Annotated in this window: 60 protein-coding genes, 1 tRNA gene and 2 pseudogenes (2 of these 63 running past the window's edge); 12 read left to right on the top strand and 51 right to left on the bottom strand. The window is 63.9% G+C overall.

Going from position 1 to position 55,056, the window contains the following annotated elements; translation table 11 throughout:
* Positions 1–770, top strand: partial view of a sensor histidine kinase gene (locus QF031_RS05360; RefSeq protein WP_307425059.1) — the 3' portion only. It extends 898 nt beyond the left edge of the window; the window shows 770 of its 1,668 coding nt (coding positions 899–1,668); its start codon lies beyond the left edge, outside the window; it ends in the stop codon at positions 768–770.
* Here QF031_RS05360 and truA read toward each other — a convergent pair whose 3' ends face one another.
* The 8 genes from truA to QF031_RS05320 form a co-directional block, all read right to left on the bottom strand.
* Complete coding sequence (gene truA, locus QF031_RS05355) at positions 771–1,664, bottom strand: tRNA pseudouridine(38-40) synthase TruA (protein ID WP_307425055.1); 894 nt, start codon at positions 1,662–1,664, stop codon at positions 771–773.
* Between the two features lie 32 nt (positions 1,665–1,696).
* Positions 1,697–2,269, bottom strand: coding sequence for a 50S ribosomal protein L17 (gene rplQ, locus QF031_RS05350; protein ID WP_307425053.1), 573 nt, complete (start codon positions 2,267–2,269; stop codon positions 1,697–1,699).
* 68 nt (positions 2,270–2,337) lie between these two features.
* Positions 2,338–3,348 (bottom strand): DNA-directed RNA polymerase subunit alpha, encoded by a 1,011-nt coding sequence (locus QF031_RS05345; protein ID WP_013601812.1) that lies wholly within the window; start codon positions 3,346–3,348, stop codon positions 2,338–2,340.
* Positions 3,349–3,478: 130 nt separating this feature from the next.
* Complete coding sequence (gene rpsK, locus QF031_RS05340; RefSeq protein WP_018760435.1) at positions 3,479–3,880, bottom strand: 30S ribosomal protein S11; 402 nt, start codon at positions 3,878–3,880, stop codon at positions 3,479–3,481.
* Between the two features lie 54 nt (positions 3,881–3,934).
* Positions 3,935–4,309, bottom strand: a complete 375-nt coding sequence (rpsM, locus tag QF031_RS05335; protein WP_028275004.1) for a 30S ribosomal protein S13 — start codon at positions 4,307–4,309, stop codon at positions 3,935–3,937.
* A gap of 184 nt (positions 4,310–4,493) precedes the next feature.
* The gene (gene rpmJ, locus QF031_RS05330; RefSeq protein WP_009358722.1) at positions 4,494–4,607 is read right to left on the bottom strand and encodes a 50S ribosomal protein L36; all 114 of its coding nucleotides are present in this window, start codon (positions 4,605–4,607) and stop codon (positions 4,494–4,496) included.
* A 71-nt stretch (positions 4,608–4,678) separates the two neighbouring features.
* Positions 4,679–4,900 (bottom strand): translation initiation factor IF-1, encoded by a 222-nt coding sequence (gene infA / locus QF031_RS05325; RefSeq protein WP_009358723.1) that lies wholly within the window; start codon positions 4,898–4,900, stop codon positions 4,679–4,681.
* A 171-nt stretch (positions 4,901–5,071) separates the two neighbouring features.
* Positions 5,072–6,004 carry a P1 family peptidase gene (locus QF031_RS05320; protein WP_307425049.1) on the bottom strand — a complete coding sequence of 311 codons (933 nt, stop codon included), beginning with the start codon at positions 6,002–6,004 and terminating at the stop codon, positions 5,072–5,074.
* A gap of 216 nt (positions 6,005–6,220) precedes the next feature.
* Between QF031_RS05320 and QF031_RS05315 the strand changes: the two genes are divergently transcribed.
* The 3 genes from QF031_RS05315 to QF031_RS05305 all read left to right on the top strand — a co-directional run bounded on the left by QF031_RS05315 (position 6,221) and on the right by QF031_RS05305 (position 9,523).
* Positions 6,221–7,180 carry a carbohydrate ABC transporter permease gene (locus QF031_RS05315; RefSeq protein WP_307425046.1) on the top strand — a complete coding sequence of 320 codons (960 nt, stop codon included), beginning with the start codon at positions 6,221–6,223 and terminating at the stop codon, positions 7,178–7,180.
* Positions 7,177–8,097: a carbohydrate ABC transporter permease gene (locus QF031_RS05310; protein WP_370874489.1), complete on the top strand. Its 921-nt coding sequence runs from the start codon at positions 7,177–7,179 to the stop codon at positions 8,095–8,097. The genes QF031_RS05315 and QF031_RS05310 overlap by 4 nt, the downstream gene beginning before the upstream one ends.
* A gap of 76 nt (positions 8,098–8,173) precedes the next feature.
* Entirely contained in the window at positions 8,174–9,523 is a 1,350-nt protein-coding gene (locus tag QF031_RS05305; RefSeq protein WP_307425044.1) for an ABC transporter substrate-binding protein, read from the top strand.
* 91 nt (positions 9,524–9,614) lie between these two features.
* Here QF031_RS05305 and map read toward each other — a convergent pair whose 3' ends face one another.
* From map to rpsJ, 23 genes and pseudogenes are all read right to left on the bottom strand, one after another.
* Positions 9,615–10,442: a type I methionyl aminopeptidase gene (map, locus tag QF031_RS05300; RefSeq protein ID WP_307425041.1), complete on the bottom strand. Its 828-nt coding sequence runs from the start codon at positions 10,440–10,442 to the stop codon at positions 9,615–9,617.
* A 73-nt stretch (positions 10,443–10,515) separates the two neighbouring features.
* A complete protein-coding gene (locus QF031_RS05295; protein ID WP_307425038.1) occupies positions 10,516–11,085 on the bottom strand; it encodes an adenylate kinase in 570 nt (189 codons plus the stop codon).
* 5 nt (positions 11,086–11,090) lie between these two features.
* On the bottom strand, positions 11,091–12,401 hold the full coding sequence (secY, locus tag QF031_RS05290) for a preprotein translocase subunit SecY (protein ID WP_307425035.1): 1,311 nt from the start codon (positions 12,399–12,401) through the stop codon (positions 11,091–11,093).
* A gap of 210 nt (positions 12,402–12,611) precedes the next feature.
* Positions 12,612–13,097 (bottom strand): 50S ribosomal protein L15, encoded by a 486-nt coding sequence (rplO, locus tag QF031_RS05285; protein WP_013601817.1) that lies wholly within the window; start codon positions 13,095–13,097, stop codon positions 12,612–12,614.
* A complete protein-coding gene (gene rpmD, locus QF031_RS05280) occupies positions 13,098–13,304 on the bottom strand; it encodes a 50S ribosomal protein L30 (RefSeq protein WP_009358731.1) in 207 nt (68 codons plus the stop codon).
* Between the two features lie 2 nt (positions 13,305–13,306).
* A complete protein-coding gene (rpsE, locus tag QF031_RS05275; RefSeq protein ID WP_307425032.1) occupies positions 13,307–14,023 on the bottom strand; it encodes a 30S ribosomal protein S5 in 717 nt (238 codons plus the stop codon).
* Positions 14,020–14,403 carry a 50S ribosomal protein L18 gene (rplR, locus tag QF031_RS05270; RefSeq protein ID WP_236799106.1) on the bottom strand — a complete coding sequence of 128 codons (384 nt, stop codon included), beginning with the start codon at positions 14,401–14,403 and terminating at the stop codon, positions 14,020–14,022. Before rplR ends, rpsE begins: the two co-directional genes overlap by 4 nt.
* Before the next feature lie 2 nt (positions 14,404–14,405).
* Positions 14,406–14,943 (bottom strand): annotated as a pseudogene (gene rplF / locus QF031_RS05265) (50S ribosomal protein L6).
* Positions 14,944–14,961: 18 nt separating this feature from the next.
* Entirely contained in the window at positions 14,962–15,360 is a 399-nt protein-coding gene (rpsH, locus tag QF031_RS05260) for a 30S ribosomal protein S8 (RefSeq protein WP_015937843.1), read from the bottom strand.
* 82 nt (positions 15,361–15,442) lie between these two features.
* Positions 15,443–16,024 (bottom strand): 50S ribosomal protein L5, encoded by a 582-nt coding sequence (gene rplE, locus QF031_RS05255; RefSeq protein WP_142133089.1) that lies wholly within the window; start codon positions 16,022–16,024, stop codon positions 15,443–15,445.
* Positions 16,024–16,386 carry a 50S ribosomal protein L24 gene (gene rplX / locus QF031_RS05250; protein WP_110541324.1) on the bottom strand — a complete coding sequence of 121 codons (363 nt, stop codon included), beginning with the start codon at positions 16,384–16,386 and terminating at the stop codon, positions 16,024–16,026. The genes rplE and rplX overlap by 1 nt, the downstream gene beginning before the upstream one ends.
* Before the next feature lie 3 nt (positions 16,387–16,389).
* The gene (gene rplN, locus QF031_RS05245) at positions 16,390–16,758 is read right to left on the bottom strand and encodes a 50S ribosomal protein L14 (RefSeq protein ID WP_003803789.1); all 369 of its coding nucleotides are present in this window, start codon (positions 16,756–16,758) and stop codon (positions 16,390–16,392) included.
* Between the two features lie 514 nt (positions 16,759–17,272).
* Positions 17,273–17,578 carry a 30S ribosomal protein S17 gene (gene rpsQ, locus QF031_RS05240; protein WP_043454607.1) on the bottom strand — a complete coding sequence of 102 codons (306 nt, stop codon included), beginning with the start codon at positions 17,576–17,578 and terminating at the stop codon, positions 17,273–17,275.
* The gene (rpmC, locus tag QF031_RS05235) at positions 17,575–17,904 is read right to left on the bottom strand and encodes a 50S ribosomal protein L29 (RefSeq protein WP_018769136.1); all 330 of its coding nucleotides are present in this window, start codon (positions 17,902–17,904) and stop codon (positions 17,575–17,577) included. Before rpmC ends, rpsQ begins: the two co-directional genes overlap by 4 nt.
* Positions 17,905–17,906: 2 nt before the next feature.
* Positions 17,907–18,323: a 50S ribosomal protein L16 gene (gene rplP, locus QF031_RS05230; protein ID WP_015937848.1), complete on the bottom strand. Its 417-nt coding sequence runs from the start codon at positions 18,321–18,323 to the stop codon at positions 17,907–17,909.
* Entirely contained in the window at positions 18,324–19,154 is an 831-nt protein-coding gene (gene rpsC, locus QF031_RS05225) for a 30S ribosomal protein S3 (RefSeq protein WP_307425025.1), read from the bottom strand.
* Positions 19,155–19,520: a 50S ribosomal protein L22 gene (gene rplV, locus QF031_RS05220; RefSeq protein WP_142117234.1), complete on the bottom strand. Its 366-nt coding sequence runs from the start codon at positions 19,518–19,520 to the stop codon at positions 19,155–19,157.
* Between the two features lie 38 nt (positions 19,521–19,558).
* Positions 19,559–19,840, bottom strand: coding sequence for a 30S ribosomal protein S19 (rpsS, locus tag QF031_RS05215; protein WP_003803803.1), 282 nt, complete (start codon positions 19,838–19,840; stop codon positions 19,559–19,561).
* Positions 19,841–19,852: 12 nt separating this feature from the next.
* Positions 19,853–20,692, bottom strand: coding sequence for a 50S ribosomal protein L2 (rplB, locus tag QF031_RS05210; RefSeq protein WP_026264302.1), 840 nt, complete (start codon positions 20,690–20,692; stop codon positions 19,853–19,855).
* Between the two features lie 29 nt (positions 20,693–20,721).
* Positions 20,722–21,027: a 50S ribosomal protein L23 gene (gene rplW / locus QF031_RS05205; protein ID WP_011692807.1), complete on the bottom strand. Its 306-nt coding sequence runs from the start codon at positions 21,025–21,027 to the stop codon at positions 20,722–20,724.
* Positions 21,024–21,644, bottom strand: coding sequence for a 50S ribosomal protein L4 (gene rplD, locus QF031_RS05200; protein ID WP_307425021.1), 621 nt, complete (start codon positions 21,642–21,644; stop codon positions 21,024–21,026). Before rplD ends, rplW begins: the two co-directional genes overlap by 4 nt.
* 4 nt (positions 21,645–21,648) lie before the next feature.
* Positions 21,649–22,299, bottom strand: coding sequence for a 50S ribosomal protein L3 (gene rplC / locus QF031_RS05195; RefSeq protein ID WP_307425018.1), 651 nt, complete (start codon positions 22,297–22,299; stop codon positions 21,649–21,651).
* Between the two features lie 17 nt (positions 22,300–22,316).
* Positions 22,317–22,625 carry a 30S ribosomal protein S10 gene (rpsJ, locus tag QF031_RS05190; RefSeq protein WP_003803825.1) on the bottom strand — a complete coding sequence of 103 codons (309 nt, stop codon included), beginning with the start codon at positions 22,623–22,625 and terminating at the stop codon, positions 22,317–22,319.
* Positions 22,626–23,021: 396 nt separating this feature from the next.
* On the opposite strand from rpsJ, the gene QF031_RS05185 reads away from it, so the two are divergent.
* Positions 23,022–24,458, top strand: coding sequence for a GH1 family beta-glucosidase (locus QF031_RS05185; RefSeq protein ID WP_307425013.1), 1,437 nt, complete (start codon positions 23,022–23,024; stop codon positions 24,456–24,458).
* 40 nt (positions 24,459–24,498) lie between these two features.
* Here the strand turns inward: QF031_RS05185 and QF031_RS05180 are convergent, their stop codons facing one another.
* The 9 genes from QF031_RS05180 to QF031_RS05140 all read right to left on the bottom strand — a co-directional run bounded on the left by QF031_RS05180 (position 24,499) and on the right by QF031_RS05140 (position 39,282).
* Positions 24,499–25,749 (bottom strand): Nramp family divalent metal transporter, encoded by a 1,251-nt coding sequence (locus tag QF031_RS05180; protein WP_307425010.1) that lies wholly within the window; start codon positions 25,747–25,749, stop codon positions 24,499–24,501.
* Positions 25,750–25,847: 98 nt separating this feature from the next.
* Positions 25,848–25,976 (bottom strand): hypothetical protein, encoded by a 129-nt coding sequence (locus QF031_RS05175; protein WP_307425006.1) that lies wholly within the window; start codon positions 25,974–25,976, stop codon positions 25,848–25,850.
* Between the two features lie 166 nt (positions 25,977–26,142).
* A complete protein-coding gene (tuf, locus tag QF031_RS05170; protein ID WP_018760460.1) occupies positions 26,143–27,333 on the bottom strand; it encodes an elongation factor Tu in 1,191 nt (396 codons plus the stop codon).
* A gap of 250 nt (positions 27,334–27,583) precedes the next feature.
* Positions 27,584–29,698, bottom strand: a complete 2,115-nt coding sequence (gene fusA, locus QF031_RS05165; RefSeq protein ID WP_307425004.1) for an elongation factor G — start codon at positions 29,696–29,698, stop codon at positions 27,584–27,586.
* A 69-nt stretch (positions 29,699–29,767) separates the two neighbouring features.
* Positions 29,768–30,238: a 30S ribosomal protein S7 gene (rpsG, locus tag QF031_RS05160; RefSeq protein ID WP_003803829.1), complete on the bottom strand. Its 471-nt coding sequence runs from the start codon at positions 30,236–30,238 to the stop codon at positions 29,768–29,770.
* A 1-nt stretch (position 30,239) separates the two neighbouring features.
* Positions 30,240–30,614, bottom strand: a complete 375-nt coding sequence (rpsL, locus tag QF031_RS05155) for a 30S ribosomal protein S12 (RefSeq protein ID WP_011692814.1) — start codon at positions 30,612–30,614, stop codon at positions 30,240–30,242.
* A gap of 347 nt (positions 30,615–30,961) precedes the next feature.
* Positions 30,962–34,861: a DNA-directed RNA polymerase subunit beta' gene (locus QF031_RS05150; protein ID WP_307424999.1), complete on the bottom strand. Its 3,900-nt coding sequence runs from the start codon at positions 34,859–34,861 to the stop codon at positions 30,962–30,964.
* A gap of 105 nt (positions 34,862–34,966) precedes the next feature.
* A complete protein-coding gene (gene rpoB / locus QF031_RS05145) occupies positions 34,967–38,476 on the bottom strand; it encodes a DNA-directed RNA polymerase subunit beta (protein ID WP_307424996.1) in 3,510 nt (1,169 codons plus the stop codon).
* A 308-nt stretch (positions 38,477–38,784) separates the two neighbouring features.
* Positions 38,785–39,282, bottom strand: coding sequence for a hypothetical protein (locus QF031_RS05140; RefSeq protein WP_307424993.1), 498 nt, complete (start codon positions 39,280–39,282; stop codon positions 38,785–38,787).
* A 218-nt stretch (positions 39,283–39,500) separates the two neighbouring features.
* Between QF031_RS05140 and QF031_RS05135 the strand changes: the two genes are divergently transcribed.
* Positions 39,501–40,700 carry an acetyl-CoA C-acetyltransferase gene (locus tag QF031_RS05135; RefSeq protein ID WP_307424991.1) on the top strand — a complete coding sequence of 400 codons (1,200 nt, stop codon included), beginning with the start codon at positions 39,501–39,503 and terminating at the stop codon, positions 40,698–40,700.
* Positions 40,700–41,197 (top strand): aminoacyl-tRNA deacylase, encoded by a 498-nt coding sequence (locus QF031_RS05130; protein ID WP_307424988.1) that lies wholly within the window; start codon positions 40,700–40,702, stop codon positions 41,195–41,197. The genes QF031_RS05135 and QF031_RS05130 overlap by 1 nt, the downstream gene beginning before the upstream one ends.
* A 112-nt stretch (positions 41,198–41,309) precedes the next feature.
* On the opposite strand, the gene rplL is transcribed toward QF031_RS05130, so the two are convergent.
* The 9 genes from rplL to QF031_RS05085 all read right to left on the bottom strand — a co-directional run bounded on the left by rplL (position 41,310) and on the right by QF031_RS05085 (position 47,853).
* Positions 41,310–41,687, bottom strand: a complete 378-nt coding sequence (gene rplL / locus QF031_RS05125; RefSeq protein ID WP_188570819.1) for a 50S ribosomal protein L7/L12 — start codon at positions 41,685–41,687, stop codon at positions 41,310–41,312.
* A 77-nt stretch (positions 41,688–41,764) separates the two neighbouring features.
* Entirely contained in the window at positions 41,765–42,346 is a 582-nt protein-coding gene (rplJ, locus tag QF031_RS05120; protein WP_018769122.1) for a 50S ribosomal protein L10, read from the bottom strand.
* Between the two features lie 296 nt (positions 42,347–42,642).
* A complete protein-coding gene (locus QF031_RS05115; protein ID WP_307424984.1) occupies positions 42,643–43,761 on the bottom strand; it encodes a GNAT family N-acetyltransferase in 1,119 nt (372 codons plus the stop codon).
* Positions 43,762–43,783: 22 nt separating this feature from the next.
* Positions 43,784–44,914 carry a GNAT family N-acetyltransferase gene (locus QF031_RS05110; protein WP_307424981.1) on the bottom strand — a complete coding sequence of 377 codons (1,131 nt, stop codon included), beginning with the start codon at positions 44,912–44,914 and terminating at the stop codon, positions 43,784–43,786.
* 121 nt (positions 44,915–45,035) lie between these two features.
* Positions 45,036–45,743: a 50S ribosomal protein L1 gene (gene rplA, locus QF031_RS05105; protein ID WP_307424978.1), complete on the bottom strand. Its 708-nt coding sequence runs from the start codon at positions 45,741–45,743 to the stop codon at positions 45,036–45,038.
* A 182-nt stretch (positions 45,744–45,925) separates the two neighbouring features.
* A complete protein-coding gene (rplK, locus tag QF031_RS05100; protein ID WP_018760472.1) occupies positions 45,926–46,357 on the bottom strand; it encodes a 50S ribosomal protein L11 in 432 nt (143 codons plus the stop codon).
* A gap of 128 nt (positions 46,358–46,485) precedes the next feature.
* The gene (gene nusG / locus QF031_RS05095) at positions 46,486–47,298 is read right to left on the bottom strand and encodes a transcription termination/antitermination protein NusG (RefSeq protein ID WP_307424976.1); all 813 of its coding nucleotides are present in this window, start codon (positions 47,296–47,298) and stop codon (positions 46,486–46,488) included.
* A 115-nt stretch (positions 47,299–47,413) separates the two neighbouring features.
* Positions 47,414–47,698 (bottom strand): preprotein translocase subunit SecE, encoded by a 285-nt coding sequence (gene secE, locus QF031_RS05090; RefSeq protein ID WP_142133076.1) that lies wholly within the window; start codon positions 47,696–47,698, stop codon positions 47,414–47,416.
* Positions 47,699–47,780: 82 nt separating this feature from the next.
* Positions 47,781–47,853, bottom strand: a tRNA-Trp gene (locus tag QF031_RS05085).
* Between the two features lie 275 nt (positions 47,854–48,128).
* On the opposite strand from QF031_RS05085, the pseudogene QF031_RS05080 reads away from it, so the two are divergent.
* Positions 48,129–49,347, top strand: a pseudogene (locus tag QF031_RS05080) (pyridoxal phosphate-dependent aminotransferase).
* An 82-nt stretch (positions 49,348–49,429) separates the two neighbouring features.
* Here QF031_RS05080 and QF031_RS05075 read toward each other — a convergent pair.
* Together QF031_RS05075 and QF031_RS05070 are read right to left on the bottom strand one after the other, a co-directional pair.
* Positions 49,430–50,164, bottom strand: a complete 735-nt coding sequence (locus QF031_RS05075) for a LuxR C-terminal-related transcriptional regulator (protein WP_370874488.1) — start codon at positions 50,162–50,164, stop codon at positions 49,430–49,432.
* Positions 50,161–51,525 (bottom strand): ATP-binding protein, encoded by a 1,365-nt coding sequence (locus QF031_RS05070; RefSeq protein ID WP_307424973.1) that lies wholly within the window; start codon positions 51,523–51,525, stop codon positions 50,161–50,163. Before QF031_RS05070 ends, QF031_RS05075 begins: the two co-directional genes overlap by 4 nt.
* A gap of 125 nt (positions 51,526–51,650) precedes the next feature.
* On the opposite strand from QF031_RS05070, the gene QF031_RS05065 reads away from it, so the two are divergent.
* The 4 genes from QF031_RS05065 to QF031_RS05050 all read left to right on the top strand — a co-directional run.
* A complete protein-coding gene (locus QF031_RS05065) occupies positions 51,651–53,528 on the top strand; it encodes a PspC domain-containing protein (protein WP_307424970.1) in 1,878 nt (625 codons plus the stop codon).
* Position 53,529: 1 nt separating this feature from the next.
* Positions 53,530–53,784, top strand: coding sequence for a hypothetical protein (locus QF031_RS05060; protein ID WP_307424968.1), 255 nt, complete (start codon positions 53,530–53,532; stop codon positions 53,782–53,784).
* 3 nt (positions 53,785–53,787) lie between these two features.
* The gene (locus QF031_RS05055; protein WP_307424965.1) at positions 53,788–54,042 is read left to right on the top strand and encodes a PspC domain-containing protein; all 255 of its coding nucleotides are present in this window, start codon (positions 53,788–53,790) and stop codon (positions 54,040–54,042) included.
* A gap of 195 nt (positions 54,043–54,237) precedes the next feature.
* On the top strand, positions 54,238–55,056 hold the 5' portion of the coding sequence (locus QF031_RS05050) for an ATP-dependent 6-phosphofructokinase (protein WP_307424963.1). 207 nt of this gene lie beyond the right edge of the window; only the first 819 of its 1,026 coding nucleotides appear in the window; the start codon lies at positions 54,238–54,240; the stop codon falls past the right edge of the window.

Below are 55,056 nucleotides of genomic sequence, written 5' to 3'. Positions count from 1 at the left end.
CCCGCCCACTGGTCAGCGAGGACGGCCGGCTCACCGGCGCCGTCGTGGTCTACAACGACGTCACGGGCTGGGTGGAATCCTTGGCTGCCAACCAGGAACTCGTTTCCAATGTCTCGCATGAATTCAAGACCCCGCTCAACTCCATCCTTGGCAACGTGGACCTGGTACTCGAGGACCCCGCCGCCCTTCCCCCGCATGTTGCACAGCGCCTGCTGGTGGTGCAGCGCAACGCCGAACGGCTGCTGGACCTCGTGACCGACCTGACAGCTTCCGCCTCCACCACCCTGAACGTCCACCCCAAGCGGACCGACCTGGCCAGCCTGGTGGAGACCAGCCTGAGCACGGCCCAGGCCTCGGCCCTGCGGTCCCACGTGGAGATCGCCTCGGATGTCCCGTCACCGCTCTGGGCTTATGCGGACCCGCTCCGGATCGTGCAGGTGCTGGATAACCTCGTCTCCAATGCCATCAAATACAGTCCCGACGGCGGCAGGGTCAGCATCAGCGCGCAGGCGGACAGGCAGTGGGTCAAATTGAGCGTCACGGACACCGGGATGGGCATGACCGGGGAAGACGCGGCGAAGGCTTTCAACCGCTTCTTCCGCGCCGAATCAGCGCAAAAGGCAGCCATCCCCGGGGCAGGGCTGGGGCTCTCCATCACCCGGATGATCATCGAGCGGCACGGCGGCAGCATCGTCTGCGAAAGCGGTGAGGGCCAAGGCAGCACCTTCACCGTGAGCCTTCCTGCGGAAGGCCCACCTCCGGCGTTCTGACTAGGAGTTCCGGAGGGCCCTGGTCTGCTCGGCGCGGGCCAGCAGCTCACCGTCCGAGGGGTAGGCCACTTCCTCCAGCACCAGGGGGTGCGGGGCGGCAAGGACCGACTTGGCGTCCCGCTTTTGCAGCAGCAGCCGCTCGTGCAGCCAGCCCGGTTCCTCGGCTCCCTCGCCCACGTACAGGGCAGAGCCAATCAACGCGCGCACCATGTTGTGGCAGAACGCGTCGGCCTGGACGGTGGCCACGATGACGCCGTCCTCGCCGCGCCGGAACTCAAACCGCTGCAGCTCCCGGATGGTGGTGGCCCCTTCACGCGGCTTGCAGAAGGACAGGAAGTTCTGCAGCCCCAGCAGCTGCGACGCGCCCTTGTTTAGCAGCGAGACGTCCAGCGGATTCTTGTGCCACAGGGTGAAGTAGCGCTCCAGCGGATCCCAGAGCTCCGGGCCGTCCGCTATCCGGTAGCTGTAGCGCCGCCAGAGAGCGGAGAAGCGAGCGTCGAAACCAGCGGGAGCCGGCACCACGGCATGCACCTCCACAGCTCCGTGAAGGTCGCCAAGCCCCCGGTTCAGCGCCCCGCGGAGCCTTCGCAGCATGGCGACGGCGGCATCCAGCTCGTGCCCGCGCGCCATCCCCAGCCACTCGGCTTCCGTGACGTCCAGGTGCACCACCTGCCCGCGCGCGTGCACCCCCGCGTCGGTACGGCCCGCCACCGTGACGCGGACCGGGCGGCGGACCAGCAACTCCAGGGCCTCCTCCAGGACGCCCTGGACGGTCCGCAGTCCCGGCTGCACGGCCCACCCGCTGAACGGGCCGCCGTCGTACGAAAGATCAAGCCGGAGACGCAAAAACCCGCCGCCCCCTGAAACGGGGGCCGCGGGTTCTTGGTGGTTCACAGACCTAAGTCTATGCGAAGGGAATCAGCGAATTACTTCGCGTCCTTCTCCTCGGCTGCGGGAGCTTCGGCAGCTTCCTCAGCGGCGGGAGCCTCTTCGGTTGCAGCAGCTTCCTCAGCGGCAGGCGCCTCTTCGGTTGCAGCAGCTTCCTCAGCAGGAGCCTCTTCAACAGGAGCTTCCTCGGCGGCCGGAGCAGCCTTGGCAGCAGCCTGGGTAGCCTCGGCTACCACAGCCTGCTTGGCGGAAACCGGCTCGAGGACCAGTTCGATGACAGCCATGGGAGCGTTGTCGCCCTTGCGGTTGCCGATCTTGGTGATGCGGGTGTAGCCGCCGTCGCGGTTCTCCACAGCCTGCGCAATGTCGGTGAACAGCTCGTGGACGACGCCCTTGTTGCTGATCAGGCCGAGCACGCGGCGGCGGGAAGCGAGGTCGCCGCGCTTGGCGAAGGTGACCAGGCGCTCTGCGTACGGCTTCAGGCGCTTGGCCTTGGTGACCGTGGTGGTGATCCGCTTGTGCTCGAACAGGGATGCTGCCAGGTTCGCGAGCATGAGGCGCTCGTGAGCCGGGCCGCCTCCGAGGCGCGGACCCTTAGTGGGGGTAGGCATAGTTGTTTCTCCTCATGTGGAAGCCGTGGGCGGCACACCATGGTGCTGCCCGCCGGCCAAGGTCTGGTTTAGAGTTCGTCGTCGCCGAACGCGGCGTCGTCCTCTTCGATTGCTGCGGCGCGTGCTGCGAGGTCAAAACCGGGAGGCGAGTCCTTGAGGGACAGGCCCAGTTCAACCAGCTTTGCCTTGACCTCGTCAATGGACTTTGCACCGAAGTTGCGGATGTCCATCAGGTCAGCCTCGGAGCGGGCAACGAGTTCACCCACGGTGTGGATGCCCTCACGCTTGAGGCAGTTGTAGGAACGGACGGTGAGGTCCAGATCCTCGATCGGCAGTGCCATGTCGGCTGCCAGGGCAGCGTCGGTGGGCGACGGGCCGATCTCGATACCTTCAGCTGCGGTGTTCAGCTCACGGGCCAGACCGAACAGTTCCACCAGGGTGGTACCTGCGGAAGCAACGGCATCGCGCGGGGCGATGGCCTGCTTGGTCTCGACGTCGACAATCAGCTTGTCGAAGTCGGTGCGCTGCTCAACACGGGTTGCTTCCACGCGGAAAGTAACCTTCAGCACCGGCGAGTAGATGGAGTCGACCGGGATACGGCCGATCTCTGCGTCGCCGGACTTGTTCTGAGCTGCCGAAACGTAGCCGCGGCCGCGCTCGATGGTCAGTTCGAGTTCGAACTTGCCCTTCGAGTTCAGCGTGGCGATGTGCAGATCCGGGTTGTGGAATTCGACACCGGCCGGCGGAGCGATGTCCGCGGCGGTGACGACTCCGGGGCCCTGCTTGCGCAGGTAAGCCACGACGGGCTCGTCGTGCTCGGAGGAAACCGACAGGCTCTTGATGTTAAGGATGATCTCGGTGACATCTTCCTTGACACCCGGAACCGTGGTGAACTCGTGCAGCACACCATCGATCCGGATGCTGGTTACGGCAGCACCGGGGATGGAGGAGAGCAGGGTACGGCGGAGGGAGTTTCCGAGGGTGTAGCCGAAGCCCGGTTCCAGCGGTTCAATGATGAAACGCGAACGGTTTTCGGAGACTACCTCTTCGGAGAGGGTGGGGCGCTGTGCAATGAGCACTTAGGTTTCCTTTCGGCGAGCATCCGCTATATGACGCAACACAGGTGGTGGAAATTCGGTCTAAAGACTTAACGCGCTGGGCTTGCCCGGACCAGTGCTGGTTCGGGCAAGCTCCTGCTGCGAAAAAGAATTAGACGCGGCGGCGCTTCGGCGGGCGGCAGCCGTTGTGGGCTGCGGGGGTGACGTCCTGGATGGAGCCAACCTCGAGGCCTGCGGCCTGCAGCGAACGGATCGCGGTCTCGCGTCCCGAACCCGGTCCCTTGACGAAAACGTCTACCTTGCGCATGCCGTGCTCCTGCGCACGCTTGGCAGCGGCTTCGGCAGCCATCTGGGCAGCGAACGGGGTGGACTTACGCGAGCCCTTGAAGCCAACCTCACCGGAGGAAGCCCAGGAAATAACAGCGCCGCTCGGATCCGTGATGGAAACGATGGTGTTGTTAAAGGTGCTCTTGATGTGCGCCTGGCCAAGCGCGATATTCTTCTTGTCCTTCTTACGCGGCTTGCGAACCGCGCCACGAGTCTTCGGGGGCATTTTTTCTCCTACAGAAAGTTATTGGGGAAAGTTCCGTAAATCCCGGCCGGGATTTTAACGGGCCTTCTTCTTGCCTGCGACCGTGCGCTTCGGGCCCTTGCGGGTACGTGCGTTGGTCTTGGTACGCTGCCCGCGGACCGGGAGGCCCTTACGGTGGCGAATACCTTCGTAGCTGCCGATTTCAACCTTGCGGCGGATATCTGCTGCTACTTCGCGGCGAAGGTCACCCTCAACCTTGTAGTTGCCTTCAATGTAGTCACGCAGCTCAACCAACTGGGCGTCAGTCAGGTCCTTGACGCGAACGTCAGCGCTGATGCCCGTGGCAGCCAGGGTTTCGTGTGCACGGGTCTTGCCCACGCCGTAGATGTAAGTAAGCGCAATTTCCAGCCGCTTTTCGCGGGGAATGTCTACGCCAGCGAGACGAGCCATAGTGGCAGTACTCCTTGATAAACCGGAGGTCGTAGGCAGTACACCCGCACTTTCCGTGCGGCCCCAGCCTCCGACCGGGGGTTAGCTGTCCGGACTCTTTCGAGCTCAATGTTCCAGATCAGCTTGTGCTGCCTTTATTTACTTGCGTGGGTTAGCAACCCAGGATTTCCTTCAGGGAAGGAAATTAGCCCTGGCGCTGCTTGTGGCGCGGGTTCTCGCAGATCACCATGACCCGGCCATTACGGCGGATCACTTTGCACTTTTCGCAGATCTGCTTGACGCTCGGCTTGACCTTCATGGCATTCCTTTGCGTGTAGCAGTGTGGTCAACTGGAGCGGCAGCCAGTTCGCACTGACGCCGCCCAGCAATTTACTTGTAGCGGTAGACGATACGACCACGGGTGAGGTCGTACGGGCTCAGCTCCACCACTACGCGGTCCTCAGGGAGGATTCGGATGTAGTGCTGACGCATCTTTCCAGAGATGTGTGCCAGAACGATGTGCTTGTTGGTGAGCTCAACGCGAAACATCGCGTTAGGCAGCGCCTCGGTCACAACGCCTTCGATCTCAATGACCCCGTCCTTCTTGGCCATACCCTCCGCTAACTGTTGTTGCCGCAGCCCCGCCGGATTGCACCGGGCATGGCCACGAACGTTTTTGTTGGATCGATTGCCGCCTCCAGGCCCAAAAGGGCGTAGCAGTCCAGACAACCAACAAGCAACACTACCCCGTCAGCCGGTAAAAGTTAAATCGGCCATAGTAGCTTACGCGGAGCGGTAGGCACCATATTCACCTGCGGGAGTGGTGACAGCTGCAGCGCTGGCCACGCCGTCAAGGATGGCCAAGCGTACGACGTCGGCTGCCGCGCTTTGCAGCGTGATGAGGCTTACCTGCCGGGCAGCTTCGTCCGAGCGGTCCAGTGGCACGGCCCCAGTCGCCAAGCAGAAGACAGTGTCCCCGTCGGCAAGGGTATGGCTGGGATTAAGCGCCCGCGCAATCCCGGCATGGGAGGCCGAGGCAGTCCGCTTGCACTCGGCCACATCCAAAACGGCGTTCGTGGCCACGACAACAAGAGTGGTGTTAAGGGGGACGCCGTGGCTGGGTTCCGCCTGCTGGCTCGTCGTGCCAAACGGGAGCCCCAGGGCGTTAACTATGGCAAGAGCCCCGACCACAACCCCATTCTCCAGGGTGCTCGAGGCTGTTCCCACTCCCCCTTTGTATTGGCCCCGGCCGATGAGTGCGCCGGTTCCGGCGCCGATGTTGCCGCGTTCGACGTCGTGCCCTTCCTTCTGCGCCGCGGCGGCGGCCGTTGCCGCGTAGCCCATGTCCGGCGTCGGGCGTGCGGAGAAGTCGCCGCCCCTGCCCAGGTCGAAGATGGCGGCGGCGGGGACGATGGGCACTACTCCCCCGGGGACGGCGAAGCCGCGGCCGTTTTCCTCGCACCAGCGCTGGGCGCCGGCCGCGGAGGCCAGCCCGTAGGCGCTGCCGCCCGTGAGCACCACGGCGTCGACGTGGCTGACCAGCGTGGTGGGGTCAAGGGCGTCCGTTTCGTGGGTGGCGGGCCCGCCGCCCTGGACATCCACCGAGCCCACGGTGCCTTTCGGGGGCAGGACCACGGTGACGCCCGTCAGCCAGCCGTCACCGTTCTTCTGCACGTGGCCCACGCGGATGCCCGGGACAGCGGTAATGGTTCCCATGCCCCTATTCTCCCCTCTGCAGGCGCGCCCCTGCCGCATCGGCAAACTTTATGCAAGACTGCATTCAACACAGCGTTAACGGGCGACGAAGCCTTGGATAATAGTCCCCTGACAAGGGCATATGCGGGTTTCAGCCCCCTGACGGTCTGGTGTAGTAGTCCCTAGATCAAGCCAGGGCCGGCCACGAGCAGGCTCCCCAACCCGGGAGAGACACGCATGACCCGTCAACTCGCCCCGCACCCCTCCGCAAAACCCAACGGGCCTTCGGGGCGGTCCGCGAAAGTACCAAAGCGGCGGTGGACCGCGAGGACCCGCCGTGACTTCTTTGTTTTCCTTGCCATGGCGTTGCCCAACCTGGTGCTGATCGCCGTCTTCACCTACCGCCCGCTGTTCAGCAATATTTACTACTCGACCCTGGACTGGACCTTGGGTTCCCCCTCCGCCACGGTGGTGGGCTTCACCAATTACGTCACGTTCTTCAGCAGCAATGATGCGCCGAAGGTCCTGGGGACCACCGCCGTGTTCACTTTTGTCACGGTGGGCGGCTCCATGCTGCTGGGCCTGCTGGTGGCTTTGGCGCTGAACGCGAAAGTCCGCGGCACCACGTTCGCCCGCTCCGCCGTCTTTGCCCCCTATGTGCTCTCCGGTGTTGGCGTCGGCCTGGTGTGGCTGTTCATTTTCGACCCCGGCTACGGCGTCCTGGCCTGGCTGCTGCGGGGCATGGGACAGCAAAGCCCGCAGTGGATCAACGATCCCCAGCTCTCGCTGGTCATGGTGATCCTGGTCTACGTCTGGAAGAACCTGGGCTACTGCGCCGTGGTGTACCTTGCCGGGCTCCAGTCCCTGCCGCAGGACGTCATGGAGGCCGCGTCCCTTGACGGCGCCAACGGGTTCCGCCGCTTCATCAGCATCTCGCTGCCGCTGCTGTCCCCCACCACGTTCTTCCTGCTGATCACCACCATGCTCAGCTCACTGCAGGCCTTCGACCTGATCCGGATCATGACGCCGTTGGGCACCGGCACCAGCACCCTGATCTACGAGGCCTACCTGCAGGCGTTCGGCGCATACAACAGGGCCGGCTACTCGGCAGCCATCTCCGTGGTGCTGTTCGCCATCCTCCTGGTCATCACCGTGCTCCAGCTGCGGTTCGTGGAACGAAAGGTGCACTACTCGTGACCTCCCTATCACCGGTCAGCCCGGATCCCGCCGCAGCGGCAGTCGCCCCGCCCGAGCCTGGCCTGCACCGCGACCGTCCGTTGTCGCGCCGCAACCTCGTCCAGACCGTTGTGGGCGGTTACCTGCCGCTGCTCATCGCAACGCTTGTGGTCTTCCTGCCCCTGCTGTGGATGGTGCTGAGCTCGTTCAAACAGGCCGGCGAAATCGTCACAACGGACCTTCAAATCCTGCCGGAGAGCCTCAACCTGGAGAACTACCGGACGGCCATGACCACGGTCCCGTTTGGCCGGTTCTTCCTGAACAGCACCATCGTCACCCTGGCAGGTGCCACCATCAAGGTGCTCCTGGCGATCCTGACGGCTTACGCCCTGGTCTTTGTCCGCTTTCCGTTCCGGAACTTCATCTTCCTGCTCATCCTGGTGGCCCTCATGGTGCCGCCGCAGGTGTCCATCCTGCCCAACTTCATCCTGATCGCCGGGATGGGCGGCAAGAACACCCTGTGGGGCATCATCCTTCCCGGCCTTGGCACCGCGTTCGGCACCTTTCTGTTGCGCCAGCACTTCCGCACCCTGCCGGCGTCGATCCTGGAGTCCGCGGAGATGGACGGGGCCGGCCACTGGCGGCGGTTGTGGCAGATCGTGGTCCCCGTCTCGGTCCCGTCCATCGCCACCGTGGCGCTGGTGACCATCGTGACCGAATGGAACGACTACATCTGGCCGCTGATCATCACGGACCGGCCGGAAACCATGACCCTTCCGGTGGGGCTCACGCTGCTGCAGAACAACGAGAGCAACGCCGCCGGATGGGGCGTCCTCATGGCCGGCGCAGTCCTGGTCATCGTCCCCATCCTGATCATCTTCGCGGCCCTGCAGCGTTACATCGTGGCGGGCCTCACCCAAGGCAGCGTGACCGGCTAAGCCGCCGGCCGCCGTCGTACTTCCCAACCTTCCAGTACTCCCACCCTTCCACCGGCAACAACCGAAAGGAACCGTCATGACACTTCACCTGGACCGGAGGCATTTCCTGGGCCTGGCAGGGGTTACCGCCTCCGCCGCTGCCCTGGCCGCATGCGGCGGACCCTCCACAACCGGCGGCGGGCAGGCCACCTCGCAGGCGGCCGATATCGACTTCAATGGCGTGAAGCCGGCGGCCAAGATCGACTTCTGGTCCAGCCACCCCGGCCAGTCGCAGGAGGTCGAGAAGAGCCTGATCGAGAAGTTCCAGGCCAAGAATCCGGGCATCACCGTCAACCTGGTGACGGCCGGGGCCAACTACGAGGAAATCGCGCAGAAATTCCAGACGGCGCAGGCTGCCAAGTCCGGCCTTCCGGGCGTGGTGGTCCTCTCGGATGTGTGGTGGTTCCGCTACTACACCAACGGCAGCATCATCCCCGTGGACAGCCTTACCAAGCAGCTGAACATGAAGATGGACGACTTCCAGCAGTCACTGGTCAATGACTACAAGTACGACGGTAAGCAGTGGGCGCTCCCCTACGGCCGGTCAACGCCGCTGTTCTATTACAACAAGGACCACTTCGCGGCAGCGGGGATCCCCGACCGTGCTCCCAAGACCTGGCAGGAATTCGGCGAGTGGGCACCCAAGCTGAAGGCAAGCTCCGGGGCGCAGTACGCCTACATCTATCCCGCACTGGCCGGGTACGCGGGCTGGACGCTGCAGAACATGCTGTGGGGCTGGGGCGGCGGCTGGTCCAAGGAATGGGACGTCACCTGCGACTCCCCAGAATCGGTGGCGGCACTGCAGTGGGCCCAGGATTCGATCTACAAGGACAAGTGGGCGGGCGTCTCCTCCAAGGAAGCAGCCGATGATTTCTCGGCCGGCTTGACCTCCGCCACCATCGCCTCCACCGGTTCGCTGTTGGGGATCCTGAAATCGGCCAAGTTCAACGTCGGTGTCGGCTTCCTGCCGGGTGGCCCCAAGGAAACCACCAACGTCTGCCCCACGGGCGGCGCAGGCCTGGGCATCCCCAGCGGGATCACCAAAGAGGAACAGCTGGCCGCCGGGATGTTCCTCGATTTCGTTACCCAGCCGGAGAGCACCGCCGAGTTCTCGGCCGCCACCGGCTATATGCCCACCAGGAAGTCCGCCGACATGAAAGCCGTCCTGGCCAAGACACCGCAGATCCAGACTGCAGTGGACCAGCTGGCAGTGACCAAGGTCCAGGACAACGCCCGCGTGTTCCTGCCGGGTGCTGACCAGGAGATGGCAAAGGCGGCCGCGAAGATCCTCACCCAGCAGGGCGACGTCAAGTCCACCATGACGGACCTGAAGAACACGCTGCAGAGCATCTACGAGCGCGACGTGAAGCCGAAGCTGAAGTCGTAGCGCTAAAGCCCTGATAACGCGCAAAATCCCTGCCGACCCTTTTTTCGGGGTCGACAGGGATTTTCTGCATCGCGGGCGAAGTGCGCGTCCCCTAGGGGATCGGCACGGGGGTGACGCCCAGGGGCACCAGGTGCTCCGCACCGCCGTCGGGCGCTGAAAGCACCCAGATGCCCTTCTCGTGCACCGCCACGGAATGCTCCCACTGGCAGGAGCGCTTGCCGTCGGTGGTCACCACGGTCCAGTCATCCTCGAGGACCGCGGTCTCGATGCCGCCGCGGACCAGCATGGGTTCAATGGCGAGGCAGAGGCCCGGCTTGATCTTGGGGCCGCGGTGGTTGGTGCGGTAGTTCAGGACGTCCGGCGCCATATGCATCTCGGAGCCGATGCCGTGGCCCACGTAGTCCTCCAGGATGCCCAGCGGTTTGCCGGGGACGGACGATACGTAGTCGTCGATGGCCGCGCCGACGTCGCCCACGTGCGAGCCGGTGGCAAGCGCGGCGATTCCCCGCCACATGGCTGCGTGGGTGACGTCGGAGAGCCGCTGGTCCTCCGGATCCGCGCTGCCCACGATCACGGTGCGGGCCGAGTCGGAGTGCCAGCCGTCGACGATCGCTCCGCCGTCGATGGAGATGATGTCCCCGTCCTGCAGGACCCGGCTGCCGGGAATGCCGTGCACCACTTCCTCATTGACGGAGGTGCAGATGGTGGCCGGGAAGCCGTGGTAGCCCAGGAAGTTGGACTTGGCGCCTGCCTCGTTGAGGACGGCGGCGAAGACGTCGTCCAAATCCTTGGTGGTGACCCCCGGCACCGCGGCGGCAACGGCGGCGTCCAAAGCGCGGCTGAGGACCAGTCCTGCCTCGTGCATGGTGCGCATCTGGGCGTTGTTCTTGAATTCGATGCGGGGCTGGCCGAAGGCCATGGTGTTTCCTTTCAAATGGCTGAGGCTCCTCCCGGATGCCGGGAGGAGCCTCGAGAAACCGGGGCGCCCTTGGTCAGGCTGCCTGTGCGGCCTTGATGGCCTGCATCACGCGGTTTGTGACTTCGTCGATGGGGCCGATCCCGTCGACCTGGGTGAGGATGCCGCGCTCGGCGTACTTCGACACCACTGCTTCGGTCTGCTCGTGGTAGAGATCCAGGCGGTGGCGGATGACGGCTTCGTTGTCGTCGCTCCGGCCCGTTTCCTTGGCCCGGCCCAGGAGGCGGTGCACCAGTTCCTCGTCGTCGGCGGTCAGCTGGAGGACCACGTCGAGCTTCTCGTCGCCGTCGGCGAGGATCTCGTCAAGGTAATCCACCTGCGCGGTGGTGCGCGGGTAGCCGTCCAGCAGGAAACCGGCGTCGACGTCGGACTCGCCAAGGCGGTCGCGGACCATTTTGTTGGTCACGCTGTCCGGAACGAAGTCGCCGTTGTCCATGTACTTCTTGGCCTCGAGGCCCAGCGGCGTTTCGCCCTTCACGTTGGCACGGAAGATGTCGCCGGTGGAGATGGCCACAACGCCGAGGCGTTCTGAAATCCGCTCCGCCTGCGTTCCTTTTCCGGAACCGGGAGGTCCAATAATCAGCATTCTCGTCATCGCAAAAGCCCTTCGTAGTGACGTTGTTGTAGCTGCGCATCAATCTGCTTTACGGTCTCCAAACCAACGCCCACCATGATCAGGATCGAGGTGCCACCGAACGGGAAGTTCTGGTTTGCGTTGATCAGTACCAGTGCCACCAGCGGAATCAGTGCCACGAAGCCCAGGTAGAGGGCGCCGGGCAGGGTGATCCGTGAAAGCACGTACTGCAGGTAATCAGCGGTCGGTCGGCCGGCGCGGATACCTGGAATGAAGCCGCCGTACTTCTTCATGTTGTCCGAGACTTCTTCAGGGTTGAAGGTAATCGCGACGTAGAAGTAGGTAAAGAACACGATCAGGAGGAAGTAAACCGCCATGTAGATCGGGTGGTCACCGCGGGTCAGGTTGTTGTTGATCCACTCAACCCACGGCTGGATGGGCTCGCCGTTCCGGGGCTGGTTGAACTGCGCGATCAACCCGGGAATGTAGAGCATGGACGAAGCGAAGATCACCGGGATGACACCGGCCATGTTCACCTTGATGGGAATGTAGGTGCTGGTGCCGCCAACAGTTCGCCGGCCGATCATCCGCTTGGCGTACTGGACCGGAACGCGCCGCTGGGACTGTTCCACGAAAACCACCAGCGCGACGGTGAGCAGGCCAACTGCCAGGACGATGAAGAAGGTCCCGGGGCCCTGCGAGGTCCAGATTGCACCCAGCGACGTGGGGAACTGCGCGGCGATGGAGGTGAAGATGAGCAGCGACATGCCGTTGCCCACGCCCTTCTCCGTGACGAGCTCGCCCATCCACATGATCAGGCCGGTACCGGCCGTGAGCGTGATGATGATGAGGATGGTGGTGATGATGCTGGTGTCCGGGATCACCGGCAGCTGGCAGCCCGGCAGCAGCTGCCCGGAACGGGCCAGGGACACCAGGGTGGTGGCGTTGAGCAGGCCCAGGGCAATGGTGAGGTAACGCGTGTACTGGGTCAGCTTGGACTGGCCGGACGCGCCCTCTTCGTAGAGCTGCTGGAAACGGGGAATAACCACCCGGAGCAGCTGCACGATGATGCTTGCCGTGATGTAGGGCATGATGCCCAGGGCGAAGATGGACACCTGGAGCAACGCGCCGCCGCTGAAGAGGTTTACGAGCTGGTACAACCCGCCGGCGGTCTGACCGTTCTGCAAGCATTGCTGGACATTCTGGTAGTTCACACCGGGCGAGGGAATGAAAGCACCCAAGCGGAAGATGGTGATGATTCCCAGCGTGAACAACAACTTGCGTCGCAGATCAGGCGTGCGAAAGGCCCGGCCAAATGCGCTAAGCAAGCGTCCTCCTGTGGTGTCAATAAGAGTGGGGTGAGGGGAACCGATAGATCCCGACATCCGAGTCTAACGGTTCCATGCGCCATGCGAACAATCCGCGGTGGCGCACCTGCGCCGGGTGGCGGAAAAAATTCGCCCGGCGGATATGAAAAACTCCCGGCATCCGAGGCCAAAGCCTACGGATACCGGGAGTTCAACAGCTGGCGCCGTCCCTTACAGGGCGGTGGTGCTTCCGCCTGCTGCAGCAATCTTTTCAGCGGCGCTGGCCGAGAATGCGTGGGCCGTGACGTCAACCTTGACGGTGATGTCGCCGGTGCCCAGCACCTTGACGGGCTGGTTCTTGCGAACGGCACCCTTTTCGACCAGGTTCTCCACGGTGACTGCGCCACCTTCCGGGAACAGCTCGTTGAGCTTGTCCAGGTTTACAACCTGGAACTCAACCCGGAACGGGTTTTTGAAGCCACGCAGCTTCGGCAGGCGCATGTGCAGCGGCAGCTGGCCGCCGGCAAAGCCAGCCTTCACCTGGTAGCGGGCAGCCGTACCCTTGGTACCGCGGCCGGCGGTCTTACCCTTGGATGCCTCACCACGACCCACACGGGTCTTGGCGGTCTTGGCACCCGGAGCGGGACGCAGGTGGTGAACCTTCAGGGCGTTCTGCTTCTCAGCAGCCTGTGCCTTATCAGCAGTGTTCTCTGCCATTTACTTCGCCTCCTCTACCTTTACCAGGTGCGGAACCGTGTTGAGCATTCCAACGGTCACGGCGTCGGCGGTGCGGACAACGGTGTGTCCGATCCGCTTCAGGCCGAGGGACCGCAGGGTGTCGCGCTGGTTCTGCTTGCCGCCAATGGCGGACTTGATCTGAGTGATCTCCAACTGAGCGTCGGAGGGGACCAGGTTCTTAGCCATGACTAGACACCTGCCTTCGGGGCGAGGAGAGCCTTCACCAGTGCCGCCGGGGCAACCTCATCCAGCGGCAGGCCGCGGCGTGCTGCCACGGATGCCGGCTCTTCGAGGCGCTTCAGGGCATCAACGGTCGCGTGAACGATGTTGATGGCGTTGGAGGAACCGAGCGACTTGGAGAGGATGTCGTGGATGCCCACGCACTCCAGTACTGCACGGACCGGACCACCGGCGATAACACCGGTACCGGCGGAAGCCGGACGCAGCATTACGACGCCGGCAGCGGCTTCACCCTGAACGCGGTGCGGGATGGTGTTGCCAACGCGGGGAACGCGGAAGAAGGACTTCTTGGCCTCTTCAACGCCCTTGGCGATAGCAGCGGGAACTTCCTTGGCCTTGCCGTAGCCCACGCCGACCATGCCGTTACCGTCACCAACGACGACCAGCGCGGTGAAGCTGAAGCGACGACCACCCTTGACCACCTTGGAAACGCGGTTGATGGTGACAACGCGCTCTACGAACTGGTTCTTTTCGGCTTCACGGCCACCGTCGCGGCCGCCACGGCCACCGCGGTCGCCACGGCCCTGGCCGCGGTCGCCACGCTCGCCGCGACGGGCGCCACCACGGCGGTCCTCGGCAGCGGGGGCAGTGGTCTCAGCAGCTGCGGCTTCGGGCGCCTTCTGATCTGCAGACACAGTGTCCTTTTCCTTGTTTGCTTCGGTCACAGTGACAGCCCACCTTCGCGTGCACCGTCAGCGACGGCGGCAATCCGGCCGTGGTACTTGTTACCACCACGGTCGAAGACGACAGCCTCGACGCCGGCAGCCTTGGCACGTTCGGCAACGAGCTCGCCGACGCGCTTGGCCTTGGCGGTCTTGTCACCGTCGAATGCACGAAGGTCAGCTTCCAGAGTGGACGCGCTTGCTACGGTCTGGCCAATGGTGTCGTCGACAACCTGGACAAATACGTGGCGTGCGGAGCGGTTGACCACCATGCGGGGGCGGACAGCCGTACCGGAAATGCGCTTGCGGATACGAAGCTGGCGGCGGCTGCGACCAGCAGCCTTGCTCTTGTTCGTACGCTTCTTGTTAATGGAGATGGCCATGGTTACTTACCAGCCTTTCCGACCTTGCGGCGGATGACTTCGCCTGCGTAACGGATGCCCTTGCCCTTGTAGGGGTCCGGCTTCCGCAGCTTGCGAATGTTGGCAGCAACTTCGCCGACCTGCTGCTTGTTGATTCCTGAGACAGAGAGCTTGGTCGGTCCCTCTACTGCAAAGGTGATGCCGGCCGGAGCCGAAACGTTGACCGGGTGGCTGTAGCCAAGAGCGAACTCAAGGTCAGATCCCTTGGCCTGAACGCGGTAACCGGTACCGACGATTTCAAGCTTCTTCTCGTAGCCTGCGGTGACGCCCTGGATCATGTTGGCGATCAGGGTGCGGGTCAGGCCGTGGAGCGAACGGGAGGCGCGCTCGTCGTTCGGGCGGCTGACGGTCAGGGTGCTGTCGTCCAGGGCTAACCTCGATGGGGCTGGCCACAGTGTGGGTCAGCTCCCCCTTGGAACCCTTGACGCTGACGACAGAGCCGTCAACCTTGACCTCAACGCCGGCAGGAACGGTGATGGGGAGACGTCCAATACGTGACATTATTCTCTTCCTTTCCCGTTACCAGACGTACGCGAGGACTTCGCCGCCCACGCCCTTCTTGCCGGCCTGCTTGTCAGTCAGGAGGCCGGAAGAGGTGGACAGGATTGCGATACCCAGGCCACCGAGCACGTGGGGCAGGTTGGTGGACTTCGCGTAAACGCGGAGACCCGGCTTGGAGATGCGGCGTACACCGGCGATGGAACGCTCGCGGTTCGGACCGAACTTGAGGTCCAGGGTCAGCTTCTTGCCAACCTCAGCGTCCTCTTCCTTCCAGCCGGCGATGAAACCTTCGGCCTTGAGGATGTCGGCAACGCGTGCCTTGAGCTTGCTGTAAGGCATAGACACGGAGTCGTGGTATGCCGAGTTTGCGTTACGCAGGCGCGTAAGCATATCTGCGACAGGATCTGTCATTGTCATGTGGGCTCATGCCCTTCCTCATAACGGTTTCCGCCGTTCCGTCCTTCAAAGAGCGGAGCGGCCGGACCTTTTATGTAGTTAATTAAGCTTCGGTTTTGAACGGGAAACCAAGCGCCTTGAGCAGCGCGCGGCCTTCGTCGTCAGTCTTGGCAGTGGTCACAACCGTGATGTCCATACCGCGGACGCGGTCGATCTTGTCCTGGTCGATTTCGTGGAACATAACCTGCTCGGTCAGACCGAAGGTGTAGTTGCCATTGCCATCAAACTGCTTGCCGCTGAGGCCGCGGAAGTCGCGGATACGGGGCAGTGCCAGGCTGACCAGGCGGTCCACAAATTCCCACATGCGGTCGCCACGCAGGGTTGCGTGTGCACCGATGGGCATGCCTTCGCGCAGCTTGAACTGTGCGATCGACTTGCGGGCCTTGGTAACCTGCGGCTTCTGGCCGGTGATCTGGGTGAGGTCGCGGACAGCGCCGTCGATCAGCTTGGAGTCCTTGGCGGCATCTCCAACACCCATGTTCACAACAACCTTGACCAGACGGGGTACCTGGTTCACGTTCTGGTACTTGAACTCATCCTGGAGCTGGCCCTTGATGGTTTCGGCGTACTTGGTCTTCAGACGAGGAACGATCTTCGTTGCCGGAGTCTCGAGAGTCTCAGTCATTAGATGTCCTTCCCGGAGCTCTTGGACACGCGGATACGGACGGTCTTCTTGACACCGTTCTTCTCCACAGTGTCGAGGCGGAAGCCCACACGGGTCGGCTTCTTGGTCGACGGGTCAACCAGGGCCACGTTGGAAATGTGGATCGGGGCCTCTACGACCTCGATGCCGCCGGTCTTGGTGCCGCGCTGCGACTGTCCAACACGGGTGTGCTTGGTGACGCGGTTGACACCCTCAACCAGCACGCGGTTGGTGTCGGTGAAGACGCGCAGAACCTTGCCCTGCTTGCCGCGGTCGCCGCCGCGCTCAGCCTTGGCGCCAGTGATGACCTGAACCAGGTCACCCTTCTTGATCTTTGCAGCCATGAGCTAGAGCACCTCCGGAGCCAGAGAAACGATCTTCATGAACTTCTTGTCACGCAGTTCACGACCAACCGGTCCGAAGATACGGGTACCGCGGGGGTCACCGTCGTTCTTCAGGATCACAGCTGCGTTCTCGTCAAACTTGATGTAGGAACCATCCGCACGGCGGCGTTCCTTCTTGGTACGGACGATGACGGCCTTGACCACATCGCCCTTCTTTACGTTGCCGCCCGGGATTGCATCCTTGACGGTGGCGACAATGACGTCACCGATGCCTGCGTAGCGACGGCCGGATCCACCGAGAACGCGAATGGTAAGGATTTCCTTAGCACCCGTGTTGTCGGCGACCTTGAGTCGCGACTCCTGCTGAATCACTATTTACTCCTTGCGTCGCGCCGGTTCTCAGGCCGTGGTCTTGCTACGGAATGAGCCTTGCGGAACGGTTGATCGGGGTGTCTCTTGACCTGCCTGGATTTTGCCAGACCAGGCCTAAACGCCCGTGCCAGAAGCAGTTGCTCCCACCCGGTCCGGGACAGATCCCGGGCGCACAGGGGCACTATGCTGTGGCACGCTTGTTTACGAGGTTGATGATGGCGCGCGAAAGGCGCCATACAAACTCAATATCCTAGCACGTTTACCGCCGGTTCCCATATCACCGCTGTCCTCTGCTCCGCAACAGAGCCGGCCCACCCAGGCAAGACGGACGACGGCGTCACGCAAGACAGCCTTTCGGCCCGCTATCGGTGCCACTCCCCCGCCAACCCAGGCCCCGCCGTCGTCCGCGGGAGCAAAAAGGTGCTTGGCGTGACGCTGCGAACCTGCTTCACGCGTTAAACGAGGAAGCCCCCGCTCCCGGAAGGAAGCAGGGGCAACAGCTAAGCAGCGGGTGCTACTTGGCCTTCTCGAGGATTTCCACGAGCCGCCAGTTCTTGGTGGCGGACAGCGGACGGGTCTCGGCGATGACTACGAGGTCGCCGATGCCGGCGGTGTTCTCTTCGTCGTGCGCCTTGACCTTGGAGGTGCGACGGATGACCTTGCCGTACAGTGCGTGCTTCACGCGGTCTTCAACCTCGACAACGATGGTCTTTTCCATCTTGTCGGAAACCACGTAGCCGCGACGGGTCTTGCGGTAACCGCGCTGCCCAGCCTTGGCTTCGGTAGCAGTTTCGGTCACGTTCTGGTCCTTTTCACTCACTTGGCGTCCTCCTCGGTCTCAGCCTTTTCAGCCTTGTCGGCCTTCTTGGTTGAAGCCTTCTTGGACTTCTTCTCTTCCTTGGCTTCCACAACCGGGGCGGCAACCTCGGCACGAATGCCCAGCTCGCGTTCGCGGAGAACGGTGTAGATGCGTGCGATGTCCTTCTTTACCGCACGCAGGCGACCGTGGTTCTCCAGCTGTCCGGTGGCGGACTGGAAACGCAGGTTGAACAGCTCTTCCTTGGCCTTGCGGAGTTCTTCAACGAGACGCTCGTTGTCGAAACCGTCCAGCTGTGCGGGAGCCAGATCCTTGGATCCTACTGCCATTTCTACTCACCACCTTCGCGACGCACGATGCGTGCCTTCAACGGCAGCTTGTGGATCGCCAGGCGCAGGGCCTCGCGAGCTACCTCTTCATTGACACCGGAGAGTTCGAAGAGAACCCGGCCCGGCTTGACGTTGGCGACCCACCATTCCGGCGAACCCTTACCGGAACCCATGCGGGTTTCGGCAGGCTTCTTGGTCAGCGGACGGTCCGGGTAGATGTTGATCCAGACCTTACCGCCACGCTTGATGTGGCGGGTCATGGCGATACGAGCGGACTCGATCTGACGGTTGGTGACGTATGCCGGGCTCAGCGCCTGGATACCCCACTCGCCGAACGAAACCTCGGTGCCGCCCGTAGCAGCGCCGGAACGACCCGGGTGGTGCTGCTTACGGTGCTTTACTCGACGTGGGATAAGCATTTAAGCCTGTCCTCCTTCTACAGCGGCCGGAGCCGCCTCAGCTGCCGGGGCTTCCGCAGCAGGAGCTGCGTCAGCGGCCGGGCGGTCGTTGCGACGACGGCGGTCACCACGGTCAGCGCCACCCGGACGGCCGGGACGCTCGCCACGGCCACCGCGGGAAGGTGCGGCTGCAGCCTGCGCGGCCAGTTCCTTGGCGGTGACGTCACCCTTGTAGATCCAGACCTTCACGCCGATGCGGCCGAAGGTGGTCTTGGCTTCGTAGAAGCCGTAGTCGATGTTCGCGCGGAGGGTGTGCAGGGGCACACGGCCTTCGCGGTAGAACTCCGAACGCGACATTTCAGCGCCACCCAGGCGGCCCGAGCAGGCGATACGGATGCCCTTGGCACCTGCACGCTGTGCGGACTGCATGGCCTTCTTCATCGCACGACGGAACGCCACGCGGGAAGTCAGCTGCTCTGCAACGCCCTGGGCCACAAGCTGGGCTTCCATCTCGGGGTTCTTGACCTCGAGGATGTTCAGCTGGACCTGCTTGCCGGTGAGCTTTTCGAGCTCGCCGCGGATGCGGTCGGCTTCTGCTCCACGGCGGCCGATGACGATGCCGGGACGTGCCGTGTGGATGTCCACGCGGACACGGTCACGGGTGCGCTCGATCTCGACCTTGGCGATGCCGGCGCGCTCCATGCCCGTGGACATGAGCTGGCGGATGCGGATGTCTTCGCGGACGAAGTCCTTGTACCGCTGGCCGGCCTTGGTGCTGTCAGCGAACCAGTGCGATACGTGATCGGTGGTGATGCCGAGTCGGAACCCGTGCGGGTTTACTTTCTGTCCCACTTAGCGAGCCTCCTCTTTCTCCGGGGTAGCGACTACCACGGTGATGTGGCTGGTGCGCTTCTTGATCTGAAATGCACGACCCTGGGCACGCGGCTGGAACCGCTTCATGGTCGGGCCTTCATCAACAAACGCTTCGCTGATGATGAGGTCGCCTTCGTCAAACCCCACGCCGTCGCGGTCCGCGAGGACCCGGGCGTTGGCGATTGCCGACTGAACTACCTTGAATACCGGCTCCGAAGCTGCCTGCGGGGCAAACTTCAGAATTGCCAGAGCCTCATTCGCTTGCAATCCACGAACAAGGTTGACGACGCGCCGGGCCTTCATAGGCGTTACGCGGATGTGGCGCGCAATTGCCTTGGCTTCCATTGCTTTCCTTCTCTCGTCTTTGACGTAAACGCAGGCGCCTAGCGGCGCTTGCCCTTACGGTCGTCCTTGACATGGCCGCGGAATGTCCGCGTGGGAGCGAATTCGCCGAGCTTGTGCCCGACCATCGACTCAGTGACAAACACCGGGATGTGCTTGCGTCCGTCGTGTACGGCGATCGTGTGCCCGAGCATGTCGGGGATGATCATCGAACGGCGGGACCAGGTCTTGATGACGTTCTTGGTGCCCTTTTCGTTTTCCCTGGCTACCTTCACAAAGAGGTGCTGGTCAACGAAAGGACCTTTTTTCAGGCTGCGTGGCATGTGTCCAGGCTCCTATCGCTTGTTCTTGCCAGTACGACGGCGACGCACAATAAGCTTGTCGCTCTCTTTGTTGGGGCGGCGGGTGCGGCCTTCACGCTTACCGTTCGGGTTCACGGGGTTACGTCCACCGGAAGTCTTACCTTCACCACCACCGTGCGGGTGGTCAACCGGGTTCATGGCGACACCACGGACGGTCGGGCGGACGCCCTTCCACCGCATACGGCCGGCCTTGCCCCAGTTGATGTTCGACTGCTCGGCGTTGCCGACCTCGCCGACGGTTGCGCGGCAGCGCACGTCAACGTTGCGGATTTCGCCGGAAGGCAGGCGCAGCTGGGCGAACCGGCCTTCCTTGGCAACAAGCTGGATGGATGCGCCGGCGGAGCGGCCCATCTTGGCGCCGCCGCCCGGACGCAGTTCCACTGCGTGGATGACGGTACCCACCGGGATGTTGAGCAGCGGCAGGTTGTTACCGGGCTTGATGTCAGCACCGGCACCTGCCTCTACAACGTCACCCTGGGAGAGCTTGTTGGGGGCGATGATGTAACGCTTGGTGCCATCAACGTAGTGCAGGAGGGCGATGCGAGCCGTGCGGTTCGGATCGTACTCGATTTCGGCAACGCGGGCGTTGACGCCGTCCTTGTCGTGGCGACGGAAGTCGATCAGACGGTACTGGCGCTTGTGCCCACCACCCTTGTGACGGGTGGTGATCTTACCGGTGTTGTTACGGCCGCCCTTCTTGGGCAGCGGACGTACCAACGACTTTTCCGGCGTCGACCGCGTGATTTCGATAAAGTCCGCTACGCTCGAGCCGCGACGGCCCGGGGTAGTCGGCTTGTATTTACGGATTCCCATAATTTATTTCCTCGTTAAAGTGGTCTCCGCTACGCGAGCGGACCGCCGAAGATGTCGATGGTGCCTTCTTTGAGGGTGACAATCGCACGCTTGGTGTTCTTGCGGGTACCCCATCCGAATTTGGTGCGCTTGCGCTTACCGGCACGGTTGATGGTGTTGATCGATTCGACCTTGACGGAGAAGATTTTCTCCACGGCCAGCTTGATCTCGGTCTTGTTCGAACGGGGGTCCACCAGGAAGGTGTACTTGCCCTCGTCGATCAGGCCGTAGCTCTTTTCCGACACGACGGGGGCAAGCACGACGTCGCGGGGATCCTTGATGGTGGCTGCACTCACTTGGCATCCTCCTCGTTCTTTGCTGCCTTAGCGGCAACGAATGCGTCGTAGGCAGCCTTGGTGAAGACAACGTCATCAGAAACGAGAACGTCGTAGGTGTTCAGCTGGTCTGCGTACAGAACGTGAACGCCACCGAGGTTGCGCACGGACAGTGCAGCAACGTCGTTATCGCGCTCGATGACGACCAGCAGGTTCTTGCGGTCCGAAACACCGCGGAGCGTTGCGAGTGCGGTCTTGGAAGACGGCTTGTCTCCTGCAACCAGCTCAGAGACAACGTGGATGCGGCCGTTACGGGCCCGGTCAGACAGTGCGCCGCGCAGTGCAGCAGCAATCATCTTCTTGGGGGTGCGCTGGCTGTAGTCACGCGGGGTGGGACCGTGGACAACGCCACCGCCGGTCATGTGAGGAGCACGGATTGAACCCTGGCGGGCGCGGCCGGTGCCCTTCTGCTTGAACGGCTTGCGTCCTGCACCGGAAACTTCAGCGCGGGTCTTGGTCTTGTGGGTTCCCTGGCGGGCAGCAGCGAGCTGGGCAACGACAACCTGGTGCAGCAGCGGCACGTTGGTCTGAACGTCGAAGATCTCTGCAGGCAGGTCAACCTGGACAGTGTTAGCCATTGAACTAGGCTCCCTTCACGGCGGTGCGTACGAAGACGACCTGGCCGCGGGCGCCGGGAACGGCACCCTTGATAAGGAGCAGCGACTTCTCGACGTCAACCGCGTGGACCGTGAGGTTCAGCGTGGTGTGACGAACGGCGCCCATGCGGCCGGCCATTTTCATGCCCTTGAAGACGCGGCTCGGGGTGGATGCGCCACCGATTGAACCGGGCTTACGGTGGTTCTTGTGTGCACCGTGGGAAGCTCCAACGCCGTGGAAGCCGTGACGCTTCATCACACCGGCGAAGCCCTTACCCTTGGTGGTGCCGACGACGTCGATCTTCTGGCCGGCTTCGAAAAGCTCTACGGAGAGCTCCTGGCCCAGCTCGTACTCGGCAGCATCTGCGGTACGAAGTTCGACGACGTGGCGGCGAGGCGTGACGCCTGCCTTTTCAAAGTGACCAGCCAGCGGCTTGGTGACCTTGCGGGGATCGATCTGGCCGTAGCCGATCTGAACGGCGACGTAGCCATCAACTTCTGCGTTGCGCAGCTGGGTGATGACGTTCGAGTCTGCCTGGACCACAGTGACGGGGATGAGCTTGTTGTTCTCGTCCCAGACCTGGGTCATGCCGAGCTTCGTGCCCAGCAGGCCCTTTACGTTACGGGTTGCGGTCATAGTCTCTCAGCACCTCCCTACAGCTTGATTTCGATGTTCACGTCAGCCGGCAGGTCGAGACGCATGAGCGAGTCAACAGCCTTCGGCGTGGGATCGATGATGTCGATAAGACGCTTGTGCGTGCGCATTTCAAAGTGCTCGCGGCTGTCCTTGTACTTGTGCGGAGAGCGGATAACGCAGTACACGTTCTTCTCCGTCGGGAGCGGCACGGGGCCGACTACCGTTGCGCCTGCGCGCGTGACCGTCTCAACGATCTTCCGTGCTGAAACGTCAATGACCTCGTGGTCGTATGACTTCAGCCGGATGCGGATTTTTTGTCCCGCCATGTCGCCTGACTCTCTTTCAGTCTGTGCTTCCCCGGTTTAGGGCTGCCCTGTTCACTTACTCGTTGTATGGCTGCCGAAGCATTTGAGGTCGTAACCACCATCCGCCGCACAAACTGAATCCGGATAAATCCGGGTTCCTCACCTTGCCGGCGCAACCGACCCCCGCGGTCGGGCGTGTCGCGCTGAACACGCATACAAATCCGCAATCCATTGGGGTGGGTTATGTTTGGTCTTCAACTTGGACCCTGCACCCGGCATTATCCGGATCGGGACGCGAAGAAGCGCTTGAACAACTCATCTAGTATGCCGGAAAAGCGCGGCAGATGCGAATTGGCCCAGGAATCGGTGCTCGTCAGGGCCATTGCCGGAGGCGGGAACGGGTTGCATGATAGGGGCATGACCCTGGAGAGCACTGAATTGGTGACTGAACTGGCCGGGCGCATGCCGCCGTCGTTCGTCCTTGGCGTCGCGGCAGCGGCGTTCCAGATTGAAGGCGCGGTCAAGGCAGGAGGCCGCGGACCCTCGGGATGGGACGCCTTCGCAGAGAAACCGGGCGCCATCATCGACGGGCACTCCCCGGCAGTGGCGTGCGACCACTACAACAGGCTGCCCGAAGACGTGGCGCTGCTGAAGGAACTGGGCGTGGACTCATACCGGTTCTCCCTCTCCTGGCCGCGCATCCAGCCTGACGGCCAGGGCGGCTTCAATGCCGAGGGTCTGGACTTCTACGACCGCCTGATCGACCAGCTGCTCGAGGCCGGCGTCTCCCCCATGGCGACGCTCTACCACTGGGACACCCCGCTGCCCCTGGAACAACGCGGCGGCTGGCTGAATCGGGATACCGCCGAGCGGTTCGGCGACTATGCCAGGGCCGCCGGCGAACGGTTCGGGGACCGGGTGGCGCAGTGGGTCACCCTCAACGAACCCGTCTCGGTAACCCTGAACGGTTACGCACTGGGAGTACACGCGCCCGGACGCCGGCTGTTGTTCGATGCCCTTCCCGCCATCCACCACCAACTCCTGGCCCATGGGCTCGGGGTGCAGGCGCTTCGGGCCGCCGGAGTGGACGGCGGGATTGGAGTGACCAACCTGCACTCCCCCGTCAGGCCAGCCACGCGGAAGATCGGCGACCGGCTCGTCGCGCACCTCTACGACCTGCTGATGAACAGGATCTACGCAGACCCGGTCCTGCTGGGCCGCTACCCGTCCCTGCCGTTGTACGCGAAACCGTGGCTGCGTTCCATCGGCAGGATCTCCGACGCAGACCTCAGGACCATCCACCAGCCCCTTGATTTCTACGGCCTCAACTACTACTTCCCGGTCAAGGTGGCGCTGGGACCGGGCATCACACCCGTCCCCGCGGACATGCACCAGGAACTGGCCAAGCTGCCCTTCCACGAAGTGGGCTACCCGGAGTACGGCAGTACGGGCTTCGGCTGGCCCGTTGCGCCGGAGCATCTGGGCATCCTGCTGCGCGAGATGCGGGACCGGTACGGACAGGCCCTGCCCCCGGTCTACATCACTGAGGGTGGCGCAAGCTTCCCGGAACCTGACAATGTCACGGGGACGTTCGAGGATACCGACCGGGTGGAATACCTGGCCGGACACCTGGGCGCGGCGCTTGAGGCGACGGCGCCCGGCGGCGTTGCGGAGGGAGTGGACCTGCGCGGCTATTACGTGTGGACGCTGATGGACAACTTCGAGTGGGCCGCCGGCTATTCACAGCGTTTTGGCCTGGTGCACGTGGACTTCGAGACGCTGCAGCGGACGCCGAAGAGGTCCTTTTACTGGTACCAGACGCTGTCCCGCGCCCGGGGGCACCGGCAGGACTAGGCAACCGTGCCATTTACCGGGTGACGGTGGCGTTTGCAGGTCAGGCATGACCCGTAACAGTCAGGAAAATCAGCACACAGTTGAGGCCAACTATCAGGGCGGCACTGGTCCAGCCGGCGATCCGGAGCGGCCTTGAATCCACGTGGATGCCCATCACCTTGCGGCTTCCCGTGAGCCGGATCAAGGGGATCAGCGCGAACGGGATGCCGAAACTCAGCAGGACCTGGCTGAGGACCAGCGCCAAGGTGGGTTCAATTCCGGCCCCGAGGACCAGCAGCGCCGGAATCAGGGTGACTGTGCGGCGGATCAGCAGCGGAATCCTGACTTTCAGCAGGCCGCCCATGATGGTGGCCCCGGCGTAGCATCCCACGGAGGTGGACGCCAGCCCCGAGGCCAGGAGGCCCACGGCGAATACGACGCCGATAACCGGGCCGAGTGCCGATGTGACGGCCGCGTGCGCACCGGCGATGGTGTCGGTTCCCTCGACGCCGCGGAGGCTGGTGGCGGCGAGCAGCAGCATGGCGATATTGACGACGCCGGCAAGCAGCAGGGCGCCCGCGACATCGATGCGGGTGGTCCGGATCAGCCTCGTCCTGACGGCAGGATCCTTCGAGAAGCCGTGGCGGTCCCGGGCGAGGGCGGAGTGCAGGTAAATTGCGTGCGGCATGACGGTCGCCCCGAGCATACTGGCGGCGAGAAGGACGGTGTCGGTTCCCTCAAAGCGGGGCACAAGCCCGGCCAGGGCTCCGCCCGCGTCTGGCGGAGCGACGAACAGGCCCGAAACGAACCCCACGGCAATCACGCCGAGAAGCGTGAGGATCGCAAACTCGAAGGACTTCTGGCTCCGGTGCGACTGCAGCGCCAGCAGCAGCATGGAAGCCAGGCCAATGATGACGCCGCCTGCGAGCAATGGCAGCCCGAACAACAGGTTGAGTGCCACTGCCCCGCCGATAACCTCGGCGAGATCCGTGGCTCCTGCAACGATCTCGGCCTGCACCCAGTAGGCCCGCCGACGGTGGGTTCCCAGGCGCCGGCCGAGAATTTCCGGCAGGCTCATTCCGGTGGCAAGTCCCAGCTTGGCGGACTGGTACTGGATCAGGACGGCCATGGCGTTGGCGGCGACGAGGACCCACACCAGCAGGTAGCCAAAACTGGCGCCCGCCGTCAGATTGGCCGCCACATTTCCCGGGTCCACATACGCGATGGCAGCCACGAAGGCAGGCCCCAGCAGTAGGAGGCGCGACCAGATCCTGGTGCTGGCGGGCTCCGCGGTCATCGTTGAAACTGCCATCACATGTCCTCGTCGTTGGGGCGTCACTACGAGGATACCGCGATTTAGGTGTACCGAAAAGTAGGAATAAGGACTACCGGCAACTGCTGCCGTGCGCGTCAGGGCTGGTTTTTGTTTGCCCTGTTAATCCGCTTGGCCCGGTCAATTTCGTGCCGGAAATTCCTCTTGACCCAGAACACCCCGGCCACCACCACAACCGCGATGATCAGGAAAATAAGCCATCCCATGATTGATCTCCTTTCAGTGCTGCAACAGTATCAGGGGCCCGTTGCGGCAACATCGCCAGGACTTGGCTGAGACACTGCAAAAGGAAAGCCCCGCTGCTTGAAGCAGCGGGGCTTTCCTTTGGAGTCAGCGTGGGCCGTGGCCCTGCAGATCCTTGATCAGCAAGTACTACTTGATGATCTTGGTAACGCGTCCCGAACCAACGGTGCGGCCGCCTTCGCGGATTGCGAAGCCGAGGCCCTCTTCCATGGCGATGGGCTGGATGAGCGCAACGGTCATCTCAGTGTTGTCGCCGGGCATAACCATTTCCGTGCCCTCGGGCAGGGTGATGACGCCGGTTACGTCCGTGGTACGGAAGTAGAACTGCGGGCGGTAGTTGGAGTAGAACGGGTTGTGACGTCCGCCTTCGTCCTTGGAGAGGATGTAGACGTTAGCCTCGAAGTCGGTGTGCGGGGTGATGGAACCCGGCTTGACGACAACCTGGCCACGCTCGACATCGTCGCGCTTCAGACCGCGGAGCAGGAGGCCACAGTTCTCGCCGGCCCATGCTTCGTCGAGCTGCTTGTGGAACATCTCGATACCGGTAACCGTGGTCTTCTGGACCGGGCGGATGCCAACGATCTCGACCTCGGAGTTGATGGCGAGGGTTCCACGCTCGGCGCGGCCCGTAACAACGGTGCCACGACCGGTGATGGTGAAGACGTCCTCGATCGGCATCAGGAACGGCTTGTCGCGGTCACGTACGGGGTCCGGAACGGACTCGTCGACTGCGGCCATCAGGTCCTCAACGGACTTGACCCACTCGGGGTCGCCTTCCAGTGCCTTCAGGCCGGAGACGCGGACAACGGGAGCGTTGTCGCCATCGAAGCCCTGCGAGCTCAGGAGCTCACGAACTTCCATTTCGACGAGGTCGAGGAGTTCTTCGTCATCAACCATGTCAGCCTTGTTCAGCGCGACCAGCAGGTAGGGAACACCAACCTGGCGGGCGAGAAGAACGTGCTCGCGGGTCTGAGCCATCGGGCCGTCGGTAGCAGCAACCACGAGGATTGCGCCGTCCATCTGGGCAGCACCGGTGATCATGTTCTTGATGTAGTCAGCGTGGCCGGGGGCGTCAACGTGTGCGTAGTGACGCTTCTCGGTCTGGTACTCCACGTGGGAGATGTTGATGGTAATACCGCGCTGACGCTCTTCGGGTGCAGAGTCGATCGACGCGAAGTCACGCTTCTCGTTGAGAGTCGGGTACTTGTCGTACAGCACCTTGGAAATGGCGGCCGTCAGCGTCGTCTTACCGTGGTCAACGTGACCAATGGTGCCGATGTTGACGTGCGGCTTAGTCCGCTCGAACTTTGCCTTTGCCACAGGTTCCTCCTAGAACGTTTTCAAATGACATACCCTTCCGCCGCTCTTTGTCGCGGCAGAAACTCAGGTAAGTCTACTTGGGGGGCTTTGGATTGGTGAAATTGCAGATTCAGGAACTAATACTAGTCCCTAGAGCCTGTTCGTGCAGATGGCCGGAAACCGGCGTGAACCGTCCCCGGCCACCTGCACCGGCTGTGCTTTCCGTTACCGGCAAGCGCACCCGAGTTTGTCGCGTTGAGAAGTCCGAGGACTATTCGCCGCGGGTCTTCTGGATGATCTCGTCGGCAACAGCCTTCGGGACCTCGGCGTAGCTGTTGAACGTCATGGAGTACACAGCACGGCCCTGGGTCTTCGAGCGCAGGTCACCGATGTAGCCGAACATGCCGGACAGCGGAACGTGCGCACGGATGACCTTGACACCCTGTGCGTCTTCCATGGACTGCATCTGGCCACGGCGGGAGTTGAGGTCACCGATAACTTCACCCATGTATTCCTCAGGGGTGCGGACCTCGACATCCATCAGCGGTTCGAGCAGAACCGGGTTCGCCTTGCGTGCGGCTTCCTTGAAAGCCATACGGCCGGCGATCTTGAACGCCATTTCCGAGGAGTCAACATCGTGGTACGCGCCGTCAATCAGCGTGGCCTTGATGCCGACAACCGGGTAGCCAGCCAGGACGCCGTCGTTCAGCGCATCCTGGATGCCCGCGTCAACAGACGGGATGTACTCGCGGGGAACGCGGCCACCGGTGACCTTGTTCTCGAACTCGTACAGCTCGCCCTCGGCGGTGTCCAGCGGCTCGATGGCAATCTGGATCTTTGCGAACTGGCCCGAACCACCGGTCTGCTTCTTGTGCGTGTAGTCGTGGCGTTCGACGGCGCGCTTGATGGTTTCGCGGTAGGCAACCTGGGGCTTGCCCACGTTTGCCTCGACCTTGAATTCGCGGCGCATGCGGTCCACCAGGATGTCCAGGTGGAGCTCGCCCATGCCGGCGATGATGGTCTGGCCGGTGTCTTCGTTGAGGGACACCTGGAAGGTGGGGTCCTCAGCGGAGAGCTTCTGGATGGCGGTGGAGAGCTTCTCCTGGTCACCCTTGGTGTTCGGCTCGATGGCAACCGAGATCACGGGCTCCGGGAAGCTCATGGACTCGAGCACGATCTGGTTGGCGGAGTCGCACAGGGTGTCACCCGTGGTGGTGTCCTTCAGACCGATGGCTGCGTAGATGTGGCCGGCGGTAGCGCCCTCAACAGGCATTTCCTTGTTGGCGTGCATCTGGAACAGCTTGCCGATGCGCTCCTTCTTGCCCTTGGTGGAGTTGACCACCTGCGCGCCTGCTTCCACGTGACCGGAGTACACGCGGATGAAGGTGAGCTGGCCGAAGAAGGGGTGCGCCGCAATCTTGAACGCCAGGGCCGAGAACGGCTCTTCGGCGGAAGGCTTGCGGGTCAGTTCCTTCTCTTCGTCGCGGGGGTCGTGACCGACCATCGGGGGAACGTCGAGCGGGTTCGGCAGGTAGTCCACAACTGCATCGAGCATGGGCTGAACGCCGCGGTTCTTGAAGGCGGAACCGCAGAAGATCGGGTAGAGCTCGGAGTTGATGGTCATCTTGCGGATGCCGGCCTTGAGCTCGTCGATCGAGATCTCTTCACCCTCGAGGTACTTCTCCATGAGTTCCTCGGAAGACTCGGCTACGGTCTCAACGAGGTTCGAGCGGTATTCCTCCGCCTTTTCCTGGAGGTCAGCCGGGATCTCGCGGATCTCGTACTTGGCACCCATGGTGACGTCACCCTTGGCATCGCCGGGCCACACCAGGGCACGCATGTAGAGCAGGTCGACGACGCCGATGAAGTCGTTCTCGGCACCGATGGGCAGCTGCATGACCAGCGGCTTGGCGCCGAGGCGGCTGATGATGGTGTCTACGGTGAAGTAGAAGTCAGCACCGAGCTTGTCCATCTTGTTGACGAAGCAGATACGCGGAACGTTGTACTTGTCAGCCTGGCGCCAAACAGTCTCGGACTGCGGCTCGACGCCTTCCTTGCCATCGAAGACGGCAACTGCACCGTCGAGGACGCGCAGGGAGCGCTCAACCTCAACCGTGAAGTCCACGTGGCCGGGGGTGTCGATGATGTTGATCTGGTTGTTTTCCCAGAAGCAGGTCACGGCGGCAGACGTGATGGTGATGCCGCGTTCCTTTTCCTGTTCCATCCAGTCGGTGGTCGACGCGCCGTCGTGCGTTTCGCCGATCTTGTGGTTCACACCCGTGTAGAACAGGATGCGCTCGGTTGTGGTGGTCTTGCCGGCATCAATGTGGGCCATGATGCCGATGTTGCGGACCTTGCTAAGGTCGGTAAGCACGTCCTGTGCCACGGGGTCTCCTTTTGGGATGGACTACACGTTCGCCGCCGGCTCGGTTGAGCCGGCGGCGCGCGGGAAGTATTACCAGCGGTAGTGTGCGAAGGCCTTGTTGGACTCGGCCATCTTGTGGGTGTCTTCGCGACGCTTCACAGCGGCACCGAGACCGTTTGACGCATCCAGGATTTCGTTCTGGAGGCGCTCGGTCATCGTCTTTTCGCGGCGGGCCTTGGAGTAGCCGACCAGCCACCGCAGGGCGAGTGCGGTGGAGCGGCCCGGCTTGACCTCAACCGGAACCTGGTAGGTGGCGCCACCGACACGGCGGGAGCGGACCTCGAGCGAAGGCTTGACGTTGTCCATGGCCTTCTTCAGGGCTGCAACGGGGTCTCCGCCGGACTTGGCGCGGGCGCCTTCGAGGGCACCGTAGACAATGCGCTCTGCCGTGGACTTCTTGCCGTCAACGAGCACCTTGTTGATGAGCTGGGTTACCAGCGGGGAACCGTAAACCGGATCCGAAACGAGCGGCCGCTTGGGGGCCGGACCCTTGCGAGGCATATTACTTCTTCTCCATCTTTGCGCCGTAGCGGCTGCGGGCCTGCTTACGGTTCTTCACACCCTGGGTATCGAGGGCGCCACGGACGATCTTGTAGCGGACACCCGGGAGGTCCTTCACACGACCACCGCGAACGAGCACAATGGAGTGCTCCTGCAGGTTGTGGCCAACACCGGGGATGTAGGCGGTAACTTCCACGCCGCCGTTGAGGCGCACACGCGCCACCTTACGCAGAGCCGAGTTCGGCTTCTTCGGGGTGGTGGTGTAGACGCGGGTGCAGACACCGCGGCGCATCGGGCTCCCGTTCAGGGCAGGGGCCTTGGTCTTTTTGACCTTAGGCGTGCGGCCCTTGCGGACCAGCTGGTTAATCGTAGGCACTCTCGTGTTCTCCGTTGGTTTGATCTCTACCGGCACATCGAGGGGTGAACCGTCATTGCACCGATTTTGGCGTTGTTCCTGCAGCCTGGATATCTTGAATCGTACTTAGGCGTGCAAAAGCGTGGCATTCGTTGCGCACCTAGCCCGCAACCCGGAAACAAGCTCACACCCGGCATCATGAGAACAAAACCAAAATGATGCCACGGCGGCCTTCATCCACTGCCACACAAACAATTAGATACAGTCTAACACGGCTTGATCCTGCGACTGAATTGGGTGTATGCGAAAGGCCCCGCCTCACCTGCCGGACAGCAGGTGGGGCGGGGCCTCAACAACAGGATTCCGGTTTAGCGGAAGTCGTTGCCCAGGTCGTAGTCATCCAGCGGGATGGCGTGGAACTCGGGAGCTCCGTCACCGCCCAGGGTGTCGTACGAGAAGTCACTGAATGCGCTGGGGCCGGTGAACAGGTTGGCCTTTGCTTCCTCAGTGGGCTCGACGGTTACCTCGGTGTAGCGCGGGAGACCCGTGCCGGCCGGGATCAGCTTACCGATGATGACGTTCTCCTTGAGGCCGAGCAGCGGATCGCTCTTGCCCTCCATGGCCGCCTGCGTCAGGACGCGGGTGGTCTCCTGGAAGGAAGCTGCGGACAGCCAGGACTCGGTGGCCAGCGACGCCTTGGTGATGCCCATGAGCTCGGGACGCCCGGAAGCCGGAGTCTTGCCCTCGGACACAACGCGGCGGTTGGCGTCCTCGAACCGGCTGCGCTCGGCGAGCTCGCCGGGCAGCAGGTCCGATTCGCCGGACTCGATGACCGTGACGCGGCGCAGCATCTGGCGGACGATAACCTCGACGTGCTTGTCGTGGATACCGATGCCCTGGCTGCGGTACACGCCCTGGACTTCGTCCACCAGGAACTTCTGTGCCGCACGCGGGCCCATGATGCGCAGGACCTGCTTGGGATCCACCGGGCCGTTGATCAGCTTCTGTCCGACTGCGACGTGGTCGCCGTCTTCGATCAGCAGGCGTGAACGGCGCAGGACCGGGTAGGCGATCTCTTCCGAGCCGTCATCCGGGGTTATGACCAGGCGCATCTGGCGCTCGGACTCTTCGATGGTGATGCGGCCGGCTGCTTCAGCAATCGGCGCAACACCCTTCGGAGTACGGGCTTCGAAGAGCTCCTGGATACGGGGCAGACCCTGGGTGATGTCGTCGCCACCACCGGCGGAAACAGCACCACCGGTGTGGAACGTACGCATGGTCAGCTGGGTACCGGGCTCACCGATGGACTGTGCGGCGATGATGCCCACGGCCTCGCCGATGTCCACGGTCTTGCCGGTGGCCAGCGAACGGCCGTAGCACAGGGCGCAGGTGCCGACGCTGGACTCGCAGGTGAGTACGGAGCGGACCTTGACCTCGGTGATGCCTGCCTTGAAGAGCTCGTCGATGACCACGTCGCCGCAGTCGGTGCCGGCGGCCGCGAGGACGTTGCCCTCGGAGTCCACGACGTCGACGGCCAGCGTACGTGCGTAGGCGCTGTTCTCGACGTTCTCGTCCAGGACCAGCTCACCGTTGGAGTCGGCGACGGCGATGGGCGTGACCAGGCCGCGCTCGGTGCCGCAGTCCTCTTCACGGACGATGACGTCCTGCGAGACGTCCACCAGACGACGGGTCAGGTAACCCGAGTTGGCGGTGCGCAGGGCGGTATCGGCGAGACCCTTACGGGCACCGTGCGTGGCGATGAAGTATTCCAGCACCGACAGGCCCTCACGGTAGGAGGACTTGATGGGACGCGGGATGATCTCACCCTTCGGGTTGGCCACCAGGCCACGGATACCTGCGATCTGGCGGACCTGCATCCAGTTACCACGTGCACCGGAGGACACCATGCGGTTGATGGTGTTCATCGGGGACAGGCTCTCGCGCATCACCGCAGCGATGTCGTTGGTGGCCTTGTTCCAGATCTCGATCAGTTCCTGGCGGCGCTCGTCGTCGTCGATCAGGCCCTTGTCGTACTGGCCCTGGATCTTGGCGGCTCGCTCCTCGTACCCGGCAAGGATTTCCGGCTTGGCAGCAGGAACCTCGATGTCCGAGATGGCGACGGTGACGCCTGAACGGGTGGCCCAGTAGAAACCGGCGTCCTTCAGGTTGTCCAGCGTTGCGGCGGTGACAACCTTCGGGTAGCGCTCGGCGAGGTCGTTGACGATGCGGGACAGTTCGCCCTTGTCGGCAACAGCCTCAACCCACGGGTAGTCCTCGGGCAGGGTCTCGTTGAAGATGACCTGGCCCAGGGAGGTCTGGACGAGGGCCGGCTGACCCGGCTCCCAGCCTTCCGGAGCTTCCCAGCCTGCGTAGGGCACGAAGCCTTCGAGGCGGATCTTGACCTGCGAGTTCAGGTGCAGCTCGCGGGCGTCGAACGCCATGATGGCCTCGGAGACCGAACCGAAGATACGGCCTTCGCCGGCTGACCCCTTGCGCTTGGTGGTCAGGTGGTACAGGCCGATGATCATATCCTGCGAAGGCAGGGTGACCGGGCGTCCGTCGGAGGGCTTCAGGATGTTGTTCGAGGACAGCATCAGGATGCGGGCCTCAGCCTGCGCCTCGGGGCTCAGCGGCAGGTGGACTGCCATCTGGTCGCCGTCGAAGTCGGCGTTGAAGGCACCACAAACCAGCGGGTGGAGCTGGATGGCCTTGCCTTCAACAAGCTGCGGCTCGAATGCCTGGATGCCCAGGCGGTGCAGGGTAGGTGCACGGTTGAGCAGCACCGGGTGTTCGGTGATGATCTCCTCGAGCACGTCCCAGACCTGCGGGCGGTAGCGCTCCACCATCCGCTTGGCGGACTTGATGTTCTGGGCGTGGTTGAGGTCGACCAGGCGCTTCATCACGAACGGCTTGAAGAGCTCCAGGGCCATCTGCTTGGGCAGGCCGCACTGGTGCAGCTTCAGCTGCGGGCCGACGACGATGACCGAACGGCCGGAGTAGTCGACGCGCTTGCCGAGGAGGTTCTGGCGGAAACGGCCCTGCTTGCCCTTGAGCATGTCGCTCAGGGACTTCAGCGGACGGTTGCCCGGTCCGGTGACCGGACGGCCGCGGCGGCCGTTGTCGAAGAGGCTGTCAACAGCTTCCTGAAGCATGCGCTTCTCGTTGTTGACGATGATCTCCGGAGCACCCAAGTCAAGCAGGCGCTTGAGGCGGTTGTTGCGGTTGATCACGCGGCGGTACAGGTCGTTGAGGTCGGAGGTCGCGAAGCGGCCACCGTCCAGCTGCACCATGGGGCGCAGTTCCGGCGGGATCACCGGGACGGCGTCGAGGACCATGCCGAGCGGGCTGTTGTTGGTGGTCAGGAATGCGTTGACCACCTTCAGCCGCTTGAGGGCGCGGGTCTTCCGCTGGCCCTTGCCGTTGGCGATGATGTCGCGCAAGGATTCGGACTCGGCCTGCATGTCGAAGTTCTCAAGGCGCTTCTTGATGGCTTCGGCACCCATGGAGCCTTCGAAGTACATGCCGTAGCGGTCGCGCAGCTCGCGGTACAGGCCTTCGTCACCTTCGAGGTCGGCGACCTTCAGGTTCTTGAAGCGGTCCCAGACCTGCTCGAGGCGCTCGATGTCGGCGTCGGCACGCTTGCGGACGTTGGCCATCTGGCGGTCAGCGGAGTCGCGGGCCTTCTTCTTGTCGGCAGCCTTGGCGCCTTCGCCCTCAAGGCGGGCGATTTCGCCTTCGAGGTCGCGGGCGATTGCAGCGATGTCGCCATCGCGGTTGTCGATCAGCTGCTTCTTCTCGATGTCGTGCTCAACCTGCAGGTTGGGCAGTTCCTCGTGGCGGGCAGCCTCGTCGACGCTGGTGATCATGTAGGCAGCGAAGTAGATGACCTTTTCGAGGTCCTTCGGGGCCAGGTCAAGGAGGTAGCCCAGGCGGGACGGAACACCCTTGAAGTACCAGATGTGCGTGACGGGGGCGGCCAATTCGATGTGGCCCATGCGCTCACGGCGGACCTTGGCGCGGGTGACTTCGACGCCACAGCGCTCACAGATGATGCCCTTGAAGCGCACGCGCTTGTACTTGCCGCAGTAGCATTCCCAGTCCCGGGACGGGCCGAAGATCTTCTCGCAGAAGAGGCCGTCCTTCTCGGGCTTGAGCGTGCGGTAGTTGATGGTTTCCGGCTTCTTAACCTCGCCGTACGACCAGCCGCGGATGTCTTCCGCGGTGGCGAGGCCGATCTGCATGAGGCCGAAGGAGGATTCGCTGGACATATGGTCCCTGTTCTCTCTTGTTCTCTAAATTCTGAAGTCTTAGGTGCGGGATGAGGGAGGCGGCGTACGACGGCGGGTGCGCACCCGCCGTCGAACACTTACCTGCTAGACCTCTTCTACGGAGCTGGGCTCTGCACGAGACAGATCGATGCCCAGTTCCTCCGCAGCCGTGAAGACTGCGTCATCAGAGTCACGCATTTCAATTGTGGTTCCGTCCGTGGAAAGAACTTCCACGTTCAGGCACAGCGACTGCATTTCCTTGATCAAGACCTTGAAGGATTCGGGAACGCCCGGCTCGGGGATGTTCTCGCCCTTGACGATCGCTTCATAGACCTTCACACGACCATGGATGTCATCGGACTTGATCGTGAGGAGTTCCTGGAGCGTGTAGGCGGCGCCGTAAGCTTCGAGCGCCCACACTTCCATTTCACCGAAGCGCTGGCCACCGAACTGTGCCTTACCACCCAGCGGCTGCTGGGTGATCATGGAGTACGGGCCGGTGGAGCGCGCGTGGATCTTGTCGTCCACCAGGTGGTGGAGCTTCAGGATGTACATGTAGCCGACCGAGATCGGATCCGGGAACGGCTCGCCGGAGCGGCCGTCAAACAGGCGGGTCTTGCCCGAGGAGTTGATCAGGCGGTCACCATCGCGGGTCACGTTGGTGGAATCCAGCAGGCCCGTGATTTCCTCTTCGCGGGCACCGTCGAACACCGGCGTTGCAACAGTGGTGGGACCACTTTCGCGCGGCAGGTTGGGCAGCTGCTTGACCCACTCGGGTTCGCCTTCGATCTTCCAACCGGTCTTGGCAACCCAGCCGAGGTGCGTTTCGAGCACCTGGCCAACGTTCATACGGCCCGGAACACCCAGCGGGTTCAGGACGATGTCAACGGGGGTGCCGTCGGCAAGGAAGGGCATGTCCTCGATCGGGAGGATCTTGGAGATAACACCCTTGTTGCCGTGGCGGCCGGCGAGCTTGTCGCCGTCGGTGATCTTGCGCTTGGCGGCCACGTACACGCGGACCAGCTGGTTCACGCCCGGGGGCAGCTCGTCGTCGTTGTCGCGGTCGAAGACGCGCACGCCGATGACGGTGCCGGACTCGCCGTGGGGCACCTTCAGGGAGGTGTCGCGCACTTCGCGTGACTTCTCGCCGAAGATGGCGCGCAGCAGGCGCTCTTCCGGGGTCAGTTCGGTTTCACCCTTCGGGGTGACCTTTCCGACCAGGATGTCCCCTGCTTCAACCTCGGCACCGATGTGGATGATGCCGCGCTCGTCCAGGCCTGCGAGGACTTCCTCGGACACGTTGGGGATGTCACGGGTGATTTCCTCGGCACCAAGCTTGGTGTCGCGGGCATCGATCTCGTGCTCCTCGATGTGGATGGAGGAAAGGACGTCCTCGGCAACGATGCGCTGCGAGAGGATGATGGCGTCCTCGAAGTTGTGGCCTTCCCATGACATGAATGCCACGAGCAGGTTCTTGCCCAGTGCCAGTTCACCCTGGTCCGTTGCCGGGCCGTCGGCGATGATGCCGCCAACTTCCAGGCGCTGGCCTTCGTTCACGAGCACGCGGTGGTTGTAGCAGTTGCCCTGGTTGGAGCGGGCGAACTTGTTGATGCGGTAGTTGGTCTCGGTGCCGTCGTCGTTGAGCATAATGACGAGCTCGGCGGAAACCTCGGTGACCACACCGGCCTTCTTGGCGATGACGACGTCGCCGGCGTCCACAGCGGCGGCGCGCTCCATGCCGGTGCCCACGAACGGGGCCTCGGAACGGACCAGCGGCACAGCCTGGCGCTGCATGTTGGCACCCATGAGTGCGCGGTTGGCGTCGTCGTGCTCCAGGAACGGGATCAGGGCCGTAGCCACGGACACCATCTGGCGCGGGGAAACGTCCATGAACTCAACGTCCTCGGCCGGAACCAGGACGGGCTCGCCTCCACCACCACGGGCACGGACCAGCACGGTGTCTTCGGAGAACTGGTTGTTCTCGTCCAGCGGTGCGTTGGCCTGGGCGATCAGGACCTCAGCCTCGTCGTCGGCCGTCAGGTACTGGACGTCGTCGGACACGACGCCGCCCTTGACCAGGCGGTACGGGGTCTCGATGAAGCCGAACGGGTTGATGCGTCCGTAGGATGCCAGCGAACCGATAAGGCCAATGTTGGGGCCTTCAGGGGTTTCGATGGGGCACATGCGTCCGTAGTGGGACGGGTGCACGTCACGGACTTCCATGCCGGCGCGGTCACGGGACAGACCACCGGGGCCAAGGGCCGACAGGCGGCGCTTGTGGGTCAGGCCCGACAGCGGGTTGTTCTGGTCCATGAACTGCGACAGCTGGGACGTCCCGAAGAACTCCTTGATGGCTGCCACCACCGGGCGGATGTTGATCAGGGTCTGCGGCGTGATGGCCTCGACGTCCTGGGTGGTCATCCGCTCGCGGACGACGCGCTCCATGCGGGACAGGCCGGTGCGGACCTGGTTCTCGATGAGCTCGCCGACGGCGCGGATGCGGCGGTTGCCGAAGTGGTCAATGTCGTCGATCTCGACGCGGAGGTCCACTTCCTGGCCATCGCGGGTGCCCTTGATGGTCTTCTCGCCGGCGTGCAGCGCAACGAGGAACTTGATCATGGCAACGATGTCTTCAACGTGCAGGACGGAGGCTTCCTTGTCGCCAAGGGAGCGGTCGATGCCCAGCTTGCGGTTGATCTTGTAGCGGCCAACCTTGGCCAGATCGTAGCGCTTGGAGTTGAAGTACAGGTTGTCCAGCAGGGACTGGGCAGCCTCGACGGTGGGCGGCTCGCCCGGACGCAGCTTGCGGTAGATGTCCAGCAGGGCGTCTTCGCGGGTTTCGGTGGCGTCCTTCTCCAGGGTTGCTCGCATGGAGTCGTACTGGCCGAACTCTTCGAGGATCTGGCCTTCGGTCCAGCCCAGGGCCTTCAGCAGGACCGTGACGGACTGCTTGCGCTTGCGGTCGAGGCGGACACCGACCTGGTCGCGCTTGTCGATCTCGAGCTCGAACCATGCACCGCGGGACGGGATGATCTTGGCGGTGAAGATGTCCTTGTCGCTGGTCTTGTCGGCGGCCCGCTCGAAGTAGGCGCCCGGCGAACGGACCAGCTGGGAGACGACGACACGCTCGGTGCCGTTGACGACGAAGGTGCCCTTCTCGGTCATCAGCGGGAAGTCACCCATGAACACGGTCTGCTGCTTGATTTCGCCCGTGTTGTTGTTCATGAACTCGGCCTTGACGTACAGCGGAGCCGAGTACGTTGCGTCCCGGTCCTTGCACTCAGCCATCGTGTACTTGGGGTCAGCGAACTCCGGATCGGAGAAGCTCAGGGACATGGTGCCCTGGAAATCCTCGATCGGGGAGATTTCTTCGAAGATGTCCGACAGGCCGGACGTGGTGGCGACGCTGAGATCGTTTTCTTCGACAGCCTTTGCCACGCGTGCCTGCCAGCGCTCATTGCCGACCAGCCAGTCAAAGCTGTCCGTCTGCAGGGCAAGCAGATTCGGAACGTCAAGAGGTTCGTGAATCTTTGCGAATGAGAGCCGGCGAGTGGCACCATCAGTGCTGTCGGCAGTGTTAGCGGTTTCGTTATTAGAGGTGCTCGAGGCGACCAAGAGGGATCCTTCCACAGACCTTCAGGCGTTTTCAGATCTCCCCCGCTGTGCACCCTGCGAAGTGACTCCGCAGCGCTACCATCCGGTTCCGCTATATGACCCGGGACCCGAAACTGGCTATGCTGTGACCGTTGTTACGGCACGTTGATTGCCAGCTGTCGGGCGAAGCCCACCGCTATATGAAGGCTGAAGGTAAACAGGGAAGACGCAAATATCTACGATACGGCAAAACAACCTACGTGTCTACCCCACATCCCGCCGGATTGCAAGCACCTTATGTCCGGCCACCCGCCAACTACCCGCGGAGCCTAGAGCCGCAGCGTTACCCCGGCTGCGGTGCACGCGCCGGAGTTGGCGAAGACGGCGTCCCGGACCGCGTCCTGGGATTCCTGTGCCGGTTTGCCACCGGACTCCGCAGCCGAAGAGCGGTCCAGGGCCAGCAGGCCCAGGGAACTGAACAAGCCCCTGAGGTCCCCGGACACAGCGTCCGTTGCGTCCTGGGCCTTCAGGTAGACGTCCTCGTAGCCGTTGGAATCGGTGGGTGAAACGGCGCCGTAGTCCACCACCAACTTGTTGAAGAGCTGGCAGGCTTCCCTGGTTCCGGTTGCCCGGGCTCCCCCTGCAGCGGACGACGGCGGCGCGGCCGTACCGCTGTCAGCGTCACCGGAGGGACGGGCTGGCTGGGCTGTGGCGGGCTCCGACTGGGCCGGCATCGTTGAAGCGGCTTCGGGCGCGGGGGCGGAAACAGAACAGGCGGTAAGCCCGGCGAGGCCCACGCAGGCCGCCGCGGCCAGGATTTTTCTCATGGTGCTGCTCCAATCGTTCCCGGCACGGGCCTGCCGTCCCCCTGCGGAAGTATCCGCCGTCCACCCTACGCAAGCTGTCGCCGTCGTACATAATGCGCCGGTGGGGACTACTCCCCTGCCAGGAATGCACATAGGCGCTCCAGCGTTTGAATAGTTGGGTGACCAGGGTCACGATAGCCTTGGTGGCTTACACCGCAACCGGATTGAAAGTGGTAACCATGGGCAACTCTCCTGACAGCAGCGACGTTGTCATCCTCGGTGCGGCGCGGACGCCGCAAGGCCGGATCAACGGCCAACTCTCCAGCCTCACGGCTGTGGACCTCGGTGCGCACGCCATCAAGGCCGCGCTGGAAGGCAGCGGCGTGGCGGCCGCCGACGTAGAGGCCGTGATCATGGGCCAGGTGCTCCAGGCGGGCGCCGGACAGAACCCGGCACGCCAGAGCGCCATCAGCGCCGGCATCGGATGGAACGTGCCTGCGGTAACGGTCAACAAGGTATGCCTCTCGGGCCTGACGGCGGTGATCGACGCCGCCCGGATGATCCGCGCCCGTGAGGCTGAGGTGGTGGTGGCAGGCGGCCAGGAGTCGATGAGCCGGGCCCCGCACCTGCTTCCGGGATCACGCCAGGGGTGGACGTACGGATCCATTCAGGCGCTGGACGCTGCCGCCCATGACGGCCTGACCGACGCCTTTGACGGACAGTCCATGGGCTTGTCCACGGAGACGCGGAACCTCACGCTGGGCATCGACCGCACGTCCCAGGACAACGTCGCCGCCCAGTCGCACCAGCGCGCCGCGCTTGCGGCAAAGAACGGGACGTTCGACGGCGAGATCGCACCTGTCAGCGTCAAGCAGCGCAAGGGCGAGCCGCTGGTGGTGGATACCGATGAGGGCGTCCGCCCGAATACCTCGGTGGAATCGCTGGCCGGCCTGCGCGCGGCCTTCGTTACCGACGGCACCATCACCGCAGGCAACTCCTCTCCCCTGTCCGACGGCGCCGCCGCCCTGGTCCTCACGTCCCGCGGCTACGCGGAAAAGCACGGTCTGGGATACCTTGCGGTCGTGGGCAAGCCGGGACAGGTAGCCGGTCCGGACAACTCCCTGCACTCCCAGCCCTCGAACGCCATCCTGAATGCACTTGGCAAGGCCGGCTGGAGCACCTCCGAGCTTGACTTCATTGAAATCAACGAGGCGTTCGGCTCGGTCGCGGTGCAGTCACTCAAGGACCTGGACTACCCCCTCGAGAAGTGCAACATCCACGGCGGGGCCATCGCCCTGGGGCACCCGATCGGCGCCTCAGGAGCCCGGCTGGCAGCCCATGCCGCCCATGAGCTGAAGCGGCGTGGGACCGGCAAGGCTGCCGTGTCCCTCTGCGGCGGGGGCGGGCAGGGCGAAGCCCTCCTGCTGTACCGCGACTGATGGCGGGCGCAGCCGGGAACGGAACGGACGGCGTCGGGCGGGAACGCTTCCTGGCCGACGCCAAAGCCCGCGGCCTGCAGGTTGACGTGGTGGAGCGGTCTGCGGCGAAGAGCCTGGAAGAAGCCGCGGAGATCCTGGGCATCAGGCCCGCGGACATCGTCAAGTCCCTGGTGGTCAAGCACAAGGACGGGACCTTCCTGTTCGCCCTGATTCCGGGCGACCGGCAGATCTCTTGGCCCAAGCTCCGCGCGCTGGTGGGCGTCAACAAGCTGTCCCTGCCGCCGGCCGAGACCGCGCTCGAGGCCACCGGTTTCGAGCGTGGCACCATCACGCCCCTGGGCAGCACCACTCCCTGGCCCGTCTACGCCGATGCTTCGATCAGCGGCCGCCGCATCTCCATGGGGGCCGGCGCGCACGGCTACAGCGCCTTCGTGGACGCAGATGCACTCACAGCAGCCCTCGACGCGGTGGTCGCGGATATCAGCGATCCCGCCTGATCCCGCCGGTCCTCCCAACCAGGGCTGGTGGGCAAGAACTGAGGGGGCCGCCGGTTAAAGCAGGAAACCCCGCCCACAATCGTGGACGGGGTTTCCGAAGGAAAAGGCGTTGTTACTTGAGGGTAACGGTGGCGCCTGCAGCCTCGAGCTGCTCCTTGGCCTTCTCGGCAGCTTCCTTGGTGGCGCCTTCGAGGACAGCCTTGGGTGCGCTGTCAACCAGGTCCTTGGCTTCCTTGAGGCCGAGGGAGGTGATGGCGCGAACTTCCTTGATGACTGCGATCTTCTTGTCACCGGCAGCTTCGAGGACGACGTCGAAGTCGGTCTTCTCTTCAACCTCTTCAGCGGCTCCGCCACCGGCGGGGCCGGCAACGGCTACAGCAGCAGCGGTAACTTCGAAGGTCTCTTCGAAGAGCTTGACGAACTCGGAGAGCTCGATGATGGTCAGTTCCTTGAAAGCTTCAATGAGCTCTTCGTTGCTGAGCTTCGCCATGGTTGGCGTCCTTCCTGTTGTGGTGTCCGAACGGCACGGGGCCGGGCTGACACCGGAGTCTGGTGGGGGTAAGAGAATTAGTTCTCTTCGGCAGCAGGAGCTTCAGCGGCAGCTTCAGCTTCGGCGGCGGGAGCTTCTTCAGCGGCGGGCGCTTCGGCAGCTGCCGGTGCACCGTTCTCTTCTTCAAGCTTGAGGCGCAGTGCGTCGATGATGCGTGCAGCTGCGGCGGCAGGTGCCTTGAGGACGCCTGCAACCTTGGCGAGCTGCAGCTCGCGGGACTCGAGGGCAGCCAGTGCGGCAACCTCGGTGGCGTCCAGCGCCTTGCCCTCAAAGTAACCGGTCTTGATGACCAGCTGCTTGTTGGCCTTGGCAAAATCCGTCAGGCTCTTGGCAGCGGCAACTGCGTCACCCTTGATGAACGCAATTGCAGTGGGGCCGGCAAGCTGGCCGTCGAATGCTTCGACGCCGGCTTCCTTGGCTGCAATGGCGGTCAGGGTGTTCTTGACGACCGCGAACTTGGTGTCCTGGCCGAGAGAAACACGCAGCTGCTTGAGCTGTGCAACGGTGAGCCCGCGGTATTCGGTCAGGACAGCGGCGTTCGATTCCTTGAAATCGTTAGTGATCTCAGCTACTGCTGAAACCTTGGTAGGCGTTGCCATAACCCTCCTTCCGGGGATAGTGCCGGTATTCGACGGTCCCCGCTCAAGAGAGCTAAAACTAAAAACGCCCCGCGCAGATGCACGGGGCTTGGCTCAACACGGTCATACCGTGGAGCGTTGCTTCGTTCACCTGCGCCGGCCGCCCTGCGTTGAGGGTCCTTCGTCCGGAAAGCCACTGTGGTCCCCAGCGCACAACTGCAGAGTTGAGCCATGTTCAGGAGAGTGGATTTCCAACAACCGACGGTCTTTGGTGCTTCCAGCTTACGCGAGGCGCCGCCAGTCCACCAAATCGGGAGTCAACTGGTGCTGGCATGCAGCGAGGGAAGCTCTTTTTGCCAGATACCCGTGACCCCGGCCGTCTGGAACCCCAGCTGCTTGTTCACGGTCAGAAGGTACCGGTTCTCGGGCGCGTTCCACGTGTAGATGATGCGCGCATCCGGGAACTGCTCGCTGAGCCGTTCCATGTTGGCCACCTTGATCAGGAGGCCCAGTTTGTTGCCGCGGTGTTCCTGCAGGACCAGGGTGTCGTCCTGGAACACAACGTCTGTCCGGTGTGCCAACACCGTGATCGTCGTCAATCCCACGAGCGAGCCGGTGGCAATATGCTCCACGGCGGTGACCACTGTCCGCCGGCCCTGCGCGATGGCCACTTCCTCGGCCTCACGGAGGATGCCGCCGTCGAACACCAGCTCCTGCTCAACCGGCGGATCCAAGGAAGCGTCGACGTCGGCCCCCGCCTGGTTCTCCAGCGCAGCCACCGCCTCCAGCCAGCCGTCCGGGCAGCGGTCGGTCCAGTGGTGCAGCCGGTAGCGCCCGTTGTTGGCTGCATCCGCCTCAGCCTGCAGCTCGGCCACCACCTTGGAGTCCAGCGGCAGGGCGCACGAGCTGAACTGCTCGATGTGCTGGAGGGTGTACCCGGTCTTCTGGGCGAACTCCACCTCCCGGCTCTCCAGGGGCACGAAGCCTTGCCCCGTGCCCGGGACCAGCTGGGCGCGTTCGAATTCGTGCAGCGACGCGCCGGGGTGGTTCGTGTCCACCAGGATCATGGTGCGGCCCTCCCCCCGGGCCAGCTGTTCGGCCGCCTCCAGCAGGCGCCGGCCCACCCCCTGCCGCTGGAAATCCGGAAGGATGTCCAGGGTGAGCTCGGCAAGGTCCAGATGGTCAGTCAGAGGCAGCGCAATGTCCACGGTGCCGACGATTGCACCGTCCACCTTCGCCACGAGAATCAGCTGGCGCTCATACGGGTCCGCGAACTCCAGCAGTTTCTCGAGCGGCCCGTAGGCAAGATCGTCACTGCCCCAGGTCTGCATCCGCACTTTGCGCCCCACTTCCACGGCGGCCAGGAAGTCTGCGGCGTCCGGGGTATCCAGTGAGTCGGGGATCCAGAGCTGCTCGATCTTAACGTCTATTGCCATTCGGGCATCATCCCAGCCGTTTCTACCACTCACCTTCATAGCCAGCAGGCCTGAATCCAAGTGCGGTATTTATCGCCAGCATATGCTGGTTTTCGCTGGCATTCCATGTCAGGACCGAGCGTGCCGACGGCCACCTGTCCTGGACCCGGCGGAGGTTGGCCGCCTTGATCAGCATGCCCAGCCGGTGGCCCCGGTGCCCGCCCGCCACCAGTGTGTCCTGCTGGACCAACGACTCCGGCAACTGCGGGCGCCAGGCCAGGACGGTATAGGCCACCAGTTCACCTGTGGGCCTGTACAACGCCGTTGCCACACAGGACTGCACACCGCTGCGGACCTGCCGTTGTTCGTCGTCCCGGACCCTGGCAACGTCCCAGTCCTCGCGCTCCCAGTCCATCCCGGCAGTGGGGGCATCGGTACTCATCCGCGCCCGCAGCCCGGCATAGGCGGCTACGAGCTCTTCCGGGCAGTGCTCGTCCCACGCCGTCAGGACGTAGTCCCCCGACAGTGCGCGTGCGTCAGTCGCAAGCCCTGTGAGGAGGTCCTCGGGGACCGGCACGGCAAGGCGGCTGGACCGCTTCACCTGCTCCAGCTCATAGCCAGCGGCGACGGCGAACGCGGTGGCCGGGTCATCGAGCGGCAGGACCCCCGCGCCGGACTTGGCGGCGACCACGCGGCCCTCCCCAGGCAGGGCACTGAGCGGCACTTCATGGAAGGAATCGAGGGACGTCCGGCCGCGTGTCCATGCCACCGCTTCGGCGTGCTTCAGGAGGGAACGCCCCACTCCCCTGCGCCGCCAGCGGGGAACGACCAGGACGTCAATGCCTGCCGTGGCCACATTCTCGCGCAAGGGAAGTGTCACCGAACACAGCCCCGCCGGCTCCCCCGCGATCCGGGCCAGGAACAGCTGCCGCTGCTCGTACGCGTCGCCGCGCCAGTATTCCAGCGCCTCGGCGGGCGTAAGGCACCACTGCAGGTTCCCCCACACAGCCAGTGCCTCTGCTTCCTTCATGGCCTGGCATTCATGGAATTCCGCAGGCAGCCCCACGTCGTTACTCCCGTCGCGGCCACCCCGCGGCGGAAGGACGACGGCGGCAATCGCGACGTCATCAGGTGTCGGCGCAGGTAAGGGATCAGTTTGCCCCGGTTGGCCCATGCAGCAAGCTTAGGCAACCGGTGGCACAAGTCCACCGGCAAAAAGACCGCCCCGGCGCAATGCGCCGGGGCGGTCTTTGGGTGCTCCGGAATCAGTCCGGGGCAGGAACTTCAATCAAGGACTACGCCTCGGTGAGCACCTTGGTGACGTTGGGGTCAACGGAGATGCCCGGGCCGAACGTGGTGGCCACGGTGGCCTTCTGGATGTAGCGGCCCTTGGCAGCGGACGGCTTGAGGCGAAGAACCTCTTCCAGGGCGGCTGCGTAGTTCTCGGCCAGCTTCACGGCGTCGAAGGAAACCTTGCCGATGATGAAGTGCAGGTTGGAGTGCTTGTCGACGCGGAAGTCGATCTTGCCACCCTTGATGTCGTTGACGGCCTTGGTGACGTCAGGGGTCACGGTGCCCGTCTTTGGGTTCGGCATCAGGTTACGCGGGCCCAGGACCTTACCGAGGCGGCCAACCTTGCCCATGAGGTCAGGGGTGGCAACGGCGGCGTCGAAGTCGGTCCAGCCGCCGGCGATCCGTTCGATCAGGTCATCGGAACCAACGAAGTCGGCGCCGGCTGCGATTGCGGCCTCAGCCTTGTCGCCGGTGGCGAAAACCAGGACGCGGGCGGTCTTACCGGTGCCGTGCGGCAGGTTGACCGTGCCGCGGACCATCTGGTCAGCCTTGCGGGGATCGACGCCGAGGCGGAAGGCGACCTCAACGGTAGCGTCGAACTTGGACGGGTTGGTGTCCTTGGCCAGCGTTATTGCCTCGAACGGTGCGTAGTGCTTCTCCGCGTCGATCTTGGCGGCTGCTGCCTCATATGCTTTGCTGCGCTTTGCCATGCTGCTTATTTCTCCTTGTGCAGTTGTGGTCTGCGGACCGCGCTGGGCCCTGCCACAGTCGGCCAATCCGGCTCGTTATCCGGCCCGAGATGGCCAACGCTTGAATTTTCTTTGGTGCCGGTACCCCGGCGGTGCCGCCCGTCGTCGTCAATTACTCCGGCGCTGGACAGCGGTATGGGGTATTAGCCCTCGACGGTGATGCCCATGGAGCGGGCGGTGCCGGCGATGATCTTCGCTGCGCCTTCGAGGCTGGTGGCGTTGAGGTCTTCCATCTTGGTGGAGGCGATCTCGTTGACCTGGGCCTGGGTCAGCTTGGCAACCTTGACGGTGTGCGGGGTGGATGAACCCTTGGCAACGCCTGCAGCCTTCTTGATGAGCTCTGCGGCCGGCGGGGTCTTGGTGATGAACGTGAAGGAACGGTCCTCGTAGACCGTGATTTCCACGGGGATGACGTTTCCGCGCTGGGCTTCCGTCGCAGCGTTGTACGCCTTGCAGAATTCCATGATGTTGACACCGTGCTGGCCAAGCGCAGGACCGATCGGCGGGGCCGGGTTGGCGGCACCTGCCTGGATCTGCAGCTTGATGAGGCCGGTGACCTTCTTCTTGGGAGCCAATGTAGGGTCCTTCTCTCAATAACGTTCTGGGGCACAGGAGCGTGCCTCAGGTTTTTGGCCGCCATGGCAAGGCGGCCGGCCGTTCCGGTGCCGCTAAGCGGGCGGCGCCGGAACGAATTCTAGGATTCTCAGATCTTGGTGACCTGGTTGAACGCCAGGGTGACGGGCGTTTCGCGCTCGAAGATGGAGACCAGCACCACGAGGGTCTGGGACTCGGGCTTGATCTCGGAGATCGTGGCGGGGAGGGTCTCGAACGGGCCCTCCTTGACGATGACGGACTCGCCGACCTCGAAGTCCACGGCCACGGGGGTCTGGTTCTGCTTGTTGACCGGCTTGCCCTTCTCGGCCTGCTCTTCCTCGAAGACAGGGGCGAGCATGGAGAAGACCTCGTCCAGGCGCAGCGGAACCGGGTTGTGGGCGTTGCCCACGAAGCCGGTGACGCCGGGGGTGTGACGGACGGCGCCCCAGGAAGCGTCGGTCAGGTCCATGCGGACCAGGACGTAGCCGGGGATGCGGACGCGGTTGATCACCTTGCGCTGGGCGTTCTTGATCTCCACGACCTCTTCCATGGGCACCTGGATTTCGAAGATGTAATCTTCCATGTCCAGGGTCTGGATGCGGGTTTCAAGGTTGGCCTTCACGCGGTTTTCGTAACCGGCGTAGGAGTGGATGACGTACCAGTCACCTTCCTGGCGGCGCAGCTTGGCCTTGAACTCCTCGGCGGGATCCGCAGCTGCAGTGGCTGCCGCGGCGGCAAGGGCGTCGGTCTCTTCGTCGCCGGCTTCTGAAGCGTCGGCAGCGTCTGCGTCGGCAACGTCGGAGGCGGCGTCGTCGGATTCGGGCGCGGAGGACTCAACCTCGGACTCTTCGCCGGCTTCTGCCGTGACGTCCGGGGATTCTTCCAGCCCAGTCTCGGTTACCTCGAGCTCCTGCTCAGACACTTGGTCTCCTGCTTCCTCATTGCCTAACATGCCTATTTAAATGGCTCAATTCCGCACGCCGGTGCATCCTTCCGGTTTTCCCGGGCGGAACACGCGGCCTGCGGACCGTGCAGCCTTAGCTGTCCTTGGAGCCGGTACCGCCGAAGATCCAGCTGACAGCGGTTCCGAAACCTATGTCCAGCAGGCTGACGATGACCATCATGATGGCCACGAACACCAGCACCACGAGCGTGTAGTTGATCAGTTCCTTGCGGGTGGGGGCAACGACCTTCTTCAGTTCGCCGATGATCTGGCGGACAAAGAGTGCAATGCGGGCGAAGAAGTTTGCCTTGGCTTCCTTCTTAGCTGGGCGGCCCTTGGAGCTGCTGGCAGCTGTTTCGGTCACCTGGTCCTCGCTCATCTTTGCAATGGTGGATTACCCGGCCCTGATCAGAACCATGGTTGCTGCGCCTGCCCCGGGCTCTCGCCCGGAACAGCTTGCGCAGGGCAGACAGGACTCGAACCTGCAACCTGCGGTTTTGGAGACCGCTGCGCTACCAATTGCGCCACTACCCTATGGAGTGAAAGCCACTCTTTGACGACCCAACACCAGCTTGAACTGGGGCGCACGCCATCATCCGTGTTTCAACACCGGTGAACCAGTCTACGCAAGAACTCCGCGTAGGTAAAACCGGCCCTTCCGGCCCGCCCGACCACCGGCCTGAAACCTGCTGCGCGGGGCAGTCATAAATCAGAACCGGCACCCCGGAGGGTCCGGTGAACAGCATAGAGTAGAACTCGTCGAATCCCACATTCCAGCCTCCCGGCTGCAAGCGAAGAACGGACCTGCCATGTCTGCCGCCCGCGTTTCCCAGCGCATTTCCGCAATTGCCGAATCCGCGACCCTTGCCGTTGATGCCAAGGCCAAGGCGCTGAAGGCAGCTGGCCGGCCGGTTATTGGCTTCGGCGCGGGCGAACCCGACTTCCCCACCCCGGACTACATCGTCCAGGCGGCCATCGAGGCTGCGGGCCAGCCCAGGTTCCACCGCTACTCCCCCGCGGGCGGACTGCCGGAGCTGAAGAAGGCCATCGCCGAGAAGACCCTGCGTGATTCCGGCTACCAGGTTGACCCCTCGCAGGTGCTAATGACCAATGGCGGCAAGCAGGCCGTGTACAACACCTTTGCAACCCTGGTGGATCCGGGCGACGAAGTCATCGTGCCCTCCCCTTTTTGGACCACCTACCCGGAAGCCATCCGCTTGGCCGGCGGCGTCCCCGTGGAGGTTTTTGCCGGGCCGGAGCAGGACTACCTGGTGACCGTCGAGCAGCTCGAAGCAGCCGTCACGGACCGCACCAAGATCCTGCTGTTCGTCTCGCCGTCGAACCCTACGGGTGCCGTGTACTCCCCCGAGCAGGTGGCGGAGATCGGCAAGTGGGCCGCGGCCAAGGGCCTGTGGGTGGTCACGGATGAGATCTATGAGCACCTGACCTACGACGGCGTCCCCTTCACCTCCATCGCCACGGCCGCCCCGGAGCTGGGCGACAAGGTGGTCATCCTCAACGGCGTCGCCAAGACCTATGCCATGACCGGCTGGCGCGTGGGCTGGATGATCGGCCCTGCCGACGTCATCAAGGCGGCCACCAACCTGCAGTCTCACGCCACCTCCAACGTTTCCAACATCATGCAGATTGCCGCCCTCGCCGCCGTGTCCGGTCCCCTGACCGCCGTCGACGATATGAAGGTGGCGTTCGACCGCCGCCGCAAGGCCATCGTGGCCGGCCTGAACGCCATTGAAGGCGTGGAATGCCCGACACCGAAGGGCGCCTTCTACGTGTATGCGGACGTCCGTGCGCTGCTGGGCAAGGAATTCCCGACGGCGTCCGGCACGGCCACCCCGCAGACCTCCGCCGAGCTGGCCGCGCTGATCCTCGACGAGGTTGAGGTGGCAGTGGTTCCGGGCGAGGCCTTCGGCCCCTCCGGCTTCCTGCGCCTCTCCTACGCGCTGGGCGACGACGACCTCGCCACCGGTGTCCAGCGGCCTGCAGGACTTCCTTGGCAAGGCGCAGTAGACGCCCCAAACCTCCAATGCTCCATCAGTTGTGGTCCCTAACAGCACTGTTTAGGGACCACAACTGATGGAGCATCTCTGTTCTAGAGGAGGCGGCGCTCCGCGGCCCACTTGGTCAGTTCGTGGCGGCTGGAGAGCTGGAGCTTTCGCAGCACGGCTGACACATGGGTTTCCACGGTCTTGATGCTGATGAAGAGTTCCTTGGCCACTTCCTTGTAGCTGTAGCCCCGGGCGATGAGGCGCATGACCTCGAGTTCGCGGGCGGAGAGTTTGTCCAGTTCGTCATCGGCAATGTCTGCGGGGGCAGTGCCGAAGGCGTCGAGGACGAACCCGGCAAGGCGGGGCGAGAAGACCGCGTCGCCGCCGGCCACACGGAACACCGCATCGGTGATCTCGGCGCCGGAGATGGTCTTGGTGACATAGCCGCGGGCACCGGCGCGGATTACGGCCACCACGTCCTCGGCGGCATCGGAGACGCTCAGGGCCAGGAAGCGGGTGGTGGACAGCAATGCCGCGGACCCGGCAATGACTTCCCGGCCGCCGCCGCCCAGCCCGCCCGGCAGGTGGACGTCCAGGAGGACGACGTCGGGCCGCCGGTCCGCGATCACGGCGATGGCCTGCTCCACCGTGGCGGCCTCCCCCACCACCTCGATGCTGGCGTCGAGGTCAGCTTTCAGCCCGGACCGGAAGATGGCGTGGTCATCGACGATGACCACGCGCGCGGATTTGCCAGGCCGGGCACTTGCGGCGCCTGCCCCCTGGGCACCTGTCCCCTGCCCGCCTGCGCCCTGTCCGCCTGTCCCCTGGGTCGTGTTCATGATTTCCCTTCCGCATGTTCTGCTGCAGCCGGCAGTCGAAGCCGTACTTCCGTGCCGTCCCCGGTGCTGAGGATGGCAGCCGAGCCGCCGTGGCGTTTCATCCTGCCGACAATTGACTCCCGCACACCCAGCCGGTCCGCCGGCACGTCGCCCAGCTCGAAGCCGGGCCCCCTGTCCTTGATGAAGATTTCCGCCTGCCCGTCCGATGCCTCCAGGTAGACCGAGACGGTGCCGCCGCCATGGCGCGATGCGTTGAGCATGGCCTCCCGGCTGGCCTGGACCAAGGCCTCGTGCGCCTCGGTCATGGCGGCATCACCAACGGTGACCACCTCCACTGCGTTGCCCAGCAGGTCCTCCACCTCGCCTGCCACTGCCTTGATCCGGTCCGACAGCTGGCCGCTTTCGCGGCCCGGGTCCTGGAACAGCCAGCCCCGCAGCTCCCGCTCCTGGGCACGGGCCAGGCGGACAACGTCGTGCTCATTGCCCGCCCGCCGCTGGATCAGGGCGAGCGTCTGCAGCACGGAATCGTGGAGGTGTGCCGCGATTTCCGCCCGTTCGGTCTCCCGGATCCGGCCGGCCCGCTCAGCTTCCAGGTCCCGCCAGAACTTGAGGGCCCACGGCAGCAGGACCAGTATCACGCCGCCCAGCACCGCCACGGAGGCCAGCAGCGCCAGCCAAGTCTGTTCCCACGAGCCCGAGCCGGACACCATCACCAGGACGCCGGCAACCACCAACGCCAGTCCAGCGGCAAGCCGCCCCCATCCGCCGGCCTGGTCGGCCTTGGTCTTGTCCACCAGCCCGGCGCGCCGGGTTTCGTCCAGCTGCATCCAGGCGATGGAGGCCCCGCCAAGGACGGCGGCGGCGGGGATCAGCGTGCCGAGGGATACGTCCACGCCCAGCAATTGGGCGATCATGATGCCGGCCACCAGCAGCAGCCCGCAGCCCAGGAGTATCTCCTTGCCGTACCGCATGCCGCCCACCCGGAACCAGGGCGCAGCGGCGGCGTCGTCCAAGCCTCCCGGGACGGAACCGTCGGCACCTGCGGGAGTTCCGCCGTCGGGCGCTGCTCCCGGCACCTGGCCCGGCACCGGCTGGCCCTGCATGGGTCGGCTCACCGCTGGGGCAATGGGCGACGCCGGGCGGCGGGCATTGCGGCGGGCGGCCTCATCCGCCGTGGGAACCATGATCCACAGCCAGGCGTAGAAGACCAGCCCTGCCCCGCCTGCGAAGGAAGCGAGGACCATGCCCAGCCGGACGTTCTTCACCGGCCAGCCAAGGTGGGCGGCGAGGCCCGAGCACACCCCGGCGATGACGCGGTCGCTGCTCCGTGCCAGGGGCGGGCGCGACGGGAGGGTGGTCATGGATCAATCCAAGCATGGATCAGGGTTGCCCGGACCGCATTCTGCCGCTTCCCGGGGACAGTTCAGGGACGGTTCAGGGTTTCCCCCAGTAGAGCGGCAACGGGCCGAAACGGGAGGATCGAGGTATGAACTCGCAGATCCCCTCCCCCGACGACGATCACCCTGCCGGGCCCCTCCCCCAAGGGCAGCACGGCACAGGCAGCGAGCGGCCCACCGAGCCGTTGCCGTCTTCCAGTTCAGTGCCTCCGGCCGCCGTGCCGGACCCCTCCGCAGCTTCCGCCAGCGGCACTCCGGGCGTCCCTGGCGACCCTGGCGATCCTGCGGGAAGCCGCCCCGCCGGTTCAGCCGGTTCCGCCGGTTCAGCCGGTTCAGCCGGTTCCGAGCATCCCGCATCCGACGGCCAGGCCGCCGGTGCCGGTAGTGGTGCCGGCCAGGGCAGTGGTACTGGCCAGGGCAGTGGTACTGGCCAGGGCACTGGTGCTGGTTCGGGCTACAGTGCTGGTTCGGGCTACAGTGCCCCTCCCGGTGATGGTTACGCCTTCCAGGGCGGACCCGCTCCCACCCCTTCCACGGACTTCTTCGGCTGGATCCGCAGCCAGGGCATCTACCGGGGCAACGACCGCTGGATCGGCGGCGTCTGCAGCGGGATTGCCCACCGGCTGAACGTGGACCCCATCATCGTCCGCGGCGTCGTCATCGTCCTGACCCTTTTGGCGGGCATCGGCGTACTGCTGTACGGCCTGGCCTGGGCCTTCCTTCCGGAACCTGACGGCAGGATCCACGTCCAGGAAGCCGGTGCGGGGCGCTGGTCCAGCGGCATGACGGGCTCCCTGATCGCCACCGTCCTGGGGCTCACCGGCCTGGGCGGAGGCTTCTGGGGCTGGAGCCACAACGGCCTCAGCGGCCTGCTGTGGACCCTCTTCTGGGTGGGCGGCGTGATCTACCTGGTCTACTACCTGTCCCAGCGCAACAAGGCCCACCCGACGGTCGCCGGCCACGCATCAGCCTCCGGCGCCGGGTACCCGGCGGGGCATACCGGCGCCGGGAACACTTCGTCATTCTCCGCCGGCACGCCTTCAGCTTCCGCACCGGGGCACGCTTCAGCACCGGCCTACGGCAGCGGCGCCACCGGCGGTACGGGGACACGCCCCTACGGCCAGGGCGCCTACGGCACTGCCGGTACGGCAGCGGCCAGCGGTTCCGGCGTCCCAGGCACCGCAGGCACCGGCGCCATGTGTCCCAGCGGCACCAGCCCGGGTTCGGGTACCTTCGGCGGCGCACCCGGCGCACCCGGCGCACCCGGCGGCCCGGGCGGCGGAGTTCCGGGTGGCAGCAGCTACCCCACGCCGTGGGTCCCGCCGCGGCCGCCAAAGCCCAGGCCGTCCGGTCCCGGGGCACCTGCCGTCGCCATTGCTGCCGGCTGCGCCCTCCTGGTGGGCGGCGGGCTGAAAGCGCTGGACGCGGCGAACCTCATCAACCTGGGCGGCTCTGCAAACGCGATCGTATGGGCCAGCGCGGCCGCGGTCCTTGGCCTGGGCATCCTTGTAGCGGGCTTCCGCGGCCGGACCGCCGGGATCCTGAGCCTCTTCGCCGTGATCGCCCTGGTCACGGGCGGCATCTACAACACGCTGGACGACGGCCGGATGCGTTTCCAGCAGGTGGACTGGAACCCGGCAAGCATCGAGGAAGCGCGCGGCGGCATCGACATCACCGCCGGCCGGGGAACGGTGGACCTCACGGACCTCTCCCCAAGCGCCCCCCTGACGTCCGACGTCGTGGTTCCCCTCGACGTTACCGCCAGCAACGTCACCGTGGTCATCCCACAGAACGTGCCCGTGGACATCAAAGCGGACATGACCATGGGGAACCTGAACGAGGAAAGCGGCCAGCGCGGCGGCAACACCACCCGCGAAAGCAGCTACAACACCGACAAGCCGGGCAACCACCTGGTGGTGCAGATCGACGGCACCTTCAGCAATGTCACCATCCAGGAAGGCAACTGACATGGACAGCAGCAATATTCCGACGACGGGACCGGACACCGGGGGCACGGCACCTGCCAGGGTGGGAACCGTGGTGTGGGGGCTGATCGTCCTGGCGCTGGCCGCACTGATCATCGTGGCGCAGCTGGGCATCGTCACCCTCAACGGCACCTATGTCCTGATCGGCCTCATGATCGGGGCGGGCGTGGCCCTGGTGGTGGGCGGCCTGCTCTCGGCCCGGAAACGTGACAACGAACCAACTACAGGGAAGTCTTGAACCATGGATAAGTTCTTCAGCATTGTCAGGGGCTTCGGCCTGAAGCGCGGCCCGCAGCGCTGGCTTGGCGGAGTGCTCGGCGGCATCGCCGCACAGCTCAACGTGGACGTGGCCTACGTGCGGATCGCATTCCTGCTGCTCTGCCTGCTCCCCGGACCGGCCGTGATCTTCTACCTTCTGGCCTGGATCATCATCCCCGACCAGCGCAACGAGATCCTGCTCCAGACGTTCCTGGACCGGAGGTCGCTCAACGGGTGAACGGACCCGCCGGCAACCCAAGCCCCCGCGCCTTGAACCCCATGGCGCGGGGGCCTTTGTCTGCCTTTGTGTTCCCTTGCCTGCAGGTGCACCTTGTAACCGGTTTGTGTCGTACCCCACACACCCCACTACACTTCTAGGTGAGCTCAGCGTGGCGCTCTGCCTGTAAACCTTCTCCCAGGATTTGAGCCGAACATGAAAATTGGAATCCTCACCAGCGGTGGCGACTGCCCCGGATTGAACGCCGTCATCCGCGGCGCCGTGCTGAAGGGCATCGCCGTCCACGGCCAGGAATTCGTCGGATTCCGCGATGGCTGGCGGGGCGTGGTGGAGGGCGACATCATCGACATCCCCCGCACCCTCGTCAGGGGCATCGCCAAACAGGGCGGCACCATCCTGGGCACCTCCCGCACCAACCCGTTCGAAAACGGTGGCGGACCCGAGGCCATCAAGGCCCACATGGACCGGCTGGGCATCGACGCCATCATCGCCATCGGCGGTGAGGGAACCCTGGCAGCAGCAAAGCGCCTGACCGACGCCGGACTGAAGATCGTGGGCGTCCCCAAGACCGTGGACAACGACCTTGACGCCACCGACTACACCTTCGGTTTCGACACCGCTGTCCAGATCGCCACTGAGGCGATCGACCGGCTCCGCACCACGGGTGAATCCCACCACCGCTGCATGATCGCCGAAGTCATGGGCCGGCACGTGGGCTGGATCGCCCTGCACGCCGGCATGGCAGCGGGTGCGCACGCCATCCTCATCCCGGAGCAGAAGGTCAGCATCGAGCAGATCACCGAATGGGTCAAGGAAGCCCACCACCGCGGGCGCGCGCCCCTGGTGGTAGTGGCCGAAGGGTTCGTTCCGGAGCACATGGAGAGCCCGCACTCCGAGCGTGGCCTGGACACCTTCGGGCGCCCCCGGCTGGGCGGCATCGCCGACCAACTCGCACCCGAACTGGAAGCCCGGACCGGCATTGAAACCCGCGCCACCATCCTTGGCCACATCCAG

It is taken from the genome of Pseudarthrobacter defluvii, assembly GCF_030816725.1.
Lineage (GTDB): Bacteria > Actinomycetota > Actinomycetes > Actinomycetales > Micrococcaceae > Arthrobacter > Arthrobacter defluvii_A.
The sequence above is the reverse complement of the archived record's forward strand: the minus strand, read 5'-3'. Positions and strand labels throughout refer to the sequence as shown.

Excerpts from the sequence above, each read along its gene's own strand:
- rplQ (WP_307425053.1), bottom strand. The coding sequence starts at position 2,269 with ATGCCTACCCCCACTAAGGGTCCGCGCCTCGGAGGCGGCCCGGCTCAC.
- rpsK (WP_018760435.1), bottom strand. The coding sequence starts at position 3,880 with ATGCCCCCGAAGACTCGTGGCGCGGTTCGCAAGCCGCGTAAGAAGGAC.
- rpsM (WP_028275004.1), bottom strand. The coding sequence starts at position 4,309 with ATGGCTCGTCTCGCTGGCGTAGACATTCCCCGCGAAAAGCGGCTGGAA.
- rpmJ (WP_009358722.1), bottom strand. The coding sequence starts at position 4,607 with ATGAAGGTCAAGCCGAGCGTCAAGCAGATCTGCGAAAAGTGCAAAGTG.
- infA (WP_009358723.1), bottom strand. The coding sequence starts at position 4,900 with ATGGCCAAGAAGGACGGGGTCATTGAGATCGAAGGCGTTGTGACCGAG.
- QF031_RS05320 (WP_307425049.1), bottom strand. The coding sequence starts at position 6,004 with ATGGGAACCATTACCGCTGTCCCGGGCATCCGCGTGGGCCACGTGCAG.
- QF031_RS05315 (WP_307425046.1), top strand. The coding sequence starts at position 6,221 with ATGACCCGTCAACTCGCCCCGCACCCCTCCGCAAAACCCAACGGGCCT.
- QF031_RS05305 (WP_307425044.1), top strand. The coding sequence starts at position 8,174 with ATGACACTTCACCTGGACCGGAGGCATTTCCTGGGCCTGGCAGGGGTT.
- map (WP_307425041.1), bottom strand. The coding sequence starts at position 10,442 with ATGGCCTTCGGCCAGCCCCGCATCGAATTCAAGAACAACGCCCAGATG.
- QF031_RS05295 (WP_307425038.1), bottom strand. The coding sequence starts at position 11,085 with ATGCTGATTATTGGACCTCCCGGTTCCGGAAAAGGAACGCAGGCGGAG.
- rplO (WP_013601817.1), bottom strand. The coding sequence starts at position 13,097 with ATGGCAGAGAACACTGCTGATAAGGCACAGGCTGCTGAGAAGCAGAAC.
- rpmD (WP_009358731.1), bottom strand. The coding sequence starts at position 13,304 with ATGGCTAAGAACCTGGTCCCCTCCGACGCTCAGTTGGAGATCACTCAG.
- rplR (WP_236799106.1), bottom strand. The coding sequence starts at position 14,403 with ATGGCCATCTCCATTAACAAGAAGCGTACGAACAAGAGCAAGGCTGCT.
- rpsH (WP_015937843.1), bottom strand. The coding sequence starts at position 15,360 with ATGACAATGACAGATCCTGTCGCAGATATGCTTACGCGCCTGCGTAAC.
- rplE (WP_142133089.1), bottom strand. The coding sequence starts at position 16,024 with ATGACTGAGACTCTCGAGACTCCGGCAACGAAGATCGTTCCTCGTCTG.
- rplX (WP_110541324.1), bottom strand. The coding sequence starts at position 16,386 with ATGGCTGCAAAGATCAAGAAGGGTGACCTGGTTCAGGTCATCACTGGC.
- rpmC (WP_018769136.1), bottom strand. The coding sequence starts at position 17,904 with ATGGCAGTAGGATCCAAGGATCTGGCTCCCGCACAGCTGGACGGTTTC.
- rplP (WP_015937848.1), bottom strand. The coding sequence starts at position 18,323 with ATGCTTATCCCACGTCGAGTAAAGCACCGTAAGCAGCACCACCCGGGT.
- rplV (WP_142117234.1), bottom strand. The coding sequence starts at position 19,520 with ATGGAAGCCAAGGCAATTGCGCGCCACATCCGCGTAACGCCTATGAAG.
- rpsS (WP_003803803.1), bottom strand. The coding sequence starts at position 19,840 with ATGCCACGCAGCCTGAAAAAAGGTCCTTTCGTTGACCAGCACCTCTTT.
- rplB (WP_026264302.1), bottom strand. The coding sequence starts at position 20,692 with ATGGGAATCCGTAAATACAAGCCGACTACCCCGGGCCGTCGCGGCTCG.
- rplD (WP_307425021.1), bottom strand. The coding sequence starts at position 21,644 with ATGGCTAACACTGTCCAGGTTGACCTGCCTGCAGAGATCTTCGACGTT.
- rplC (WP_307425018.1), bottom strand. The coding sequence starts at position 22,299 with ATGACCGCAACCCGTAACGTAAAGGGCCTGCTGGGCACGAAGCTCGGC.
- rpsJ (WP_003803825.1), bottom strand. The coding sequence starts at position 22,625 with ATGGCGGGACAAAAAATCCGCATCCGGCTGAAGTCATACGACCACGAG.
- QF031_RS05185 (WP_307425013.1), top strand. The coding sequence starts at position 23,022 with ATGACCCTGGAGAGCACTGAATTGGTGACTGAACTGGCCGGGCGCATG.
- QF031_RS05180 (WP_307425010.1), bottom strand. The coding sequence starts at position 25,749 with ATGGCAGTTTCAACGATGACCGCGGAGCCCGCCAGCACCAGGATCTGG.
- QF031_RS05175 (WP_307425006.1), bottom strand. The coding sequence starts at position 25,976 with ATGGGATGGCTTATTTTCCTGATCATCGCGGTTGTGGTGGTGGCCGGG.
- rpsG (WP_003803829.1), bottom strand. The coding sequence starts at position 30,238 with ATGCCTCGCAAGGGTCCGGCCCCCAAGCGGCCGCTCGTTTCGGATCCG.
- QF031_RS05150 (WP_307424999.1), bottom strand. The coding sequence starts at position 34,861 with ATGTCCAGCGAATCCTCCTTCGGCCTCATGCAGATCGGCCTCGCCACC.
- QF031_RS05140 (WP_307424993.1), bottom strand. The coding sequence starts at position 39,282 with ATGAGAAAAATCCTGGCCGCGGCGGCCTGCGTGGGCCTCGCCGGGCTT.
- QF031_RS05135 (WP_307424991.1), top strand. The coding sequence starts at position 39,501 with ATGGGCAACTCTCCTGACAGCAGCGACGTTGTCATCCTCGGTGCGGCG.
- QF031_RS05130 (WP_307424988.1), top strand. The coding sequence starts at position 40,700 with ATGGCGGGCGCAGCCGGGAACGGAACGGACGGCGTCGGGCGGGAACGC.
- rplL (WP_188570819.1), bottom strand. The coding sequence starts at position 41,687 with ATGGCGAAGCTCAGCAACGAAGAGCTCATTGAAGCTTTCAAGGAACTG.
- rplJ (WP_018769122.1), bottom strand. The coding sequence starts at position 42,346 with ATGGCAACGCCTACCAAGGTTTCAGCAGTAGCTGAGATCACTAACGAT.
- QF031_RS05115 (WP_307424984.1), bottom strand. The coding sequence starts at position 43,761 with ATGGCAATAGACGTTAAGATCGAGCAGCTCTGGATCCCCGACTCACTG.
- QF031_RS05110 (WP_307424981.1), bottom strand. The coding sequence starts at position 44,914 with ATGGGCCAACCGGGGCAAACTGATCCCTTACCTGCGCCGACACCTGAT.
- rplA (WP_307424978.1), bottom strand. The coding sequence starts at position 45,743 with ATGGCAAAGCGCAGCAAAGCATATGAGGCAGCAGCCGCCAAGATCGAC.
- secE (WP_142133076.1), bottom strand. The coding sequence starts at position 47,698 with ATGAGCGAGGACCAGGTGACCGAAACAGCTGCCAGCAGCTCCAAGGGC.
- QF031_RS05075 (WP_370874488.1), bottom strand. The coding sequence starts at position 50,164 with ATGAACACGACCCAGGGGACAGGCGGACAGGGCGCAGGCGGGCAGGGG.
- QF031_RS05070 (WP_307424973.1), bottom strand. The coding sequence starts at position 51,525 with ATGACCACCCTCCCGTCGCGCCCGCCCCTGGCACGGAGCAGCGACCGC.
- QF031_RS05065 (WP_307424970.1), top strand. The coding sequence starts at position 51,651 with ATGAACTCGCAGATCCCCTCCCCCGACGACGATCACCCTGCCGGGCCC.
- QF031_RS05060 (WP_307424968.1), top strand. The coding sequence starts at position 53,530 with ATGGACAGCAGCAATATTCCGACGACGGGACCGGACACCGGGGGCACG.
- QF031_RS05055 (WP_307424965.1), top strand. The coding sequence starts at position 53,788 with ATGGATAAGTTCTTCAGCATTGTCAGGGGCTTCGGCCTGAAGCGCGGC.